This is a genomic window from Rhodovulum sp. P5, assembly GCF_002079305.1.
In the GTDB taxonomy this organism is placed as follows: Bacteria; Pseudomonadota; Alphaproteobacteria; order Rhodobacterales; family Rhodobacteraceae; genus Rhodovulum.
Genome location: NZ_CP015040.1, coordinates 57334 through 115004 on the forward strand (window position 1 = coordinate 57334; position 57671 = coordinate 115004).

Consider the following 57671-nt stretch of genomic DNA (forward strand, 5'->3'; position numbering starts at 1 on the left):
GCCTTCTTCCGGAAATATGCCGAGGCCAACCCGACCTAGGTAAGTCCCTGTCCGGCAACCACTTTCCGCGCTGTTGCCAATTGGCAATCGGGGCTAGCCGCTTTCCCAGCCGTTCGGGCCCCGGTGAAACTGCCATTCGCCGCCCGCCCGAAACGCGCCGTTCCGCGCGACCATCCGGGTCAGGGTGATGCACGCGCCGTCCAGGTCGAGAATGGCAAAGTCGTTTTCCTGACCCCTAAGGCGCGTCGACAGCCCGGTGCCCACATGCACCTGCACCATCTGCCAGCCATTCGCCGCGGTCAGCGGCGCGGCCCGCCAGCGATGCAGATGGCCCGACAGAACCACATCGACCCCGCAGCCGGCCAGAAGCGCGACCGACCGCGGCGCGTGCTTCATCAACGCCTTGTGGCTGTCGCGGCCCTGTTCGAACGGGTGGTGGGCCATGACCACGCGATGCCCCTGTGCCGGTGCAAAGCGGGCGCAGGCGGCATCCAGATCGCGCGCGCGGACCCGGCCCCGCTGCCAGCGGAACGGATCGACCGTGTTGAAGCCCTGCACCGTCAGCCCCGGCGCCGCGAAATCCGGCGTAAGGTTGGGACATATCTGCGCCCGATACCGGGCGAAGGGCCAGAGCATCCGAAGGGCGAGGTTATCCAGCGGGATGTCGTGATTGCCCGGCACCGCCCGCCACGGCGCCGCGATCCCGTCAAGAAACTGCCGCGCCGCGCGGAATTGCGAAACGCGGGCACGTTGCGTCAGATCGCCGGTCACCGCCACCAGGTCGGGCCGCGCGTCGTTCACCGCGGCCAGCAGCGGTTGCAGCAGATCGGCATCGGTGCGGCCGAAATGCAGGTCAGAGATATGAACGATCCGGGTCAAGATACCTCCGCCGGGGCGACCACCCGCAACGGCCGGTCGCGGAAGGCAAAGCGGAGCGGGTCGCGCATGATCTCTTTCTCGCCATCCCGGGCCACCAGAACCCGCGACCGCCCGGTGGACAGCACGATATCGCGGCCGTGGCGCAGCAGGAATTCCTCGTCCTTGCGGGCCATGCCGGCGGCCAGCCCAACTGCCGCGCGGATCAGGTCGACCTGCGCACCATTGGGGGAGAGGAACAGCGCGAAGTCCCCGCTGCGGATATGGTCCGCCCCGTGAAGGTTGAACTGATCGAGTTGGTAGGCGCTGTTGGCGACGAAGGCCAGCGGGGTGACCAGCCGTTCCTGCCGCCCGTCGATATCAAGCCGAAGCGGCAGCGCGCGCTTCAGCCACAGCAGCGTGGCGATCACCGACCAATAGGCCGCGGCGCGGCTGCGGCCCCAGCGGCGATAGATCGTCTCGCGCCGTTCAAGGATCGCGGGGTAAAGCCCGATGCTGGCATTGTTCAGGAACACCCGGCCGTTCACCTCGCCCAGGCGGATGTCGCGCAAGGTGCCGGTGGCCAGCGTCGCGATGGCGCCGTCCACCTCTTGCGAGATGCCAAGGCCCCGGGCGAAGTAGTTGAAGGTGCCCTGCGGGATGACCCCCATCGGCACATCCGCGCCGTGACAGACCCCCGCGACGGCGCAGATCGTCCCGTCGCCGCCCGCCGCGACCAGCATGTCGGCCCCGTCATCAAGGGCCGCGCGCGCGACGTCCGACAGCGTCTGGCCGGCCCGTGGGCCGTGGATGTCGACCGACAGGCCGACGCTGGCGAACCGCTCGCGCAACATGTCTCGGCGCGGCTGTTCGGCATTCGTGCGCCCGGCCTTTTCGTTCACGATCACGCTGATCCTTCCGTGGTCCGTCATTCAATCCATCCCGCCTGTGACTGGGCACTCAACGCCGGTGGGGCAGGGCGGTTCCGACAAGCCGTGGGTCGCAGGCGGACATGTGCCGGGGGCGGGTCGTGACGGCGGGCGGTGGAGGCAGATGTTTTGCGATGTCTTTTATCTATTTGATATTAAATATGAATATGTGTGAAGCGCCCGCGCAGACCAAGGCCGCCGCCCGCCGTGCCATCGCCAAAACGCCCCAAAGGGTCCGCCGATGACACGGCTTGCGGTGTTGACCTTACAGGTGCCCTTCCCGGCGGTAAGGATTGATCTGAAACGTTTTTTCAGGCCACCGAGGCGGGGCGCCGCGCGTCTGCCCTGTGCACTACCCCGGCGGCCCAGCGGTCGGCAGAGGCGCCGAAACAGTCATGGATCGAATCCACCGCCGCGGTGCTGCCAAGCGCGGGCCGCCCCAGCAGGCACAGCCCGGCGCGGGCGGCGCCATCGGTGCCGATCACCTGCGCGTCGGGGTCGGTCCGCGCGCCCAGCCCATCGGCCACGGGCGACAGCACGCCCCCGTCGCGCAAGGCGGCAAGGGCAGGGGCGGCCAGCCCCTCCAGCGCCGGGGCGGGCAGGACGGCATCGACCATCGCCGACACGCAGGTCGTCGCCGTGCCGTCCTGCAACTGCCACCCCTCTGGCACAAGGCAGATATCGGGATCGTCCACGACGCAAAGCTGCACCCGGTCCGCCGCGATCAGGGTGCGCAGTTCCTCGGCCGAGCTGACGGGCGGGCCGTAGGAATAGCGTTTCAACCCCTCATCGAAACCGATCAGGGCGGCGGCGGTGTCGGGCGCGCATCCGCCGGTGTTGAAACCGCGCCGGAACGCATCCTGCCATTTCCGCCAGACCTGCCCGATAACATAGCCCGCTGACGGAACCTGCTGGCCGCGGGCCATGGCGATCCCGGCGGCCAGCGCGTCGGCGGGGGCGCGGGTTTCCTGCGTGCCGGGGCGGGTACATTCGGTCTCCAGCCACGGGCGGGCGGCCGCCACATCGCCGCCGACCCTTTGCAGGATACGTTCGGCGGGTCTGCGCAGCGCCTCGGCAATCGGGGGCAGGGCGGTCTTTGCGGGGCTGTCGATCGCGCGGGCAAGGGCGGTCTCGAACGCGTCGGTCTCGGCTGGCAGCGGATCATAGCGGGCGTCCTGCGCGGCATCGGCCGGTTTCGGCATCGGCGGCTGACCGTCAAGCGAGAAGGGGAAGATGCGCGCGGGCTCCCGCCCCGATGCGATATAGCGGCCGTCCTCGATCCGCCCGCCAAGGCCGAGGGTCAGAAAGCGCAACACATCCAGCGTGGACAGGCCCAGCCCGCGCACCGCGACCTTGCGCCCGGCCCAGCCTTCGGCCGCGGCCCGCAGCGCGGCATCGGGATAGGCGGGCAGCAGGTCCAGCCCGTGGCGGTCGGCATGGTCGCGCCAGCGGGCGATCTGCGGGTCGGGGGCGGTGTCGGGCTGGCCGGGGGCGATCAGAACCTCGTCGAACGGGCCGAACACGGTACCGCCGGCCGCGATCCGCCAACCCGGGGTGGCGGGGTCGATGCGATCGACCCGGATGTCGCGCAAGCGCAGGCGCATCCCCGCGGGCGCGGTGGCCCTCAGATGAGTCAGGCGCGCGTTCAGATAGGCGCCGAGATCCGCGCGGGGCGGGAAAGTCTCGTCATCCGCGCCGTTCCGCCACTGGGCAAAGTCCGGGAAAGGCTGGGCGAGGCCCTCCCGCTGGCGCAGCGACACCGACCGGACGGGCAGGTTCAGCAGGGCAAGCGGGCTTTGCGTCGGGTCGAAATTCGGGCCGGCGCCGGGATGTGGGTCGGGGTCGAAGATCTCGACCTCGACCGTGGTGCCCGTTTGGGGCAGGCGGGCGGCCAGCGCCTCCAGCGCGCCCAGCCCCCGCGGCCCGGCCCCGATCACGGCGATCCGGATGGTTCCTGGAGTGTGCATATGGGTCCTCCTTGCCTGTCATCGGTGTTTAACGCGGCAAGGGCGGTTTTGGTTTGCCCGGGGCGCAGAATAGCTGCCATGCGGGGGGCCTTTGGCGATGTCCTTCGCATCCCGTATGTCGTTCGGGCTTTCCAGATAAACTGATCGGCACAAGCGTTTCGCTGCGCTCCCCCAGGGCCGGGCGCGGCTCGGGGTGCCTTGATCAATCTTTGCTTTCAAGGAGCGGTTTTCTCTGCGGCGGGATTTCTGGCGTTTCAGCAGCCCTCAGGACGCCCGGCCCTTCAGGATCGCCTGTACCGCGGCGTAGGACGCCTTGGGCTTGCGGGCCAGCGTTTCGAAATCGACATGCACCAGCCCGAAGCGCTTGGAATAGCCGAACGCCCATTCGAAATTGTCCAGAAGCGACCAGATGACAAAACCCTTCAGCGGAACGCCCTTGGCAATCGCGGCGCGGGCCGCGCGCAGATGGGCGGCGATATAGGCGATGCGGTCTTCGTCCTGAACATGGGCGTTGGCGATGCCGTCGGGGGCGGCCATGCCGTTCTCGGTCACGTAAAGCGGCAGGGTGCCGGATGTTTTGTCGTGAAGGCGGCACAACAGGTCGGTCAGTGCCCCGGGCGCGATGTCCCATCCCATGTCGGTCTTGGGGCCGGGGCCGGGCACGGTGCGCCAGTTGGGCCAGGGGCCGGGTGCCTCGGTCAGGTGTTTCACGGTGTAATAATTGACGCCCAGCCAATCGAGGGGGGCGGCGATCCCCGGCAGATCGTCCTGCCAGCGGTCGGGCAGATGCGGGCCCAACCCCTCCAGCACCAGATCGGGATAGGTGCCGCGCGTGACGGCGCCCAGGAAAAAGCGGTTGAACACCGCGTCATAGCGGTTGGCCGCGGCCCGGGCGGTCAGGGTGTCTTCGGCGGGAAAGGCGGGTTCGAAATTCAGCACGATCCCGGCATTGTCCGCCCCCCCGGCGCGCAAGCCCGCCAGCCCCAGCCCGTGGGCCAGCCCGATATGATGCATGGCGCGGGCGGTGGCGCGGATGTCGCGCAGGCCGGGGGCATGGTGCCCCTCGAAATGCGACAGCCACGCGGCGCACCAGGGTTCGTTGATCGTGGCCCATGACCAGACCCGGTCGCCCAGCCGGCGGGCCATCAGCGCGGCGAAATCGGCGAAATGATGGGCCGTGTCGCGATTGGCCCAACCGCCCAGATCGGCCAGCGCCGCGGGCAGTTCCCAGTGATAGAGCGTCAGCGCCGGTTTCAGCCCGCGGGCCAGCATGCCATCGACCAGCCGGTCGTAGAAATCGAGACCGGCGGGGTTCGGCGTACCCGTGCCGTCGGGCAGGACGCGCGCCCATGAGGTCGAGAACCGGTAAAGGTCGAAGCCCGCGTCGGCGACAAGGTCCAGATCCTCCTGATACCGGTTCAGGTGGTCGCAGGCCCGCGCCCCGTTTTCGGCCCGCGACACGTTGCCGGGCGTCGCGGCAAAGCTGTCCCAATGGGTCTGGCCCGCGCCGCCAAGGCCATGCCCTTCGACCTGGTAGGCCGAGGTGGCGGTACCGAAAAGAAAGCCGGGCGGAAAATCATTGCGGGACAATGGCATTCTGAAAGGGTCGCGCCAAGCGATGCGCCCGTCAATGGGGAAAACATTCTGCCAGGGAACAATCGCGCCGCTATCGCGTTGGTTGACAGCCGGCGGGGCTTTCGCCACCGTTGGGGCATGTCGTCCTCTGCGCTGAAATTGCGGGGGAAAACAGCAAAAGGTGCCGAAAGCGCACCGCAGGGGAGGTATATATGCGTTTCACATGGATGGCAGGCGCTGCTGCGCTGGCCCTTGTGTTCGATTCCGCCGCCGCGCAGGACCTGATCTTTCCGCCCGGCGAAGACGACCGGTTCAACTGGCAAAGCTATGAGGCGTTCGCCGCAGAGGATTTGAGCGGACAGGCGCTGACCATCACGGGGCCGTGGACCGGGGCGGACAAGGCGCTGGTCGACTCGATGATCGCCTATTTCGAGGCGGCGACCGGCGCCGAGGTGGACTATTCCGGCTCTGACAGTTTCGAACAGGACATCGTGATCGCGGCACAGGCCGGATCGGCCCCCAACATGGCGGTGTTCCCGCAACCGGGGCTGGCCGCCGACATGGCCCGGCGCGGTTTTCTGGCGCCTTTGGGCGCGGACACGGCGGACTGGGTGAGAGAGAACTACGCCGCGGGCGAGTCCTGGGTCGATCTGGGGACCTATGCGGATGCGAATGGAGAGGACCACCTGTTCGGCTTCTTCTTCAAGGTCGATCTGAAATCGCTGGTCTGGTACGTGCCCGACGCCTTTGACGAGGCGGGATACGACATTCCCGAAACGATGGAGGATTTGAAGGCGCTGACCCGGCGGATCGCCGATGAGGGCGGCACGCCGTGGTGTATCGGGCTCGGCTCTGGCGCGGCGACGGGTTGGCCCGCGACCGACTGGGTGGAAGAGATGATGCTGCGCACCCAGCCGCCAGCGGTCTATGACGACTGGGTCAGCCACGCGATCCCGTTCGACGACCCGCGTGTGGTCGGCGCGATCGAGGAATATGGCTGGTTCGCCCGCAACGACGCCTTTGTCAGCGGCGGCGCGGCCTCTGTCGCCACGACCGATTTTCGGGACAGTCCCGCGGGGCTGTTCACCTTCCCGCCCGAATGCTACATGCACCGGCAGGCGAGCTTTATCCCGACCTTCTTCCCGGAAGGCACCGAAATGGGATACGACGTCGATTTCTTTTACTTCCCCGCCTGGGCGGACAAGGACCTGGGCAAGCCGGTGCTTGGGGCCGGCACGCTCTGGGCCATCACGTCGGACAGCCCGGCGGCCCGCGCCTTTATCGAGTTCCTGAAAACGCCCATCGCCAGCGAGGTCTGGATGGCGCAATCGGGCTTCCTGACCCCGTTCAAGGCGGCGAACCCCGATGCCTATGCCACCGATGCGGCGCGCGCGATGGGGGAGATCCTGTTGAACGCCACGACCTTCCGTTTCGACGGGTCGGACCTGATGCCGGGTGAAATCGGCGCCGATGCGTTCTGGAAGGGCATGGTCAGCTATACCACCGGCGACAGCGCCGAAAGCGTGGCCGAGGGGATCGAGGCCCGCTGGCAGTCGATCCGCTAGGGCCGGCAGGGCAGGGGAGGAGCGCCGATGTCGCCGATGCTGCAGGGTCTTTTCACGATCCTGATCGGGGTCGGCGCCTGCGTGGGGTATTTCTACCTGTCGAACCTCTTGCTTGACCGGGTCTTGTTTCCGCCGCGGGGGGCCGATCCGGGGCGCAATATCAGCCGGGCGAACGCGGTGCGGCCGTGGCTGTTCCTGTTTCCCGCGATGGGGGCCTTGGGGCTTTACCTTGTCTACCCGGTTGTGGGGTCGTTCTGGCGGTCGCTTTTCAACCGGTCGGGGGAAGAGTTCATCGGGCTTGGCAACTACGCGGCACTGGCGGGGGATGAGGCGTTCAGGACCGCGGTTCTGAACAACCTGCTTTGGGTGCTGGTGGTGCCGGCGGCGGCGACCTTTGTCGGGCTGGTCGCGGCGCAACTGACCGACAGGCTAAGCTGGGGCAATGTCGCGAAATCGCTGATCTTCCTGCCGATGGCGATTTCCTTTGTCGGCGCCTCGCTGATCTGGAAATTCGTCTATACCAACGACGCCGATATCGGGCTGATCAACGCGATCCGGGCCATGCTGGGGGCGGGCGGGCCGGTGGATGTGCTGCAAATTCCGTTTTGGAACAACTTCTTCCTGATGGTGGTGCTGATCTGGATCCAGACCGGCTTTGCCATGGTGATCCTGTCGGCCGCCCTGCGCGGCATCCCCGAGGAAACGGTGGAGGCCGCCATTCTGGACGGCGCGAACCCGTTCCAGATCTTCTTTCGCATCAAGGTGCCGCAGATCATGGGCACCATCGTGGTGGTCTGGACGACGATTACCGTGCTGGTGCTGAAGGTGTTCGACATCGTCTACACCATGACCGGCGGCAATTTCGGCACGCAGATCCTGCCCTCTTACATGATGAGCTTCATGTTCCGCGATGACGGGCGGGCGACGGCGGTCGCCTTCGTCATCATGCTGATCGTGCTGCCGGTGATGGTCTGGAACATCCGGCAGGTGCGGAAGGAAATGCAATGAGCGGCGTGGCGGGGCAGAAGGCGCGGCTGACATGGGCGGTGCATCTGACGGTGGCGGCGCTGGTGGTGCTGTGGCTGGTGCCGACCGTGGGCTTGCTGGTGTCGTCCTTCCGGGATCGGGATCAGATTTCGGCCACGGGCTGGTGGCGCGCGCCCTTCGCGGTGGAGCAGGCCTATCGCACACAGGCGCCCGCGTCGGATGCCGCGGCCGCAAAGGGGGGCTTTGTCATCGCCGGCAATGTCTTTGAGACCGAGGACATGGCGCGTGCCTTTCCCGACGGGGCCGGGCGAGTCACCGGGTTCGGCATCACCGGCCGGGCGCCCGGCGCCTTTGCCCCGGGAGAGGTCGCCGAGATGCGCCGGGGCGGCACGCTGAGCGTGGCGGAGGACGGCACGTTCCGGGTGCAGGCGTCAGAGGATCTCGGCCGCCGCGATCCGCGGATCTATGTCATCGCGGCCTCGCCCCCCCGCCTGACGCTTGGCAACTATGAAACGGTGCTGGGCGCGGACAAGATGGCGCTGGCCTTCATCAACACGCTGACCGTGACGATCCCGGCGACGGTGATCCCGATCCTGATCGCGGCCTTTGCCGCCTATGCGCTGGCCTGGATGGAGTTTCCGGGGCGGGGTCTGCTGATCGCCGCGGTGGTGGGGCTGTTGGTGGTGCCGCTGCAACTGGCGCTGGTGCCGCTTTTGTCGCTGCATTACCGGGTGGGGATCGGGCAGAGTTTCCTGGGGATCTGGCTGGCCCATACCGGCTTCGGGCTGCCGTTGGCGGTGTATCTGTTGCGCAACTACATGGCCGGGCTGCCGCGCGACATCATCGAATGCGCCAAGGTGGACGGGGCGACGGATTTTCAGATCTTCACGCGGATCGTTCTGCCGCTGTCCTTCCCGGCGCTGGCCAGTTTCGCGATCTTCCAGTTCCTGTGGGTCTGGAACGATTTGCTTGTGGCCAAGGTGTTTCTGCCCTCCACCGACGAGGCGAAGGTGATGACGGTCAAGATCGTCGATGACCTGCTGGGATCGCGCGGGGGCGATTGGGGCATTCTGGCCGCGGCGGCCTTTGTGTCGATGGCGGTGCCGCTGGTCGTGTTCTTCACGCTGCAACGGTATCTGGTGCGCGGCCTGCTGGCGGGGTCGGTGAAATGAGGGGGCGGGCATGGCACTGACATCCGATCCGGACTGGTGGCGCGGCGCGGTGATCTATCAGATCTACCCGCGCAGTTTTCAGGATTCGAACGGCGACGGCGTGGGCGACCTGCTGGGCATTGTCGAGCGGTTGCCGCATGTCGCCTCCCTTGGCGTCGATGCGATCTGGATCTCGCCCTTCTTCCCCTCGCCGATGAAGGATTTCGGCTATGACGTCAGCGATTATTGCGACGTCGACCCGATCTTCGGCAGCCTGGCCGATTTCGATTGCCTGGTGGAAACGGCGCATGGCTGGGGCATCCGGGTGATGATCGATCTGGTGCTGTCCCATTCCTCGGACCAGCATCCTTGGTTCGTCGAAAGCCGGTCAAGCCGCGACAACCCCAAGGCCGACTGGTATGTCTGGGCCGATCCGAAACCGGACGGCACGCCGCCCAACAACTGGCTGTCGATCTTCGGCGGGCCGGCGTGGCAGTGGGACGCGGGGCGGGAGCAGTATTACCTGCATAATTTCCTGGCCAGCCAGCCCGACCTGAACCTGCATTCAGCCGACGTGCAGCAGGCGATTTTCGACACCGCCCGGTTCTGGCTGGGGCGCGGGGTGGACGGGTTCCGGCTGGACACGATCAACTTCTACTTCGCCGACAGGGACCTGCGCAGCAATCCGCCCTGTCCGCCGGAAGAGCGGAACGATTCCATCGCGCCGCGGGTGAACCCCTATAACCATCAGTTGCACCTGTACGACAAGAACCAGCCCGAGAACCTGGAGTTCCTGCGCCGGTTCCGGGCGGTGCTGGACGATTTCGGCGCCGTTGCCCTGGGCGAGGTCGGGGACGCCCAGAAGGGGCTGGATATCCTTGGGCAATACACATCCGGTGGCGACAAGGTGCAGATGTGTTACGGGTTCGAGTTTCTTGAAAACGCGCCCCTGACCGCCGCCCGCATTGCAGAGGTCTATGGCAAGCTCGACCGGGTCGCGGCGGAGGGCTGGGTCTGCTGGGCCTATTCCAACCATGACGTGGTGCGCCATGCCAGCCGGTGGGATTTGTCCGGCGCGGCGCTTCGGGCCTATCTGACGATGTTGATGTGCCTGCGCTGCACCGTGTGCCTGTATCAGGGGGAGGAGTTGGGCCTGCCCGAGGCCGAGGTGCCGTTCGAGGCGCTGCAAGACCCCTACGGCATCGCCTTCTGGCCGGAATTCAAGGGGCGCGACGGGTGCCGCACGCCGATGGTGTGGGACGCTAGCGCGCTGCATGCGGGGTTTTCGCGGGCGGCCCAGACATGGCTGCCGATCCCCGGGCAGCATGTGCATCTGGCCGTCGACGCGCAGGAACGCGCGCCCGAGGGGCTGATCCATCACTATCGCCGGGCCATCGCGTTTCGGCGCGCGAACCGGGTGCTGGCGACCGGGGCGTTAAAGGACATGGACCATGCGGAGGACGTGCTGTCCTTTCGCCGGGTGGGGCAGGGGGCAGAGATGTTCTGCGCCTTCAACCTGTCCGACCGGCCCGCCCTGCTGACCCCGCCCACGGGCGACTGGCTGGCCGTCGGGGGAGAGATCAACGCGGCGCATCCCGGCGCGGACGGGCAGGTGCATCTGGGGCCGTGGCAACCCTGTCTGCTGCTGCGCCACAAGGGGGACGACGATGGCTGAGCTGACCCTGTCGAAGGTGGGCAAGAGATACGGCACGGTGGAGGTGTTGAAGGACATCGACCTGGACATCGCGACCGGGGAGTTGATCGTGTTCGTCGGCCCCTCCGGCTGTGGCAAGTCCACCCTTTTGCGGATGATCGCGGGGCTGGAGCGGATCAGCAGCGGCACGCTGGACATCGACGGGGTGCGGATGAACGACGTGCCGCCCGCGCAGCGGGGCATCGCGATGGTGTTTCAGTCCTACGCGCTCTACCCCCATATGACGGTGCGCGACAACATGGGCTTTGCGCTGAAGATCGCGGGGAAAAGCCGGGCAGAGATCGACGCGGCCGTTTCCCGCGCGGCCCGGACGCTGCAATTGCAGGACTATCTCGACCGTCTGCCCAAGGCCCTGTCGGGCGGGCAGCGGCAGCGGGTGGCCATCGGGCGGGCCATCGTGCGCGACCCCAAGGTCTATCTTTTCGACGAACCGCTGTCGAACCTTGACGCCGCCCTGCGCGTGGCGACCCGGATCGAGATCGCGCAACTGAAAGAGGCGATGCCCGACAGCACGATGATTTATGTCACCCATGACCAGGTGGAGGCGATGACGCTGGCCGACCGGATCGTGGTTCTGGCCGACAAGGGCATCGCGCAGGCCGGCCCGCCGCTGGAGCTGTACGAACGCCCGGTGTCCGAATTCGTGGCGCAGTTTATCGGCAGTCCGTCGATGAACCTGATCGCGGGCGAGGTGGCCGAGCCGGGAGAGGTGACGCAGGTGCGCCTGCCCGAAGGGGGCGGAACGATTGCCGCCAACATCCCCACGCGGCCAGAGGACAAGGGGCGCCCGGTCAATGTCGGCATCCGGCCCGAGGACATGATCCCCACCGACGGCGCGGATTTCGCGTTCGAGGGGCGGGTGGAGATCGTCGAGGCGCTGGGGGAGGTGACGCAGCTTTACTTCGAACGCTCCAAACCCGAATACGACCCGGTGATCGCAAAGCTTTCGGGCATCCATCGCGGTCTGCGGGGGCAATCGGCCCGCATGACCGCCGCCCCCGACAAGGTGCATCTGTTCGCCGGGGGGCGGTCGCTGGCCGTGCGCTGAGGCGTCAGGTCGCCGGGCCGCGCCCGCCCGGGCGCAGGCAGTCCGGCGTCGCGCGCCATTCCGGCCCGAACAGGATCGGCACCGAGAAAAAGCAGATCGCGGGCGGCGGCTGATCGCTGCGCCCCAACAGGATGCGGGGAACGAAGGGCGCACCCTCCCACCGGGCGCCGGCGTCGCGCAGTTCCGCCCAGCGGGCCTCCAGCTCGGGGGCGTCGAATTCCAGCGCGATCAAGGTGTCGCCGTCGCGCCGGACAAAGCGCGGCTTGCCCGGAGAGATCGCGATGCGGTGCGGGTTGGGCTGAAAGACCGGCAGGTCCCAGTTCACCGGGTCGTCGCTGTGGGCGAGGACGATATGGGGGTCATCCGGCATCGCCGCGATCCCCGCCTGTTTCAACACGGGCCGCAGGATTTCGCGGTTCAGTACGGACCGACGAAGGTGAAGGGGGTGCATCCCGCGCTGTGTGTTGCGCTGGACCGCAAAGGGGCAACGAAGCGGCTGTGGTTCCATGACGGATCTCCCTGATCATATGGATGGTGGCGCACGGCTGCGTTGAAAGACATCTGCCAAAATGCCCCTTGCCGGGAATTGCGGGCGGCCCCGGTGACGGGGAGGGGCCTCCCCAGCAACGATTTCTGACTGCTTTTGTCAAGAATATGGTGAGGGCACGGCTGGCCCGTGGGCGGTCGCCCATGTCGCTGGCCGTGGCAAAGGCGACACGCGGGGCCTTTGCCCGTTATCCCAGCAGCGCGCGCAGGATCGCGAACATGCCCCCCGACAACAGCGCGGCGGCCGGGACGGTGACGACCCAGGCGGCCACGATGGTCATGAAATGGGACCGCCGCACCAGCTTGCGCCGGCGCCGTTCCTCGACCGGCAGGGGTTTGGAAGAGGGGCGGTTGGTCTTTGCCTGCTGCGCGCGCCGTTCCATGTACCATTCGCGGAAGAAACCGACGCCGAAGACCCCGCCCACGGCGATATGCGTCGAACTGACCGGCAGCCCCAGCCCCGAGGCGACGATGACCGTGATCGCCGCGGCAAGGGCCACGCAATAGGCGCGCATCGGGTTCAGCTTGGTGATCTGGCTGCCGACCATGCGGATCAGCCGGGGGCCGAACAGCATCAGCCCGAAGGAGATCCCGAACGCCCCGATGATCATCACCCAGACCGGGATCGCGACCTTACCGGCGAAGCTGCCGAATTCCTGCGCATGGACGATGGCGGCCAGCGGACCGACCGCGTTGGCCACGTCATTGGCGCCATGGGCGAAGGACAACAGCCCCGCCGAGATCACAAGCGGCACCGCGAACAGGGTTTTCAGCGACTTGTTGCGGTTTTCCAGCCCGCGCGCCTGCCGCCGGATCAGCGGAATCGCGATGGCGTAACCGGCAAGACCGATCCCCAGCCCGATCAGGAGCGCGCTGCCCATGTCGATCGAGACCACCCGTTTCAGACCCTTCAGCGCGATATAGGCCGCGAAGGCCGCCGCCATCACCCCGATCAGAACCGGCACCCATCTGCGGGCGGCGGCGATCTTGTCCTCGCGATAGATGATCTGCCACTTGATGAAGGCCAGCACCCCGGCGGCAATGACCCCGCCCAGCAAGGGCGAGATCACCCAGCTTGCCGCGATGGCGCCCATCGTGGACCAGTTCACCGCCGACAGCCCCGCCGCGGCGACACCGGCGCCCAGAACGCCGCCGACCACCGAATGCGTGGTCGATACCGGGGCGCTGAACCATGTCGCGATGTTGACCCACAGCGCCGCGGACAACAGCGCCGACATCATCGCCCATGTGAAGATTTCCGCATTCTCGACGCTGACCGGGTCGATGATGCCCTTGGAGATGGTGGAGACCACGTCGCCGCCGGCGACCAACGCGCCCGCGCTTTCGCAGATCGCGGCGATCACGATGGCGGCGGTCATCGACAGGGCCTTGGCGCCCACCGCCGGCCCCATGTTGTTGGCCACGTCATTGGCGCCGATATTCAGCGCCATATACGCCCCGAAGGCCGCGGCGGCGACGATGAAAAGCGCCCCCGACGCCTGCCCGGTCACAAGGCCCGCCACCAGGGCGGCCACGACGATAAAGGCCAGCGACACGCCCACCCCCACCAGCGGGCGAGAGACATGCATGGTCGCGTATTCCACCCGCGAAAGACGGTGCAGGTCCTTGTCGACCGTGCGCCACTGGTTACTCTTCAAACTGTCGGTCATCGTCTCGGTCTTTATGTGGGGGCCGGTGTGGTCCTAGCCGTGGCTAAGTTCGGGAAAGCGGCGCAGCAGGTCCTTGAGGTCGGGCTCGTCAACGGCGGCGGCGGCGCTTTTGGGGGTCATCCAGACCCGGCGGCGTTCGGACATTTCGGGATAGCTGTCTTTCAGGCTGTCGACCGGAACGGCGTAGACGTGCACCTCTGTCGCGACGGGCACGCCGCCTTTCAGGCGCTTGTCATATGTGTATGTGCCGATCTGCCGGGCCCGGCTGCAATCGGCCTGAACGCCGGCCTCTTCCCACGCCTCTTCGCAGGCGGTTCCGGCCGCGTCATGGCCGGGCTTCGGCCATCCCTTGGGCAGCAGCCAGCGGCCGGTTTCCCGGGACGTGATCATCAGGATCTCGGGCCCATCCGGCCCCGTGCGGAAACATAAGGCGGCAACCTGAAACAGGGCCGGTCGCCGAAGCACCGGGGCCAATGCTGCCTTCCAGATGGATTTCCACATTTTGTGTCTCACCCCTGCACGAAATAAGGGCACCTAGCACCATTCCTTCGGCAATGCGAGTCGCGCGCTGCGCAGGCTGGCGGGATCGGCCTTGCTTGCCCGGCTCTGCCCCCTCAAGTTCACCAGTAAAACGCGTAAGTGATTGATATCGTTATGGCGAGATTGGCCAAAATGTAACTACGCGAGGGTGATCAGGCGGGTTTTGGCAGGTTCAGGGTGTCGAAGAGCTCCAGTTGTTCGGGGGTCGGGGTGGTGAGGCCATCGAACTTGCGGTCGGCGATCCGGGCTTCGTGGCGGTGGATGCGGGCGAGCAGGTCGAGCGCGGTGCGGGGGCTGGCGTCATGTCCTTTGGCCTTCAGCCGCATGCGCATGACACGGTAGAGGACGAGGGCGAGAAAGCAGATCAGCGCGTGGGCGCGGATGCGGTCGGGCAGCCGGTGGTGGACCGGGGCGATCTCGATGTCGGATTTCAGGACGCGGAAGCCGCGTTCGATATCGGCCAGCGACGTGTAGCGGGTAACGGTCTCGGCGGGCGTCAAGTCGGGGGCGTTGGTCAGGAGCGCGAGCTTGCCGTCGAAGAGCTCCGCGCGCGCGACGGCGTCCTCGTCAACACTCCAGCTGAACCGGTCGGCCTGCAGGTCTGCCTTGAGGAAGCGCGTCATTTCCGCCTCGGCGACGGCGCGGGTGAAGCGGCTATAGGCGCCCCGGTCGGAGGCACGGCGACCTCGCGCGGTCTGGCCGCCGTCCTGCGCGTCGAGCTTTGCGACCATCTTTTCGGCCTGGGCTTCAAGCTCGGCGATGCGCGCGCGGCGCCGGTCGGATTGGTCGGCGGCTCGAACGGGATCATGGGCGACGATCAGGCGGTGGCCGGCGAAGCTGCTTTCCGCCAACCCGTCCTCGTCGAAAGCAAGGCCCTGGAAGGTTTCGACCAGATCGGCATAACGACGGGCGGGAACCGCGAGGATGAATTCCAGCTTGCGGTCGTCCTGATCGGCCAGGGCGGTCAGCTCGTCGATGTTTTCAAGGCTGAGCAGACCGCGGTCGGCCACCAGGATGACACGCTGGACGGGGAAGCGCTGCAAGACTGTCTTGAGCATGCCCTGCAGGGTTTTCGTCTCGCCGATGTTGCCCGGGTGAACGGTATGCATGAGCGGCAGGCCGTCCGCGGTCTGGACCACGCCCAACACGAACTGCCGGGCGATGCCGCCGGTTTCCTTGTTCATCCCGAAAGCGCGGAGGTCGTCCGCGACATCCCCGTCGCCATGGATGCGCACCGTGGTCAGGTCATAGAAGACCACGGCCAGATCGCGATCGACCAGCGGACGGATCTGTTTGGCAAGCGCGCCTTCGACGGTATCGGCGTGATCCATCAACGCATCCATGGCGCGGAGCAGGTGTTGATGGGTGACGGTGTCCGGCATCGCCGGCATGGCGACCGTTTCCAGCCAGCGCAGGCAGCCCAGCTTACTTGTGGGGTCGCACAACCGATTGAACACCATGGCGCGGACCAGCGCCTCCACGTCGACTTTCCGCTTGCCGGAACGCAGCGCACGGCCGAGGGCATGATCGAAACCAAGGTCCTTCCACAACTCGTGCAGGGCAAAGACGTCGCCATAGCTGCGCGCCGCCTCGTAGGTGATCTCGGCCTTCTCGGGCTCGACCCGACCCGCGGCGCGACTGAGCCCCCGGATCAGCGCATCGAGCTGGCCATCCTTCATCCCGTCCACGCGCCCCAGATTGGCCACGACGCGCAGCCGGGGCTTGCCCGCCTCGTTACGGAAGGACTCGACAATCTGCAGATAGCGACGCCCGCCGCTCTCGGTGATGCGCGTGAACATGGCATGCAGGATATCGCACGTTTGGGCGCATTCATAGGGTCTTAAACATCATAACGTGTAACTACACGACTTCGGCCGAACTGCCCACCTCGCGCGCCTTAAGCTATTGAAATCCCATACCTGCGCTGAACGCGCTCACGCAGATTCCCCCGGATTTTGTCGAAGTTCGGTGCCCCGGAGCGTATGCCAAGGGCAGGCATCGCGGGCGAGAGGTCTGGCAGTGACCGGAGTTCGTCATGACGTCCGGGGGTTAGGCGGCTTCACCGAATAGACCTCGGACCAAGTCGATCTCTCGAAACGACGGCGCAATTATCGGCCACGTTGGCGCCTGGGGTTAGTTCGGGTGTAGCGGCGTGACGATCCGCCATCTTCGAGTATCTGGATCAGAACGAGCCGCGGGCAGGAAGGTGTCACGACCTCACGAGATGATCTTGGCACTTTTCCGAAGCAAGCCCAGACATTTGACCCATCACGTCCACATCCTCTAGATGAACGGTCTTGGGGGGCGGCGCGCCTTGGCGCGCACCAAGGCGCGCCGCCCCTTATCGCGTACTGATGTATCACCCGAACGGGCCGCGTTTTACGCAGCTCTAGTGGCCGGTCTTCCTGCCGTCATTGACATTTATACAATTTGCCAGTCGGTGCCGACATCGGCGATTGCGTGATAGGTCGCGTCGCCGTCGTTCATTTCCCAATAGCTGACACGGCCGGTGTCCTTGCGCCAGATGACATCGTCGGTGCCATCGCCGTTCACATCGCCGACTCCTTCGACCGACCAGTCTGTCCCAGCCCAGCCGATGGCGTGATAGGTGTCCTGCCCGTCATGCATTTCGAAATAGCCGACATGGCCAGTGTCCTTGCGCCACAGGATATCGTCGGTGCCGTCGCCATTCAGGTCGCCCACACCCTCGACCGACCAATCCGTCCCCGCCCAGCCAATCGCGTGGTAGGTGTGGCTGCCATTGTCCATCTCGAAATAGCCGACATGGCCGGCCGACTTGCGCCACAGGATGTCATCCGTCCCGTCACCGTTCAGATCGCCGATGCCCACGACCGTCCAGTCGGTACCGGCCCAGCCGATGGCCTGGTAGGTGTGGCTGCCATTGTCCATTTCGAAATAGCCGACATGGCCGGCCGACTTGCGCCACAGGATATCGTCGGTGCCATCGCCGTTCAGATCGCCGAGGCCCTGAACCGTCCAATCCGTCCCGGCCCAGCCGATGGCGTGATAGCTGTGGGTGCCATTTTCCATCTGGAAATAGCCGACATGGCCGGCGGACTTGCGCCACAGGATATCGCTGGTTCCGTCGCCGTTCAGGTCGCCCGTGCCTTCGACCGACCAGTCGGTGCCGGCCCAGCCGATGGCGTGATAGGTATGACCACCATTTTCCATTTCGAAGTAGCCGACATGACCGGCGGACTTGCGCCACAGGATGTCGCTGGTGCCGTCGCCGTTGAAATCGCCCCGGGTGCTGGCGCCGCCCGAACCTGTCTGGACGTTCAGGTAGGCCTCGACCTCGTCGTCATCATAGGCCCGGGTATGGAATTCGTAGTCTCGGAAGTCCCCGCGCAGGGTGAGGATTGCATCCGCGGCGCCGTCGCTGTCGGTGTCAAAGTGAAGCTGCGTTTCCGCTGCGCCCGAACTCGCGGAGATAAGGGCGAGTCCGTCATGGAACCGGATGACATCCTCCCCGGTAAAATCCGTGATCGTGTCGTGATAGGACGTGCCCGTTGGAAAATTGCTCGACAGGTGAAACACATCGGAGCCGTCACCGCCCGTCAGCGTGTCCATGCCGCCTTCGCCGTAAAGAATGTCATCGCCGCTTCCGCCGAGCAGGCGGTCATTGCCGTCGCAGCCATGAAGAACGTCATGGCCGGAACCGCCGGATACGGTGTCGTTCCCGCCATACGCGTAATAGGTATCGTTGCCCGATGTCAGGGTGACGGACTCCGATCCGTTCGTGCCGTAGTAACTCCCGTCCGGCACATCGACCATATCGAGGATCGTGACACCTCGGTTCTGTATCGTCCCGACGAAAGGCGTGTCGGTCGCGGGCGCAAAGGACAAGGTGAAGCTTTCGGTGCCTTCCTCTGCCCGGTCGCCGAAAATCGCGACCTGTACTGCCGCGCTGGTCTGACCGGGCAGGAATGTGACCGTGTCAGTCAGCAGTTCGAAATCCACGCCTGCCGTCGCCGTGCCGTTCTGGGCCGAGACGTCGAAAACCAGGGTATCGGCGGCCGGGCTGGACAGATAGACCGGCACGAAATGAACAGGATCGCAGCTGTCGCCTTCCCGGACGGAGGTGGGCAAGGCCGCAAGCATCCGGTTCGGGCCGACGCCGTCGTCATCCAGAATGAAGCCGACGGCCGTCATCGCGTTCTGGTCGTCCGGGAAGGTCACGTAGGACTCACCCACCTGATAGCTTGTCAGGCGCAGAAAGACGGATTCGTCACGTTCATCAAGAGAGTCGGAATCTGTGCGTATGAACACAGACTTGCTGGTCTCTCCCGGCGCGAAATCCAGAACGCCGGTATTGTCGCTGTAGTAAAGGTCGCTTTGAAGCGCATCGCCAAGGTCGGTCTGGTACGAAATCTGGACGGGTACGTCAGACGCTTCCGACAGCGATACGACGAAACGCAGGTACCCGGAATAGCCCCATTCAAGCGCCGTGGCAGACGAGATGGAGACGCCGGGCCACTGGCTGGAATCGTCGTCGCGGATCGTCGCCTCGCCTGCAAGCCCCTCGAACGTGATCGAGGGGCTGGTCGGGGCCTCGACCACGAGGGCGAAACTCTCGTTCATTTCCGGCATTGTGTCGCCATAGACAGGCACCCGCACCGTCGCCACGTCCTGCCCGGTGGCGAAGGACACGGTGCCCGAGCGCGCGGCATAGTCCTGCCCGGCGATGGCGGTGATGTCCTGCGTGGCGTAGGTCACCGTGAAGTCGGTTCCTGCCGGTTGCGACAGGCGCAACTCGAACACCGCCTCTTTGGTGCCGCCGTCGCCTTCGACCAGAATGGGATCGGACACGAACAGCGCAAGGTTCGGCCCCGTGCCGTCATCGTCGAGGATTACGCCCGTCGCGCGCAGCTGCAACTCACCGCCGGCGAATGTGGCGTTTGCGCTGAGGTTGTAGAGTTCGAGGACAACGTTTTCGTCGCGCTCGTCCACGCTGTCTGAGTCGGTTCGGATGAAGATATCCGTCGACGTTTCGCCCGGTGCAAAAGCGATGGTGCCATTGTTATAGGTGTCGCTGGTCGTGGCATAGTACATGTCGCTGTCATCAGCCGTGTCCTGAAGCGTTCTGTAGGACATCGCGACCGCGTCCACCGACGGCTCTGACAGTGTAACGGTGAAACGGAGATACTCGTATGTTTCACTGGCCTGTGCGGAAGAAATCGAAACGCTGGGTCCGATATTGGCATCGTCGTCAAGGATCGTCGCCTCGCCCACAAGACCTTCGGTGTCGATAAACGGGCTGTCCGGTGTATCGACCACAAGGGCAAAGCTCTCTGTCGCTTCGGCCGTATAGTCGCCGTAGACCGGTACGCGCACCGTGGCCACGTCCTGTCCGACCGCGAAGCTTATGCTGCCCGACTGCGCGGCATAGTCGACCCCGGCCTGGGCCGAGATATCGCGGGTGGCATAGGTCACCGTGAAGGCCGCGGTCGCAGGCTGCGACAGGCGCAGTTCGAACAACGCCTCCCTGGTGCCGCTGTCGCCTTCGGCAAGAACCGGATCGGATACGAACAGCGCGAGATTCGGACCGGTGCCGTCATTATCGCGGATCACGCCGGTCGCGCGAAGCTGCTGTTCGCCGTCCGCGAATTCTGCATTTTCGCTGAGGTTGTAGAGTTCGACCACAATGTTTTCATCGCGCTCGTCGTCATACTCACCATCGCTTCGGATGAGGATGTCTGCCGAGGTTTCCCCGGGCGAAAAGGTGATTGTTCCGTTGTTGTAGTTGCTGGTCGTCGCATAAGAAAGATCGTCGTCACCGGCCGTGTCGCGAAGCGTCCGATAGGACATTGTGATCGCGTCCAGCGACGGTTCCGACAGCGTCACGGTGAAGCGAAGGTAGGACCCTTCGGTGGCCGTGGCGGAAGCGATGGAGACGCTCGGCCACAACCCGGCATCGTCGTCTCGGATCGTCGCCTCGCCCGCAAGCCCCTCGGTCGAGACCAGCGGGCTGGCGGGTGCGTCGACCACCAGCGCAAAGCTTTCCGTTCCCTCGACGGTCGTGTCGCCGTAGACTTGCACGCGTACAGTGGCCACGTCCTGCCCGGCCGCAAAGCTTACGCTTCCCGATTGCGCAAGATAGTCGACCCCGGCCTGGGCCGAGATATCGCGCGTGGCATAGGTCACCGTGAAGGCCGTGGTCGCCGGCTGCGACAGGCGCAATTCGAACACCGCTTCCTTGGTGCCGCTGTCGCCCTCTTCCAGAACAGGGTTCGACACGAACAGCGCTAGATTTGACCCCGTCCCATCATTGTCGAGAATCACCCCTGTTGCGCGGAGCTGCTGCTCGCCGCCTGCGAATTCCGCATTTTCACTGAGGTTGTAGAGTTCGAGCACGATGTTTTCGTCGCGCTCGTCATCATACTCGCCGTCCGTTCGGATCGTTACCTCGACCGAGGTCTCACCGGGCGCAAAGGTGATCGTGCCATTGTTGTAGGAACTGGTCGCTGCGTAGTAGAGATCGCCATCATCGGCGGTATCCATCAGCGTGCGGTAGGAGAGCGTAACCGCGTCCAGCGACGGTTCCGAAAGGGTCACCACAAAGCGCAGATAGGATCCTTCCGTGGCGCGGGCGGACGAGATCGAGACGCTGGGCCATGGGTCCGCATCGTCGTCACGGATTGTCGCTTCACCCGCCAGACCCTCTATACCGATCGACGGGTTGGCCGGCGCATCGACCACAAGTGCAAAGCTTTCCGTCCCTTCGAAGACCGTATCGCCATAGACGGGTACGCGGACCGTGGCCACGTCCTGCCCGGCCGAGAATGTCACGCTGCCCGCCCTTGCCCCATAGTCTTCGCCCGCGACGGCCGAAATGTCGCGTGTGGCATAAGTCACGGTGAAGACGCTTTCCGCCGGGCGCGACAGGCGCAGTTCGAACACTGCTCCCTTGGTGCCGCTGTCGCCCTCTTCGATTATCGGATCGGACACGAACAGCGCAAGGTTCGGCCCGGTCCCGTCATCGTCGAGGATCACGCCCATTGCGCGAAGCTGCTGCTCGCCGCCCGCGAATGCCGCGTTTTCGCTGAGATTGTACAGTTCGAGCACGATGTTCTCGTCGCGTTCGTCTGCATAATCCCCGTCCGTTCGAATCGTTATCTCGACCGATGTCTCGCCGGGCGCAAAGGTGATTGTGCCATTGTTATAAGAACTGGTCGCCGCGTAGTAGAGATCGCCATCGTCGGCTGTATCCATCAGCGTCCGGTAGGACATCGTGATGGCGTCAGGCGCGGCTTCCGACAACGTTACCGTGAAATTCAGATAGCCGCCTTCAACAGCGACAGCAGACGCAATGATAACGTTGACCATAAGAAAACCCCCACGAAATTGGTCAAACATGTAATCGTTCCAATTGCTAACACGCGTTAACTTTCATTGAAAGTTTTTTCGGCTGTAGTGGCGGTTTCGTATTATTTGTCGCAGGCGAAGATGTTACGGCTTTGAAAATAAATACATAAATGATGATAGTCGCCGTATGCCTGCCAACCGAACTTCGACAAAATCCGGGGGAATCTGCGTGAGCGCGTTCAGCGCAGGTATGGGATTTCAATAGCTTAAGGCGCGCGAGGTGGGCAGTTCGGCCGAAGTCGTGTAGTTACACGTTATGATGTTTAAGACCCTATGAATGCGCCCAAACGTGCGATATCCTGCATGCCATGTTCACGCGCATCACCGAGAGCGGCGGGCGTCGCTATCTGCAGATTGTCGAGTCCTTCCGTAACGAGGCGGGCAAGCCCCGGCTGCGCGTCGTGGCCAATCTGGGGCGCGTGGACGGGATGAAGGATGGCCAGCTCGATGCGCTGATCCGGGGGCTCAGTCGCGCCGCGGGTCGGGTCGAGCCCGAGAAGGCCGAGATCACCTACGAGGCGGCGCGCAGCTATGGCGACGTCTTTGCCCTGCACGAGTTGTGGAAGGACCTTGGTTTCGATCATGCCCTCGGCCGTGCGCTGCGTTCCGGCAAGCGGAAAGTCGACGTGGAGGCGCTGGTCCGCGCCATGGTGTTCAATCGGTTGTGCGACCCCACAAGCAAGCTGGGCTGCCTGCGCTGGCTGGAAACGGTCGCCATGCCGGCGATGCCGGACACCGTCACGCATCAACATCTGCTCCGCGCCATGGATGCGCTGATGGACCATGCCGAGCGGGTCGAGATGGAACTGGCCAGACAAATCCGTCCGCTGGTCGATCGGGACCTGGCCGTGGTCTTCTACGACCTGACCACGGTGCGCATCCATGGCGACGGAGAGGTTGACGACGACCTCCGCGCCTATGGCATGAACAAGGAAACCGGTGGCATCGCCCGGCAATTCGTGCTCGGCGTCGTGCAAACCGCCGACGGCCTGCCGCTCATGCACACGGTCCACCCCGGCAATGTCGGGGAGACGAAAACCCTGCAGGGCATGCTGCAGACGGTGTTGCAGCGGTTTCCCGTGCAGCGTGTCATCCTGGTCGCCGACCGTGGCCTGCTCAGCCTTGAAAACATCGACGAACTGACCGCCCTGGCCGATCAGGACGACCGCAAGCTGGAGTTCATCCTCGCCGTCCCCGCCCGTCGCTATGCCGATCTGGTCGAGACCTTTCGGGGCCTTGCCTTCGACGAAGGCGGCCTGGCGGAAAGCAATTTTGCCGGCCATCGCCTGATCGTCGCCCATGATCCCGTTCGAGCCGCCGACCAATCCGAACGACGTCGCGCCCGCATCGCCGAACTTGAAGCCCAGGCCGAAAAGATGGTCGCCAAGCTCGATGCGCAAGACGACGGCCAGACGGCGCGGGGCCGCCGCGCCTCCGACCGCGGCGCCTATAGCCGCTTCACGCGCGCCGTGGCCGAGGCCGAACTGACCCGGTTCCTCAAGGCAGACCTGCAGGCCGACCGGTTCAGCTACAGCATCGACGAAGACGCCGTCGCCCGAGCCGAACTCTTCGACGGCAAGCTCGCCCTGCTGACCAATGCCCCCGACCTGACGCCGACCGCAACCGTGACCCGCTACAAGTCGCTGGCCGATATCGAACGCGGCTTCCGCGTCCTGAAATCCGATATCGAGATCGCCCCCGTCCACCATCGGCTGCCCGACCGCATCCGCGCCCACGCGCTGATCTGCTTTCTCGCCCTCGTCCTCTACCGCGTCATGCGCATGCGGCTGAAGGCAAAAGGACATGACGCCAGCCCACGAACCGCCCTCGACATGCTCGCGCGCATCCACCGCCACGAAGCCCGGATCGCCGACCGAAAGCTCGACGGCCTCACCACCCCGACCCCCGAACAACTGGACCTCTTCGACACCCTGAACCTGCCAAAACCCGCCTGATCACCCTCGCGTAGTTACATTTTGGCCAATCTCGCCATAACGATATCAATCACTTACGCGTTTTACTGGTGAACTTGAGTGCCAAGATAGTGAAGAAGGCGCCTGTCAAATGTAATTCTGTGTGAATTTAATTCTGTAGGGTTTTTGGCTATTGACTTCCGTTGAGAATTGGTAAATGGCCATGATGGCGCATTCAGCGAGTGTCTCTCTACCTGCCATTGCTTTGGCTGTAACGGTCTTGTTCTGACTCGGAAACTCAATGAGTCCTGACCGCAAGACGGTTGTGTTGCGAAAGAGGAGGAAGTTCGAAGGTGGCGTAGGCTCGCGGCGATCTGAGAACGCGCCCAACCGGTGTCGGCAAACGCCTTTTAGATCATGCCGTGAACAACACCGCCGAGATCTCACCGCTCCCCGAAGCCAACCCTTTTCCCGCTTCGGGACCGAATGCTGTCACTCTGGAGGTTTGGCTGGAGGGGCACCACCGAACAATGAGTATGCCCGACGAATTCCATAAGGCTATCCCGCCGCAGGCATTGCAGGGCCATCCGGGTTGATTTCCTGGCAGCACGTAACACCATGACGACGCCCGCAATTTTCGGAGACGTAAGATCATGGTTCGTGTAGCAGTCATAGCCTTTGTCGCGCTTTCGCTGGCATCTCCCTCACTTGCGGGGGAAGGTGGCAAAAAGGTAACTTTTCTCGACCTGTTTTCCGTTGATAGCGTTGCGGTGGGTCTTGCGAACATTGGGATCAGTGCGCTGCGTAGTGTAGCTGAGGTCACCTATGAGGGTATGTCGTTCGATATCTCTCAGGGCAGAACGAACCTGACCGGTGTAACGATCCGTCCTCTGCCGGGAGTTTCGATCAGCCCCGACTGCGAGGTTTCGGTTGACCGGGTTGCCATCCGCACAATGCCGTGGGGAAGCGTCGAGCGTTTCAAGATCGCGATCGACCTGACAGGCACGGATTTCCCAATATCTTGTATTCCACCTGATGGGCGAGAAATCTTTGCCGTCACAGGGTTGAGCGAGTTTCAGGTGGACGCGACGCGCATCGAGATAGATCATGTCTATACGAGCGCCGCCACCGACATTGCGATTACGACCGATATCGCAAACTTCGCTGAGGTCATGGCGCGAATCGCGTTCGACTATTTCTCTGCCAAGGGCAGGTTCTGGGGTGATGATCCCCAACCCTTGATGTATCTCTCCTCTGCACGTCTTGACGTCGAGGATCGAGGTGGATGGCGCGTTCTGGCAGAGCAAGTCCCGAAGCCATTTGTCCTGCCGGAAACTGCGGGCACAATGATGCGGAGCACCATTGAAATGGCGCTCTCGGAAATGGATGGTGACCCGCATGGATCGAGCGAGGCGCGCCGCCAATTTCTAAAGTCCGTCGAGGAAGCGTGGAGCGGATTTGTGGCAAATCCCAGAAGAGTGACGCTCGAAACGATGCTTCCAGACGGCCGGCCAATCCTTTTCGAGCCGTGGACCCTACAGACACCTTCCGACCTGATCGACGATGTCTGGCTGCGCGTTGCCTTGACCCCAACGCAGGTCAACGCGGCGGTGCCAGCGGCAGACTTAAAGTTGGTTCTCGGCGGACCTTATACTGACATGGCCGATCACGATCGCCGGCGGATTGGCACGGCCTTGGTGACCGGTGTGGGTGCGCCGCGGAATCTAGAGCTTGGGATCACCTTGCTCGAAGATATGGCCAGGAAGGGGGATGCGAACTCTGCGTTGGTCCTTGCGCGAGCCCTTGCCGGTCGATCGGCTCCGGAGGCCTACCGTTGGGCGCTTCGCGCGGGTGCCGCGGGACAAAATGCGGCCGTGGTATTGCTGGATCGGCTGGAAGGTGACCTTGGCCTGAAGGCGGTTCTGGAGCTTCAGAACGAAGAATTATTCGAAGTAGCTGGGCCAGACGATGCCTTTTCGAGCATCCGGGCGATGCGCAACGAGGCGACAGCGCATATGGTCGGGGCCGGTCGGCCTCGCTCCTATGCGAGGGCCGCCTTCTGGGCAGGCCTCGCGGCTGCGTTTGGCGACAAGGCATCTGCATCGCTTCTGGAAGAGATCGACTACCAAGCGGGGCGGGCCGGTCCGGATGGAAAGGCCGCTTGGCACCGATTGCGGGAAGAGGTCGAGGCAGAGACAATCCGCCAATGGGTCGCCCGCGACCTTCCCGGCCGCCTGACAATCACGGCGCCGGCGGAGGTTTCCTCAGAGGTCTGGTCACCGCCATTCGAGACGACTGCGGAAGAATAGGGTGACGAGAACCTACTGGTCCCTCGAATTCCTGAGGTCTGTTCCGGTCGGCCCTTTGTTGGCCTAGCCCTAGGTCCGGATGGTGCGTCTGAGTTCCGCTCACTTCAATCTATTGCGACAGGCGCGCCGCGAAACACACCGCATCCGAAGGATAGACTTCGGATCGGGAAGGGTTACCTTGCCTTGACGGAAAAGGCCCGCCGGCAATCCGGTGGTGGCCCGATGCACACCGCCGAGGGAGGCCCCGATGTTCAAATCCCCGATTGCCGTTCTTGTCTCTCTGGCGCTTGCCGGGGCGGCCGCCGCGCAGGAGGCCGCCGATACCGTCGCGCCGGAGGCCGCGTCCGACCGCGCCGCGGCCTTTGCGGGGCTGTCGGACGGGGCGCGGGCCGCGATGGCGGCAAAGCAGGCCGGCACCCCGACCGAGGCGCAGGACTGGATGATCGCCGCGGCCAACCCCCTGGCGGTGGAGGCGGGGGCAAATGTGTTGCGCGCGGGGGGCAGTGCCGCCGATGCCATGGTCGCCGTTCAGGCCGTGCTGGGGCTGGTGGAGCCGCAATCCTCGGGCCTTGGCGGGGGGCGTTTCTGGTCTGGTACGATGCGGCCTCGGGCGAGGTGACGACGCTGGACGGGCGGGAAACCGCGCCGCTGGCGGCGACCCCGCGCCTGTTCCAGACGCCCGAGGGCGAACCGCTGAAATTCTATGACGCCGTGGTGGGGGGCCGGTCGGTCGGCACGCCGGGCACGCCCATGCTGCTGTCGGAGGCGCATCGCCGCTGGGGCCGGGCGGACTGGGCGGGGCTCTTCACCGATGCCATCGGGCTGGCCGAGGACGGGTTCATCGTGTCGCCGCGGCTGGCCGATCTGGTGGCGGGCGATGCCGACCGGCTGGGCCGGTTCCCGGCCACGGCGGCCTATTTCTTCCCCGAGGGCACGCCGATTGCCGCGGGTGACCGTCTGACCAACCCGGCCTATGCCGACACCCTGCGCCGGATCGCGGGAGAGGGGGTCGCGGCGTTCTATACCGGGCCCGTGGCCGCCGATATCGTGGCGACCGTTCAGGGGGCCGAGGGCAATCCCGGCGTGTTGTCGGAGGTCGACCTGGCGCTTTACAAGGTGAAGGAGCGCCCGGCGGTCTGCGTGGACTATCGCGCCCATGACGTGTGCGGGATGGGGCCGCCGTCGTCGGGTGCGCTGACGGTGGGGCAGATCCTTGGTATGCTGGGGCAGTACGATCTGGCGGCGCTGGGGCCGGACGCGCCCGAAAGCTGGCGGTTGATCGGCGATGCCTCCCGGCTCGCCTTTGCGGATCGGGGCCGGTACATGGCCGATGTCGATTTCGTGCCGATGCCGGTCAAGGGGCTGGTGGACCCGGCCTATCTGTCGGGCCGGGCCGATCTGCTGTCCGGCGACGATGCCCTGCCGGAGGTCAGCGCCGGCACCCCGGACTGGGATCACGCGATGCTGTGGGGCGATGACGTGGCGATCGAGTTTCCCTCGACCTCGCATATCTCGATCGTCGATGGGGATGGCAACGCGCTGTCGATGACCACGACCATCGAGAACGGCTTTGGCTCGCGCCTGTTCGTGCGGGGGTTCCTGCTGAACAACGAGTTGACCGATTTCTCTTTCCGCACCCATAGCGACGGCGCGCCAATCGCCAACCGGGTGGAGCCGGGCAAGCGGCCGCGATCCTCGATGGCGCCGACCATCGTGCTGAGCGATGGCAAGCCCGCGCTGGTGATCGGCAGCCCGGGCGGCAGCCGGATCATCGGCTATGTCGCGCAGGCGATCATCGCGCATCTGGATTGGGGAATGGATGTGCAAGCCGCCGTTGCCCTGCCGCATGCGGTCAACCGCTTCGGCACCTATGACCTGGAGGCGGGGACGGCCGCGGCCGACCTGGCCCCGGCGCTGGAGGCGATGGGCTTCAAGGTCAACACGCGCGATCTGAACTCCGGCCTGCATGCGATTGCGGTCGGGGACGTCTTGCAGGGCGGTGCCGATCCGCGGCGCGAGGGGATCGCGCTGGGAGAGTAGGCGGCGGGTCCGACCCCAAGCACGCCCGGTGGGCAACGGCGGTCATGGTCTGGGTGCTTGAACGGGCCTATGGCCTTGGCCGCGGGGCGGCGGGCAGCCCGCTTGTGACCTTTGACCGCACCGCCGCGTGCTTGTGCGGGGTTGACCTGCTGGGGTGCTGACCGGGCGGCGATCACATGTGCGCGGCAGTCATGCCGGGCAACCGCCTTGGTCTGGGCATTGGTCCGCAAGGAGAAACCAGTCTGCACAGCACATCCTGCAAGGGCGTCACCGGGTAAGGAATACCCGCCTTCCACCGAATCGCCTGCCGAATTGGGTTAACGAATCGCGTATTTTTTGTTTACGTTCTAATCAAGACCATTTGTGGGCCCTGATTTGTTCTAGGGTACGGGGCCTGCGACGGTGAATGGGGGACATTATGGTAAACGACCTTACGCCAGATCTTGGCTTGAACATCTTTGTCGACGGCAACCAGCAGAACGTGAAGCTGGCGGCGCTGACAGGGGGCGGATATGTCGCCGTCTGGAACTCCGACGATCAGAACGGAACCGGGCTTGGCCTGACAGCACAGCTCTTCAACGAGTTCGGTCAGCGGATCGGGGCGCCCTTCTTCATCGAACAGACCACGCTTGGCAACCAGACCATCGGGACGTCGCAGACACGGCGGATGGCGGGTTCGTGGTGACATGGCAAGGCAGCAGCAACGAGATCTTCGCGCGCCAGTTCGACGCCTCGGGCACCCCGGCGGGCACCGAGTTTCAGGTCAACACCGAAACCTATTCGACCCAGTATCAGGCCACGGTAACCGGGCTGTCCGGCGGTGGCTATGTGGTGACATGGTCGTCTTACAACAGCACGACCTACACCTATGACATCCGCGCCCAACGCTATGATGCCAGTGGCACCGCGCAAGGGGGCGAGTTCACCGTCAACACCACGACAGCCAACACGCAGGAAGATTCTGCCATCGCGAGCCTGAATGACGGCGGCTTCGTCGTTGTCTGGAGCGACCGGTCGGGCGCGGACGGTGACGGCTATGGCGTCTACATGCAGCGCTACAACGCGGCCGGCGTGGCGCAAGGTGCCGAAACGCTGGTCAACACGACCACCACGTCGGGCCAGTACGAGTCGGACGTCGTCGCCCTGTCGGGGGGCGGCTTTGTCGTGGTCTGGCGTGACGACAATGGCGACGGAAACGGTTCGCGCATCGCGGCGCAGGTCTTCGACGCGACGGGTGCGGCTGTCGGAAGCGAGATTCAGGTCAACGTCTCGATCCTGAGCACGCAGAGCGTGCCCAGTGTCACCGCGACGCCGGATGGCGGCTTCTTCGTGGCGTGGTACAGCAACACGACCAACGAGAACTATACCTATGACATCGTCGGCCGGCATTTCGATGCGACCGGCACGGCGATTTCGGGCGATGTCACGATCAGCAATGACGGCGCGGCCTATTACCCGCAGGCGCCCGATGTGATCGCCCTGCCCAACGGCCTGATCATTGCCGCCTGGGATTATCCCGCCGCGCAAGGCGACGGGAACGGGCGCGGCGTGGTCCAGCGGCTTTTTGAACTGCCGGGCAGCAACATCACCCTGCCGGTGGCCCCGATTCTGGAAGCGGTCGACCCGCAGATCACCTTCACCGAAAGCGCCGTGCAGTCTGGCCCGCAACTGATCGATGCCTCGGGCGCGGCGGCGGTTTCCGGCCCGGCCGATTTCGATGGCGGTCGGCTGATCGTCACCCGGATCACCGCCGAGGGCGATGTGACCGAGTTCAACAAGGTCAAGGGCCAGGACGACGATGTCCTCGGCATCCGCGATCAAGGCACCGGCGTCGGGCAGATCGGCATCAGCGGCAGCGACGTGACCTATGGCGGCACGGTCATCGGCACGATCGTCAGCGATGGCGGCCCCAACACCAATCTCGAAGTCCAGTTCAACGCCAATGCCACCGCGGCGGCGGTCGAGGCGCTGGTCGAGAACCTGACCTATGCCAACCCGTCGGACGATCCGGTCGGGTCGCTCAAGCTGGCGATCCTGCTGGAAGACGGCGATGGCGGGTCGGCCGACCCGGTGGTCGTCGACATCTTCGTGACGCCCGAAACCGACGCGCCGCAGCCGGTCGATGAAACCGACACGCAGGTGAACGCCTATTACACCTCGACCCAGGATCAGCCCACGGTTGCCGCCCTGTCCGATGGCGGCTGGATCGTGATGTGGCGGTCCTATGGTCAGGATTCTGCGGCCAACAACACCTATGGCGTGATCGGCCAGCGGTTCGATTCCAGCGGTGCGCCGGTGGGCCCCGAATTCGTGATCAACACCCAGACCAGCGGCAACCAGGACACGCCCGACGTGGCCGCCATCACCGGCGGGGCGCTGGCCGGGGGCTGGGTCGCGACGTGGTACGATCAGGCGAATTCCACCGAAGGTTATGTGCGGGCGCAGCTTTTCGATGCGTCGGGTGCCAAGGTGGGTGGCGAGATCGCGGTGCCCAGCAGCACCTATTCCACCCAGTACCAGCCCAGCGTGACGACCTTTGCCGATGGCAGCTTTGCCATTGCGTGGTCCTATTACAACAACACGACCTTCAGCCACGACATCTATGTTCAGCGCTTCGACGCGTCCGGCGCCAAGGTCGGGGCCGAGATCGTCGCGAACAGCTTCACCGCGAGCGGGCAATATGCCCCGGAGATCGTCACGCTGGCCGGCGGCGGCTTTGCGGTGACATGGGAAAGCTACCGGCAGGGGGAGACCGACAGTTACGAGATCTCGACCCGCGTCTTCGATGCGGCGGGCGTGCCGGTATCGGCCGAGATCGTCGTCAACACCGCGACCGGCGGCGATCAGCAGGACGCGCATATCACGGCCCTGACGGGCGGCGGCTTTGTCGTGACATGGACGGATGAGGCCGGGCTCGACAGCAGCGGCAATGGTGTCTACGCGCAGATTTTCGCGGCGGACGGGACGGCCGTGGGGACCCAGTTCCTCGTGAACGAAGGGACCTACAGCGAACAGAACCAGCCCACGATCACCGCGCTTCAGACCGGCGGTTTCGCGATCGCCTATCGCAGCTATCCCAGCGACAACAGCACCTATAACATCCTGATCCAGCATTACGATGCGGCGGGCAACCGGATCGACAGCGAGATCGTCGTCAACCAGTCGTCGGCCGGTTACCAGTACAGCCCCGATATCGCGACGCTGGCCAATGGCGACGTGATCGTCGTTTGGGAAGACACGAGCGGCAACGATGGGGACGGGTCGGGCATTTTCCAGCAGATCGTCGGCGATCCGGCGAACTACGCCTCTGCCGTAAATGATCCCAAGCTTACGGTCGCGCTGACCGACGTCACCTTTGACGAGGCCGACGTGAACGCCGCCCCGGCCCTGCTGATGCCCGATGCCGATGTCGGCGACGCCGATAGCGCCGATTTCGAAGGTGGTACGCTGTCGATCCAGCGGATCGACCTGGCCCTTGACGAAGACCTTTTCAACGCGCCCGACAACTCCGCGCAGGACAACCTTGGCATCCGTAACCAGGGGACCGCCGCGGGCGAGATCGGGGTGTCCGGCAGCAATGTCACCTTTGGCGGCACCGTGATCGGCACGATCGCCTCGACCGGGGCGGACGGTTCCGATCTGGTCGTGACGCTCAACGCCAATGCCACGCCCGACGCGGTCGAGGCGCTGTTGCAGAACGTCACCTATGCCAACGTCTCTGACGATCCGGAACCGGTGCGCAACTATCGGGTCGTTCTGACCGATGGGGATGGCGGCACCTCGCAGCCGGTGACGATCAACGTGACCGTGACGCCCGAGGTCGACGGGGTGGTCGCCAATGGCGACGAACAGCAGGTCAACAGCCTGGAAGAAAGCACACAGAACCTGCCCGCCATCGCGACGCTTGCCTCTGGCGGCTATGTCGTGGTGTGGCAGACCTATGACAAGGATGCCGGGTCGAACGACTATGCCGTGGCGGCGCAGTTGTTCGACCAGACGGGCACGCCGGTGGGCGACGAATTCCTTGTGAACACGTTGACGCCCGGGGGCCAGACGCAGCCGGCGGTGGCCTCCATCGCGACGGGCGATGGCGGCGGCTTCGTCGTGGTCTGGCACGATGGCAGCAACAATGCCGGCTATGTCAAGGCGCAGGTCTTCAACGACGATGGCAGCCCGCGCGGCACCGAGTTCATGGTCGAGACCGAGGTCTATTCGACCCAGTACGAGCCCGCCGTCACGCAGGTTCCCGGCGGGTTCCTCGTCACCTGGTCGTCCTATAACAACGAAAGCTATACCTACGACATCCGCGGCCAGCGGTTCGACGGCAACGGAACATCCGTTGGCAGCGAGTTCACGGTGAACACGACCCTCGTCAGCAGTCAGGTCGCCTCGGACGTGGCGTCGGATGCTGCCGGCAACACGGTGGTCGTGTGGGTGGACCAGGGCGGCGCCGATGGCAGCGGCCATGGTATCTTCGGCCAGGTCTTCGACGCCGCAGGCAGTGCGGTGGGCACCGAGTTCCAGGTCAATACCTACACCGAAAGCACCCAGTATGAGCCGAGCGTTGCCTATCTGACCGATGGCCGCTTTGTCGTGACCTGGACCAACCAGGTGGCCGTCGATGGCAGCAGCTATGGCGTATTCGCGCAGATCTATGCCGCGGATGGCACGGCCATCGGGGGCGAGTTCCTGGTCAACGATCTGACCTCGTCCACCCAGTACGAACCCGACGTGATCGGTCTGCTGGATGGCGGGTTCGCCATCGCCTATCGCTCTGATGGCGGGCAGGACGGCAGCGGCAGTGGCGTGTTCGTCCAGCAATTCAACGCCGACGGGTCGCGCCGCGACGGGGCGCTGCAACTGAACGAGGAAGTCAGCAGCACCCAGGAACAGCCGGTGATCACCGCGCTGCAGAATGGCCTGAATACCGGGTTCGCCGCGGCGTGGACGTCCTATACCTCCGGCACGGCGGGCGATGGCAGCGGCGACGGTATCTTCACCCGCGTCTTCGGGCCAGAGGGTGGCATGGTTCCGGCCAATGCCTCGCCCGATCTCGACAATGTCGCGCAGGTCGTCGATTTCGAGGTGGCGACCATCGGCACGCCCGCGCTGATCGACAACTCCTTCGATCTGACCGATGCCGACAGCGCCGATTTCAACGGCGGGTCTGTCGCGCTGCGCTATGTGGACTGGCATGCGGGGGCGAGCGACCAGCTGAGCATCATCGCCGGCAAGGGCATCACCGTCTCTGGCACGGATGTTCTTTATGACGGCACGGTCATCGGCACGGTGGACGCGACCGACAACGGCGTGAACGGCGCCGATTTGGTGATCGCGCTGAACGCCAATGCCACGGCGGCCAATGTGCGTTATCTGCTGGAACAGCTTGGCTATGCCTCGACCGCGCCGGTTGCGGGCAGCGACCGCAGCATCTCGATCCGCGTGACCGATGGCGATGGCGGCCAGAGCGAAGGCCGCGGCATCCGCATCGATATCGAAACGTCCGTCTCGTTGCCGACCATCGACCTGAACGAGGTCGACAACGCCACCTATACCGAAGCGCAGGTGGAGGCGGGCCAGCGGCTCGATATGTCGGTCGATTTCGACTATACCGGCACCGATGGGTTCGACGGCGGCACCGTGACGCTGGCCTATCGCTACGGCATCACCAGCAGCAACCGCAGCGGCCCGGCCTACGAGATGCTGAGCGTGGCCAATATCGGCACGGGCGTGAACCAGGTCAGCCTGTCGGGCGGCACCGTCAGCTATGAAGGCACGGCCATCGGCACGGTGGACGCCACCGCCGACGGCCTGCAAGGGCGCGATCTGACGATCACCCTGAACGCGGCCGCCACCGAGGAGGCCGTGGACGCGCTGATCGAGGCGTTCACATACACCAACAGTTCGCAGGCGCCGGCAGCGCTCGTCCAGTTCCGCCTAACCGTGATCGACAGTGTCGGCGCGTCGACGGGCAACACCTATTTCGACATCGCGATCACGCCCGAGGATGACGGCGGGCCCGATGCGCTTGGCGACGAGGAGCAGGTCAACGCCTTCGTCACGGGCGATCAGGAATATTCGTCCATCGCCGCGCTGGCCGATGGCGGCTTTGTCGTCACGTGGGAGTCCTACAATCAGGACAGCACCGACGGCAATGACGAGGGCGTCTATCAACAGCGTTATGATGCCGAGGGCACGCCGGTCGGCCCCGAGACGCTGGTGAACCAGACGACAAGTGGATATGAGGATCAGCCCGCGGTGGCAGGCCTGTCCTCCGGCGGTTGGGTCACCGTGTGGGAAGGGACTGACGACAGCGGTGTCGGGATCTTTGCGGCCATCACCGATGCGAACGGGACTGTCGGGCCGGAATTCCAGGTCAACTTCCAGACCTCCTCGACCCAGGACGCGCCGAAAGTGGCGGCCCTGTCGAACGGCAATTTCGTCGTGGTCTGGGATTCGAATACCAGCGGCGGCGCCGGCGACGGCAGCGGGGAGGGCGTCATCGGGCGCCTCTTCGACGCAAGCGGAACGCCGCTGAGCGCGGGCGATATCGTCCTGAACACCTTTACCGACTCGACCCAGCGCTATGTCGATGTGACATCCCACGGGGCGGGCGGCTTCGTCGCGGTCTGGGCCAGCTATCTGGTGGATGCTGACAGCTATGGCATTGCCGGTCAGCGCTTCGATGCCTCTGGCAACCCGGTCGGGTCGGAATTCGTGGTCAACACGACAACCGCCGGGTCCCAGGATCTGGCGCGGGTGACCGAACTGGACGATGGCGGCTTTGTGGTGGTCTGGCTTGGGCCGGACAATTACGGCACCGGCGTCTATCTGCAGCGCTATGACGTGAACGGGGCGGCCGTCGGCGGCGAGGTCCTCGTCAATGACGATAACGGCTACTACTACACCTACGAACCCGATATCGCCGCAACGCCCGATGGCGGCTGGGTCGTGACGTGGCGGACATCCAGTGGCGGCAACGACATCCTCGCACAGCGCTATGACGCGTCGGGGAACCGGATCGACGGCAATTTCGTCGTCAACGACGTGACCGACGGCAGCCAGGCCTATTCCGAGGTCGCGGTTCTGGCCGATGGCCGGATCGCGGTGACATGGACGTCGAACACCTCTGGCGCGGCGGGCGATGGCAGCGGCAATGGCGTGTTCGTGCGGCTCTTCGGGGACGCGGCGACCGAGGCGCAAAGCGACGACCCGGTCGTCAGCGGTCTGGCCGATGTCACGCTGGACGAGGCCGCGCTGAATGCGGGCTATGTGCAGGTCTTCGCCCCGGGCTCGATCTCGGTCGGCGATCCCGACAGCACCGATTTCGACGGCGGGCGGCTGCTGATCCACATCGTGCGCGACTATGAGGCCGCGCAGCAGTTCCGGAGCCCGGACAATTTCGACCAGGACCAGATGACCTTCCAGGGGGTGGGCGTCTCGATTTCCGGCAACACGGTCAGCGTGGACGGCGTGGCGATCGGCACCTTGCTCAGCGACGGCCAGAACGGCGCCGGGCTGGAAGTGGCGCTGAACGGGAACGCAACGCCTGAACGGATGGAAACCCTGCTGGGCAGCCTGCAGGTCCAGAACCTGTCCGACGATCCGCGCGACACGCGCACGGTCGAGGTGACGGTGACCGATGGCGATGGCGGCCAAAGCGGGCACGATACCTTTGTCATCAACATCACGCCGGAACAGGACGGTGTGGAAGCGGTCGGACCGGAAACCCAGGTCAACAGCTATACCACGAACCAGCAGGTCGACAGCGCGGTTGCCGGTCTGAGCGGTGGCGGGCATGTCGTCGTCTGGTCGTCCTACACGCAGGACAATCCCGGCCAGAGCGACTGGGGCGTCTTTGCCCAGTTGTTCGATGTCGACGGTCAGCCGGTCGGCCCGGAATTCCAGGTCAACACCACCTTCGCCGGCAGCCAGTACACGCCCACCGTCACCGGTCTGGCCGATGGCAGTTTCGTGGTGGCGTGGTACGGCAACGGGATCGGCGACACCGCTGGTGTCTTTGCCCAGCATGTGGCGGCCGACGGCACGCCCGTCGGCACCGAATTCCGCCTGAACGATGCGACAGGCAGCACGCAATCGGAACCCGACATTGCGGCCAGCCCCTCGGGCGGGTTCATCGCGGTCTGGCGGGACAGCGCCGGCTCGGACAATGTCTATGCCCGCATCTATGATGCGACGCTGACACCTATCGGCGTGGAATTCGTGGTCAACACCACGACCACCGGCACCCAGTACGAACCGGCGGTCGCGGCGCTGAGCGGCGGCGGGTACGCGGTGATCTGGCGCGATGGCAATTCGGGGGATGTGTATCAGCAGGTTCTGGATGCCTCTGGCGGGCTGGTCGGCACCGAAACGCTGGTCAACACCAACAACCAGACCGGCACGCAGTACCAGCCCGATATCGCGGCGCTGTCGAATGGCGGTTTCGTATCCGTCTGGCGCGACAATAGCGGTTTGGACGGGTCGTCCAACGGCGTCTATGCGCAGACCTACGATGCGTCGGGTAATGCGACGGGCGATCCGTTCCTCGTGAACGAGGTGGTCAGCAGTTCCCAATACGAACCGGTGGTGACGGGCCTGTCCACCGGCGGTTTCGTCGTGGCCTTCCGTGACGATTCCGGGCTCGACGGCAGCAGCAGTGGCGTCTTTGCCCAACAGTTCGACAATGGGGGCAACCGGATCGACGGGGAATTCCAGGTCAACACCGAATACTCGTCGAACCAGTACCAGCCCGCAATCGCGGCGCTGCAAAACGGTGCCTTCGTCATCTCCTATACCTCGAACACGAGCGGTACGGCGGGCGATGGCAACAGCGAGGGCATCTTCAGCCAGATCTTCGGGGACCCGGCCGATTTCAACCTTGAAGGCCGTCCGGTCGTGCAGGGTGTGAATGCGACGGTCCAGTATCTTGAGAACACGCTGAACGTCGGTCCGCAGCTTCTGGACGCCAACAACGCCGCGGCGGTCAGCGACAGCGACAGTGCCGATTTCGACGGCGGCTTCCTGCGCGTGGACAACGTGATCGTGACCCGCGGCTATCAGGATCAGATCGCCCCGCCGGACAACTATACCCAGGACAATCTGGGCCTGCGGCAGGCGCAGGGCATCACGATTTCGGGTGGCACGGTGTTCGTGAACGGCACCGCGGTCGGCACGATCACGCAGGACGGCGTGGCGGGCAACCCGTTCGAAATCACGTTGAACGGCAATGCCGATGTGGCCATCGTCGAATTGCTGGTCGAGAACCTGACCTATCGCAACACCTCTGACGATCCCGAACCCAGCCGCGTGGTGCGCCTGCAGGTGGGCGACGGGGATGGCGGGGTCAGCGATCCGGTTCTGGTGACCGTGAACATCACCGAGCAGATCGACGGGGCGGCGCCCGTCTTTGGCGAGCGTCAGGCCAACACCGAGAGCGCCGGCAACCAGGAACAGAGCGATGTGGCGCGGCTTGACGATGGCGGTTTCGTCATCGTCTGGCGCAGCTACAGTCAGGACGTCACGAATACCTGGGGCGTTTACGGTCAGCGTTTCGACGCGAATGGCAACGCGGTCGATGGCGAGTTTCTGGTGAACACCGGCATCGCCGGAAACCAGTACGAACCGAGCGTCACCGGTCTGGACACCGGCGGCTGGGTGGTCACATGGCGTGACGACAGCGGTCTGGACGGCAACGGTAGCGGCATCTTCATGCAGCGCTACAACGCCGACGGGACAGCGGCGGGCGGTGAGACGCAGGTCAACACCTATACCAACAGCACGCAATACGACCCGCAGGTGACGGTGCTTGCCAATGGCGACTATGTCGTGACCTGGACAAGCTATAACAACACCCTTGCGGGCGGCAGCCGGTACGACATCTATGGCCAGGTCTACCAGTCGGACGGCACCGCCATCGGCAGCGAGTTCCTGATCAACAGCGAGGTCGAGAACGATCAGGAATATCCCGCGGTGACCGCGTTGGAAAACGGCGGCTTCGCCGTGGCGTGGACGTCGGAAACCAGCGGCACCGCCGGGGATGGCAGCGGGCGCGGCGTCTTCTATCAGGTCTATGGCGACAGCATGGCGTCCTACGCCGCGATCGGGACGGAGGTTCAGGCCAACACCTATACCGACAGCACGCAGTACCTGCCCGAGATCGCCGGTCTGGCCGATGGCGGCTGGGTCATCGTCTGGGAAAGCAATGCGCAGGATGGCAGCGGCTATGGCATCTTCGCCCAGCAATACGATGCGTCGGGTGTGGCCATCGGCCAGGAATTCCGCGTCAACGACCAGCGGATCAGCACCCAGTCCTACGCGGATGTCGCGGCGCTGACCAATGGCGGCTACGTGATCGTCTATGCGGACTCGAACGGGACCGATGGCAGCGGCTGGGGTGTCTATGCCCAGCAATACGATGCCAGCGGCAACCGCATCGACGGCGCGTTGCAGGTGAACACCGAATACAGCAGCACCCAGTACGACCCGTCCGTGGCCGCGCTTGACGATGGCGGTTTCGTGGTCAGCTGGACCTCGGCCACCAGCGGGGACGCTGGCGACGGGTCAGCCAATGGCGTGTTCTACCAGGTCTTCGGCAACTCTGCCCCCGTGGTGACCGACGTCAACGCCACGACGCCCGAGGACACGGCGCTCGTCTTCGATGCGCAGCTTTTCGCGGATGGCTTTGCCGATGCCGAAGGCCAGCTTCTGGCCGAAATCCGGATCGACGTCCTGCCCTCCATCGGGACGCTGGAATTCAACGGCTCGCCCGTCACACCCGGGCAGGTAGTGACGGTCGCGCAACTGGATGCGGGTCTTCTGGTCTATATCCCGGTGGCGGATTACAACGGCACGGCCGATTTCGGCTGGACCGGGTCGGACGGCAATACCTTTGCCGCGACCATCGCCCAGACGTTCATCGAGGTGACGCCGGTCAACGACCCGGTCGGTCTTGCGGCGATTTCGGATCAGAGCATCGGCGAAGGGTCGTATCTGAACATCAATGCCGCCCTGGCCGATCCCGACAACGACACCTATACGATCACGGTGAACTATGGCGAAGGCGACCCCGATGTGGTCTTCAACACCGGGTCTAAAACGCCCCAGCTGTTCAATTTCTACGACAGCGAGGGCACCTATACGGTCAATCTGAGCGTTGACGACAACAATGGGTCGGTCGAGAGCACGTCGTTCGATGTGACGGTGACCAACGCGCCGCCCAACGCGGATAACGAGGCGTTTAGCACCGACGAGGACACGGCGATCTCCGGCGTCAACGTCTTTGTCGGGGACAGCGACCCGGGCGGCGATCCGTTCACCATCACGCAGATCGACGGGACTGCCTATACGCCCGGCGACAGCTTCGTGATTGCAAGCGGCGCCACCGTGTCGATCTCGGCCACGGGCGATCTGATCTACGATCCGACCACCTCGGCGACGCTGCAGGCGCTGGCCTCCGGTCAGAACTTCACCGACAGCTTCACCTATCGGATCACCGACGATGGCGGCCTGCACGATACGGCGACCGTCACGATCTATGTCAGCGGTGCCGATGACAACGTGGTGGCGCAGGACGACAGCTTTACGGTGGACGAGGACAGCGCCGTCAGCGGCTCGGTCTTCGGCGACAACGGCAATGGCCCCGATATCGATCCCGAGGGTGACACGCTGACCGTGGTCTCGGTCAATGGCAATGTCTCCTATGTGGGCGCACCGCTTGTGCAGTCGGGCGGCGGCGTTCTGACGGTGAATGCCGACGGGACCATCAGCTTCGTTGCGACGGGCCAGTATGATGAACTGGCCGTCGGCGCGACCCGGGACATCACCTTTACCTATGTGGTTCAGGAAAGCGGGTCGAACCTGACCGCCAGCGCCACCGGCACGGTGACGATCACCGGCGTGAACGACGATCCGTTCGCGAACGATGACAGCGTGACAACCGATATCGACACCTCCACGACGATCTCGGTCCTGAATGGCGATTACGATGTCGACAGCGGGGACATCCTGACCGTGACCGGTGTCGGCACGCCGGCCAATGGCACGGCCGTGGTCAATCCCGACAATACGATCACCTATACGCCGACGCTGGGCTATACCGGGTCCGACAGTTTCACCTATGACATTTCCGATGGGAATGGCGGCACCGCGATGGCAACCGTCTATGTGACCGTTCTGGGCAATTCGGCACCGGTGGCGCTGAACGACTTTGTCTCGACGGGCGCTAGCGTCCCGCTGTCCGGCGATGTCTTCGCGAACAACGGCGGCGGGGCCGACTATGACCCGGAAAGCGATCCGTTCTCGGTGACCGAAGTCAACGGCCAGGCCGCAAGTCTCGGTACGCAAATCACGCTCCCCTCGGGCGCCTTGCTGACGCTGAACGCCAACGGCACATTCGATTACGACCCCAACGGCGCGTTTGTCGCGATCGCGCAGGGGGCGAATGGGTCCGACAGCTTCACCTACACGATCGAGGACAGCTTCGGCGGCACAGACACGGCCACGGTCTATGTGACCGTGACCGGCGAAAACGATGCGCCTGTCATGGCCAACGGCACCGGTGCGGCGAACGAGGACGGCGCGGTGGTGAGCATTCAGCTCGCGCCGCTCGGCTCCGACCCGGACAACGACGACAATGGCAACACGCTGAGCTATGCCATCGTGGCGGCGCCGGGCGAGGGGTCGGGCAGCATCTCCGGCACGGCGCTTCTGTTCGATCCGGGCACGGACTTCCAGGATCTGGCCGTGGGCGAAACCCGCACGGTGTCGTTCTCTGTCCAGGCGACGGACCGGCATGGCGCGGTGTCCAATGACGGCGTGATCGACGTGACGGTGACGGGTGCCAACGACGCGCCGACACTGGGCGCCGGCACCCTTGCCGCGGTGGAGGACGGCCCGGCGGTCACGCTGGATCTGTCGGCCCTGGGCGGCGACATCGACAGCGACGATGACGGCGCCTCGCTGACCTACACCATCGTCGGCGCCCCGTCCGAGGGCAGCGCGTCGATTTCCGGCACGGACCTGGTGTTCGATCCGGGCGCGGACTTCCAGGACCTCGGAACCGGGGAAACCCGGGACGTGGTGGTTCAGGTTCAGGCAACCGACAGCCACGGCGCCCTGTCCAGCATCGAGGACGTCACGGTGACCGTGACGGGCGTGAACGATGCGCCCCAGATCGTCAGCGGCCCGTCGGTGGCGATCGACGAGAACACGACCGCTGTCACGACAGTGGTTGCCACCGATGCCGAGGGCGATCCGCTCAGCTTCGCGATTGTCGGCGGCGACGATGCGGGCCTGTTCCAGATCGATCCGACGCTTGGCACGCTGTCCTTCATCGTGGCGCCCGACTTCGAGAACCCGGGCGACATAGACATGGACAACGTCTACCTCGTCGAGGTGAGCGTTGACGATGGCACCGACAGCACGACCCAGATGATCTCGGTCACGGTGAACGATGTCGACGATACCGGGCCGAACGTGATCACCGGGACATCGGGTATCGACCTTCTGATCGGGACGGATGGCGAAGACCTGATCCGGTCAATGGGCGGGCCGCTCGACAACCTGCGCGGCCTAGGCGGCGCGGACGTGTTCGAGTTTACCAATCTCGCAGGGGTGCGCGACACGATGCGCGTGCTCGACTATGAAACCGGTGTCGACAGTATCGACCTTGGCGGCGAGAGCATCTTTGCCGTCCGGGAATTCGCAAGCTATGTCGCGCTGGTGCTCGACACCGCCGAGCATGACATGGTGTTCGTGTATGGTACGGGGGATGTCGATGACATTGACTTCGTTTGATCGGATCATCACGATCCCAGGCCATGTGAGTAATCGGTCTGCAAGTGTTTCGGGGGACTAAAATGATGCGTAAGACGGGAATTTTTCTTGCTGCGGCGGTTTCGGTGGCCTCCTTGGGCGTTGCGGCACAGGCCGCCTCGCTTGGGCTGACGGTCGATCCGGAACCGCTGATCACCGCGACCGGGGACCTGCAAAACTTCGGGTTCGGTCTCGATTTCCAGGATCCGACCTTCAGCAGTGGCGCCGGGACCGGAACGCTGTCGGCCTATACTGGCCTGGCCGTGGCGTTGACCGCCGACCTTCAGACGGACGGGAGCATCGGGGCCTTTGGCGGCTCGTTCAATGTCGACGATCTGTCCGGGATACAGGTCGCCAATTCGAGCAGCCTGGTCGCCTTCGGGTCGGTCTATGACCCGGCCGGGGCGGACACGCTTGAATTCCAGTTCGACGGGATTGGCGGGGACGAAAGCGGGGCCTTTCCGAACGGCGTTCTGCTGACCCTGACGGGTGAGTTCGGCGCCGATCTGGCCGAGACCTTTACTCTGGCCGACATGTGGGCGGGCAACGGACTGACCGACGTGTCGCTTGTGATCGCTCCGATCTCTGCACCCGGCGTCGTGCCGCTGCCGGCGGCGGCCGTTCTTCTTCTGGCCGGGGTCGCGTCGTTTGCGTTTTACCGGCGCACCTGAAGCCTGAACGGCCCCGTTCGGCAACAGCCGCAAGCGGGGCCTTTGTTGCGGCCGGGGTAAAAGGGCAGGGCGGCACTGCCGCCCCGATCACGGGGGAAACGAACGGCATTTTAGCCAGTTCGATTCCGCGCTGTTTGCTTTTTTGTTGACATGGACCCGCCAACGCCCGATGAGGCGTTGACGTTATCGCCCTGCCGCGTGAGCAGACGGGCATTTGCCCGCTTCCGGCCATGACGACCAGTTTCTCACATCACGTAAGGGGGACACCGCCTGTGGCGACTCGGGGCGCAATTCTGCGTGACGGGCGAACGCTTCGGGTCCACCCCGCCTGACCGCGTGCAAAAGGCCCGTGGCGGCAAGGCCGGACAGTTGTCCGGGCAAGGATGTTACATGACCTTCACTGATCTGGGGCTCAAGGCCCCGCTCGTCTCTCGGCTGACCGGCCTTGGGATGTCAAAGCCGACGCCGATCCAGGCCAAGGCGATCCCCCATGCCCTGCAGGGCCGCGACGTGTTGGGTATCGCCCAGACGGGCACCGGCAAGACCGCCGCTTTCGGCCTGCCGCTGGTGATCGCGATGTCGGCCGACACGGCCCGGCCCGCGCCGCGCGGCGTGCGTGGCCTTGTTCTGGCACCCACGCGGGAACTGGCCACGCAGATCGTGGCCACCCTTCAGGCGTTGAGCGGGGATCTGCGTATCTCGCTCGTCGTCGGCGGCAAGTCGATCAACGTGCAGATCAAGCAACTTGCGCGGGGGACGGATATTCTCGTTGCCACCCCGGGCCGCCTGATCGACCTGATCGACCGTCGGGCCGTGGATCTGGGCCAGACCCGGTTTCTTGTGCTGGATGAGGCCGACCAGATGCTGGATATCGGCTTCGTCCACGCCCTGCGCCGGATTGCGCCGCTTTTGGGCAAGCAGCGGCAGACCATGATGTTCTCGGCCACGATGCCGAAACAGATTGCGGCACTTGCCCGCGATTACCTGTCCGACCCGGTGCGGGTCGAGGTCTCTCCCCCGGGGCGTGCGGCTGAAAAGGTGGCGCAATCGGTCCATTTCGTGGCCAAGGACCAGAAACAGGCGCTGTTGATCGACCTGCTTGACGGGCATCGCGACGATCGTGCGCTGGTCTTTGCCCGTACCAAGCATGGCGCGGAACGGTTGATGAAACAGCTTGAGCGCGCGGGCTTTGCCGCCGCCTCGATCCACGGCAACAAGAGCCAGGGCCAGCGCGACCGGGCGCTGGCCGCGTTTCGGGACGGAACGGTGCGGGTCCTGGTGGCCACCGATGTTGCCGCGCGCGGGATCGACATCCCCGGTGTTGGCCATGTCTACAATTTCGACCTGCCGAACGTGCCTGAAAACTACGTCCACCGGATCGGGCGCACGGCGCGGGCCGGTCGGGACGGGCGGGCCGTCGCCTTCTGCACCTCCGACGAAATGGGGGAGCTGAGGGCCATCGAGAAGGTTCTGGGCGCCCGTGTCGAGATTGCCGGAGGAACGCCCTGGACCAGTGCCCGGGAGGCCGCGAAAACCCCTGCAAAGCGGCGCCCGCGCCGACGCCCCGGCCGGCGTCCGGCCAAGAAGATGGCCGCCTGAGGGCCATACATAGAACCGGTGCGAGGCGGTGCCTTGTAAGAGCGCCGGGTTCGTCAGTCTGACAGGCCGCCTTGCTCTCGCAGGCGGCCGCGCTTTTTCATCGATGGCAAAGGGCCTTACCCGGTCGTCACCGCACCCTCACCCTGATCGGACGGGGCCATCAGGCAGCGCTCGGGCGCGTCGATCGAGGTGGCGTTGGGGAACATGTCGAGGAACGGGATACGCAGCCCGTAGCCGTTCACGGTGACGGCCTGTTCGGGGCATTCGCGCGTGACCCGGTTGGCCACCGATTGCAGGTCGGCCGAGTCGAACTTGAAATAGGGCGGCGCAAAGCCCGCATCGGCGTTCTTGAAGATCAGCGTGTCCGACGTGTCGGCATAAACCGTTTCAATGCGGTACTGGACATCGCGGCCATCGCCCGTCGTGCCGGTGATCTGGACGTCCCAGGAAGACGGCCCCCAGCGGACATAGAGCCCGGCAACGAGTACAACGGCAACCGCCCCCAGCGCGATCTTGGCCTTGGTCGAGAGAGTCATGGTCGGGTTCCTCCGAAATTGTGCAGGGCCGACATGGAAGACGCCGTTCCCTTTCTATATCCAATCAACGCAATAACGGGGAATTGGTTCCGATTTCGGTGGTGATCGCCATTGCGAGGGGTCGGTGTCAGGCGAAAAGAGCGGTCGCCAAGGCCGCCCCAAGGATGAACGGAACCATGCCCACCAGCGCCAGAAGCCCGTCCCGCGTCAGCATTGCGACAGCCAGCAGAACCACCGATGCGCCCAGCAGCGAGGACGAGAACGGCACGAGTTCCAGAAACGGCATGACGAGCCCTGCCAGCAGGCACATCAGTTGCGGCAGAAGGACCAAAGGCGGCTCGACCAGCGGGGCAAGCCGCGGACGGGCGACCCATTCAAGCCACCGGGCAGGTCTTTGCAACCCTTTCGCCGCGCGACGGGCCGTGGCGGCATCCATCGTTCGGGCACGCAGCCAGCGCGGGGTCCACAGATGGGGGCGACGGGCGATCATCTGGGCCGAGATCACGGCAATCGCCAGCCCGCACAGGCTTGAAAACCCGGGGATGCCGCTGAGCGGGGAGACGACGGCCAGCGCCGGCAGGAGGAGCAGGGGCGTATAGCTGGCCGCGCCGAGGGCGGAAAAAAGATCGCCGACCGCGACCCGCACCCCCTGCGATCTGTGTGCCACCTCGTCCAGTATCGTGGTCACCGGGGCCTGCGCCATGTTGGACGCGGAGATACCTGCCGCTGCTGACGGATGGGTCATTGGGTCTGCCTGCCTTTCGTTGTCGCTCGGTGCACATGCGCTGCCTTGCACCCCTTGCCGATTCAACGCAGCCTGCGGGCATAAGGTTCATCCCCCGCGGGCCGCGGCAGGACGGAACCGCAGGGCGTTGCCGGCGTTTCACAGTCCAGTCCGCCCGGAGGGGCAGGCAGACGTACCAGAAACCGGGGATGCCGGGATGCCCCAAAGACACAAGACCGCCGGATGGGTGGAGAACAGAGCCGACGCATGCAGAATGACCCTTCGGAGGCGGTTGCCTCGATCACCGTCCTGCTGACTGCGGCAGAAGCTGTGCCGGTGCTTGAAAGCGCATTTCTTGAGGCGCGCGAGTCCATCAGCGCCGGCTTCCGCATTTTCGATCTGTCCACGCCACTGCTGTCGGACGAGGCCCGGACGGTCGGCCACGACTGGTTCGACCTTGTCGTGCACACATTGCGCCGCGGGGTCGAAGTCCGCATGGTCCTGTCCGACTTCGATCCGATCGGGGCGCCCGATCTGCACCGGCAAAGCTGGGCGTCGCGCCGCCGTTTCCTGGCCGCGCAAGAGGTGTCGGGGGGACGGTTGCAGATTGTCACCGCGCGGCATGCGGCGCAGGCGGGGCAGGGCGCAAGGCTGGTTCTGGGGCCTGTTGCCCTGGGAAAGCTGCGCGGGTTCGTTGCGCGGCTGAACGGCATGTCCGCCGAGACGCGCCAGTGCTTCCTGACCGAAGCGCCGGGGCTGCGCAACGCGACGCGGACGACGCCGGCGGGCCATGCCTGCCGTTGGCATCTGCCGCAGCTTTACCCGGCGACGCATCATCAGAAGATGGCCGTCTTCGATGACCGACGTCTGTATATCGGGGGGCTCGATCTCAACCCGCGCCGTCTGGACAGCCCCGACCATGACCGCCCGGCGCGCGACACATGGCATGACGTGCAGGCCATGGTGGAGGGCCCCGTGGTCGCCGCCGCGGCCGACCATCTGAAAAGCTTTCTTGGCACGGTCGCCGGGCACCGGCCGCCGCCGCCGCCCGCGCCGGGATTTCTGCGCACCCTGTCGCGGCGCCCAGGCCGTGCCCCGTTCCGCCTGTCGCCTGTGCCGGTCGTCACCGAGATCGAGGCGGCGCATCGGCAGGCCGCCGAACAGGCAACGCGGCTGATCTATCTTGAGACGCAGTTCTTCCGGCATCTGCCGCTGGCGCGGGTCCTTGCCCGGCGTGCGCGGGCCTGCCCGCAGTTGAAGCTGATCCTTGTTCTGCCGGCGGCCCCCGAAGACGTGGCGTTCGAGGACAATGACGGGCTGGATGCCCGCAAGGGCGAGCGGCTGCAAACACGGTGCCTGTCCATCCTGCGACGGGGATTTGGCACCGACCGGATGCTGGTGGTGTCCCCGGTGCAGCCACGGCCCGCTGGCGGAGAGGGGCGGCACAGGCTCAGGTCGGCGCCGATCATCTATGTGCATTCCAAGGTGTCGATCTTCGACGACGCGAGGGCCTTCATTTCCTCGGCCAATCTCAACGGTCGCAGCTTGCGCTGGGATACCGAGACCGCGGTTGATGTCACGCGGCCCGCGCAGGTCGCCCATGTCCGCGCGCGGGTGATGGGCCATTGGCTGCCCGCAGGTGCGCCGGAGGCCGCCTTGGCGCCGGATACGGCTTTTGCCTACTGGAAAACCCTGTCTGACCGGAACACGCAGGCGGCTCCGGAAGATCGCGAGGGTCTGATCGTGCATTACGACCCCGCCCCGGCGCGCCGCATGGCAACCCCCGTGCCGGTGCCCGACGAAATGGTCTGAGCCGGTCGGGATGTGCGCATGGCGGCCGGCACGGGCCGAACTCTGCCAAAGTGCCTGAAAACATTTGCCCCGAAGCGTCGTGGCGTGAGACGCTTTGTCTCAGGCGCCGGGGGAGGATCGGCGCATTTCAGAGGGAGGACCAACCATGAACCTGCGGCCGGATCCGACGTTCCACGCCACGCCCAAACTCGCCATGGAGGCCCCGGCGGAGACGCTGGCCTTTACCTTGATGCTCAGCCCCGACGGATCGCAACCCGACGGGTTGGCGGTGATCGACGTCGATCCGGGATCGAAATCCTATGGGCAGATCGTTCACCAGGTGATCATGCCGAACACAGGCGACGAGTTTCACCATTTCGGCTGGAATGCCTGTTCGTCCGCGCTGTCGCCCCTGTCGGGACATGCGTTTCTGGAGCGGCGCTATCTGATCGTCCCCGGCATCCGGTCGTCGCGCATCTACGTCATCGACGTGAAAGAGCCGCTAAAGGCCAAGATCCACAAGATCATCGAACCCGAGGAGGTGTTTGCCAAGACCGGCTATTCGCGGCCCCATACGATCCATTGCGGGCCAGAGGGGATCTATGTCAGCACCCTTGGCGGCGGCGGGGCGGATGGCACCGATGGGCCGCCGGGCATCTTCATCATGGATTGCGAGACGTTCGAGATCCTCGGCCGCTACGAGATGGACCGTGGCAAGCAGGACAAGCATTACGATTTCTGGTGGAACCTGCCGCGCGACTACATGGTCAGTTCCGAATGGGGCCTGCCGCCGCAATTCGAAAACGGCGTGGTGCCCGAGGACCTGTTGTCGAACAAGTACGGGCATTCGATCCATTTCTGGAATCTGCGTGAACGGCGCAACGTGCAGACCATCGACCTGGGCGCCAACCACCAGATGGCGCTGGAAATCCGGCCCGCCCATGACCCGGCCAAGGATTACGGGTTCTGCGGCGTGGTGGTGGATACCGAAAACCTGCAAGGCGCGATCTTTACCTGGTGGCGCAAGGCGGACGGGACGTTCGAGGTAAAGAAGACCATTACCATCGACCCGCAGCCTGCCGCCGCCGACGACCTGCCCGAGCTCTTGAAAGGGTTCGGGGCGGTGCCGCCGCTGGTCACCGATATCGACCTCAGCCTTGATGACCGGTTCCTCTATGTCGCCTGCTGGGGCACCGGCGAGATGCATCAATACGATGTCTCCGACCCGATGGCGCCCAAACTGGCTGGCAAGGTCGAGATCGGCGGGATCGTCAAGAAAACCGCCCACCCCGGCGGCAAGCGCTTTGCCTATGGGCCCAGATGGTCGAGATCAGCCGCGACGGCAAGCGCGTCTACTGGACCAACTCGCTCTATTCCACATGGGACGACCAGTTCTATCCCGACGACGCGGGCGGGCACATGGTCATGGCGCATGCGGGCGAAAATGGCGGGCTGACCCTGGCCGAGGATTTCTACCTGGAATTCCCGGACGGCTATCGCGCCCACCAGATCCGGCTGGAGGGCGGGGACTGCTCGACCGACAGTTTCTGCTACCCCTCCGTCTGAGGCGTGGAGGGTATAAGTACGGCAACGGCCCTTTGGGGGGCCGTCGTCGCCTCGGGCATCTATCACGGCGTCAACCCCGGCATGGGTTGGCCGCTGGCGGTTTCCGCCGCGCTGATGGACCGTGCCCCGGGCAGTCTTTTCAAGGCACTGCTTGCCCTGGCGGGGGGCCACCTGCTGGCGATGGCGGCGATCCTGTTTCCCTTCACGGCGTTGCTGTTTCTTGCGGAATGGCAGCGGGAAATCCGGATCGGCGCCGCGCTTCTGGTCATCGGGCTGGGTCTGTACCTCGTGTTCAACCGGCGCCATCCGCGGTTTCTGGCGCGCGTGCCGCCATCGCGGCTTGCGCTCTGGTCCTTTCTCGCGGCAACGGCCCATGGGGCGGGGCTGATGCTGGTGCCGATCTATCTGGGCATTTGCGAAACCATCGACACCGATGCCGGGCATGCCGCGGCCTTTGAACTCATGTCGACCAATACCGGCGTTGTAGGCATGGTGGCCATTGTCCACACCCTCGCGATGACGCTCTCGGGCGGCGCGCTGGCCTTTGTGGTCTATAGATGGCTTGGGTTGCGCTTCCTCTCGAAAGGCTGGTTCAACCTCGATCTGTTCTGGGCGGTCAGCCTGCTGCTGGTGGGCGCAATATCCCTGGCGCTTGTCCTGTAGAAGTCGGCAAGCGTCTATCCGGTGCGACGGGCGGTTCACACCCGCATGTTTTGCAGGCGCGGGCGACATGCCCCATCGGGACAGGTCCGGTTGCAGAGGGGCAGAACCGCCGGGGCTGACAGGCCCGCCGGTCCATGCCAACAGATGGCGGGAACGGGCCTCTAGTGGAACGTCCGGTCGCCGATGCCGCTTTCCGCGATCTCGAACATCAGGTTGTCCATGGAGTGCTGCGCCAGCGGATTGCCATCGTAGTCGGCGCCGCTGAGGGTGATCACCTTGCCGCGGTGGATGCCTGCCTGGCTGATCAGGTCACCGGAGAGACGATAGTTGAGACCGTCTGACTTGTTGGGCAGGGCGCAAAAGTCTTTCGCTGCCTGACGCGGGTGACGCGCGGCCCCCGCCACCGTGCCGGCCGCGCGAATGGCGCCCATCACCGGGTTGAGCTGCGACAGGTTTCTGCCGAAGCTCGACGTGCCAAAGTTCGGCAGAAGCGCGACACCGGGCGCGTTGAACGTCACGAACGGCATCTTCTTGCGGTGACCCACGACCTGGGCAATGGCGCCGCCGAGCGAATGGCCGGTCAAAAGGGCCCCTGCAGGCGCGTTCTTTTCAACGAACGCCTCGGCCTTTCTGAAGTAGCTGCTGTTCATGCAGACACCCAGTTTGAAATCGGCGAGGAAATCGGTGCCACCGGTTGTGCCCTTGAACGCCACGATGGACTGACGGTTCTTGGTGAAGACCGCGGCTTGCAGTTCACCGCTGGCCCATTTCAGCTTGTTCGCACTGACGGTCCACCCGCCGGCGTCGCTGGGAATGTCACTGTAAATCTCGCTGGAAAGCATGGCGAATTCGAAGATCGACGGCATCTTGTTGGCTCCTTCAGGGCGCGATTGACGCGCGGGGTTTGAGCTAGGCGCCAATCCTGCCCCCGGTATCGGTGTGACTTGGGGGCGCAAAGCGTGTCGCGTAGCCGGTTGTGATGGTTGGTCGCGACGCGGGCCGGAAGGGTTCAAAAAAACTTTGGCGTGTCTGGGCGGAACGCAGACCGGGGGCCTGAGGGGCATGCTTCACCGGGCGGTGCAGGCCCGGCTGCTGGCGCGGGGCGCGCGCGGCCTTGAACGGGCGAAGGGGATGGAGGGGCGGCCCGGCGGGCGCGAAGAAGCCGTCTTCCCGTTCTTTTTGAACCGGTCCCAGTGCCCGTCCGACCAAGCAGTATCCCCAGAGAAACCGGGCAATCTGCCAAAAAGGAACTGATCCAATGGAAATTCGCTCCCCGGAAGAGACCCCTGACGCGCTGCAGGCCCTGATCGCCACCCCCGTTGACGCACCCGAACCGGTCATCCCCGAAGTGCTGGCCAATGAAGACGGGTCCCGCACGGTGGTCCTGTCGACCGGTGAAACGGCGACGGTAACGGTGCAGGATGCCAACAGCTTCACGCTCACCATGCGTGACGCGCAGGGCAATGTGCTGTTCGAGGAGACGATCAACGACCCGTCCACGTCGAAAACGCTGGCGATCGAGCCATTGGAGGGCGGACAATTCGTTTTGTCCCGCAATGATCCGGACCTTGGCCCGGCGCTTCAGATCTACGATGCGACCGGGCTGGTGCGGGAGACCGCCGAAGGGGTGCTGCTGTCCAGCTCCTTCCCCGATTTCTTCACCGACCCCAATGCCGTTGACCGCCAGATCGTCGCGCTCGGCGACGGTGGCTTCGTGCTCCTCGACGAGATCACGGGCGCCCGGAGACAGATCAACGCGGTGCTGCTTGACGAAAACCTGAACCCTGTCAGTTCCGTTTCGGGTCTCATCAAGCAGCGGATCACCGGCGGGTCCAACACGCTGCTGCCCGCCGCAGATGTGCTGGCAAACGGCAATATCGTCATCACCTTCGCCGAGAAGGACGGGCGCGACTCCGATCTGGCGTTCGAGATTTACGACATCTCCAGCGGCGTATTCGAATTGATCGCAAGCGCAGACAACCGCGATGGGCGATCCTTCGTCTCGGGCTCGAATGTCGGCAACACGGTGCGGCAAAGCGATGTGGTTGCGCTGGACGATGGCGGCTTTGCAATCGTCTGGAACGATACGGTTTCCGGCAACCGGATGTTCGTCGAACGCTTTACCGCAGATGGCAAAAGCGCCGGCGGCAAACAGGGGCTGCCCATTGATGGCATCCCCGCAGAGATCAAGCTTACCAATCTGGGCGGCGATGGTATTTCGCTGTCGGGGCAGGGGATCAGGGATATCAAGATCGACCTGAGCCAGACCAAGCAATTCTTCTCCAACACCTCCGAGGTCATCGATGGCGGAGACGCCGCCGGTTTCGTCGACGCGCGCGGTGGCAATGACCTTGTCCGCTCGGGTGGCGGCGACGACGAGGTGTTCGGCGGCGCCGGCAACGATACGCTTCTTGGGGGCGATGGCGACGACAGTCTGGACGGCGGGTCAGGCAACGACCTGATGGATGGGGGCGCGGGTCGTGACCGGCTTTTCGGTGGCACTGGCTTTGACGTGTATTCTTTCTCGACCGACGGGATCGCGAATTTCGGTGCCGACACCCTCTTCGGGTTCACCTTCGGGCAGGATCGGATCGACCTCAGCGCGGTCGCCTCGGTCACGGGGTTCGATGACCTGACGATCACCCAGCGAGGCAGCAGTGCCGTGATCGACACCGGTGTGGGCACGATCCGGCTGCCCGGGGTCGTGGCCGCCGACATCCGCCCGTTCGACTTTGTCGGGCTGGACAAGGTCACCCTGAACGGGATGACGGCGACCTATTTCAACGTCGCAAGCAACACGGTGCGCCTCGACCAGATCGATTTCCGGGCCACGCCGATCTTTGAAGAGCAGGTAACCGAGATCAGCGAAGCCACGACCGGCAGCTTCTTTGCCGGTGGTCCCGCCGACCATTTTGCCGTGCTTTATCACGGCGCCTATCTGGCCGAAGAGGCCGGGACCTACCGGTTCAGCCTGAAAAGCGATGACGGATCCGAGTTGTGGATCGACGGTGTTCGGGTGATCGACAATGATGGCCTGCACGGCCCGGCTACGCTTGAGGCCCGGGTGGAGCTTGACGAGGGCGCGCACAGCATCGAGTTGCGCTATTTCGAGTCCCGCGGTGGGGCGACGGTCGAACTGGGCGTGGTCACGCCCGGGTCCGCGGTGGGCGAGGTGGTGGACTTTACCCCGGTCCTGATCACCGATCCGCTGCTGATCGAGGGCCGGGCCGCCGGCGAAACGCTCAAAGGCCGGGAGGGCGACGACACCATTCTGGGCGCGGGCGGCAACGATTCCCTGCTTGGCCGCGGCGGTGACGACATCCTTGAGGGCGGCAGTGGCGATGACATCATGACCGGCGGCGCGGGTGCGGACGTGTTTGTCTTCAACATCTTCCGGGAAGGGGACGCCGACGAGATCATGGATTTCGAGGACGGCGCCGACACAATCATGGTGCGCATCGCCGATCCCGAAACCGGGCGGCTCAACCTCGATGCTTGTGCCAATGGTCTTGAGGGCTTGGTCGACGCGCTCGACATCACCGATGTCGTCGGTGGCGCCCAGATGAGTGTCGACGGGCATCTCGTGCTGATCCATGGCGTCAGCGCGGCCGACCTGACGATCGACGATTTTCAGTTTGTCTGACCCGTCGCGTGGGGCCCTTGCCGCGCGCGACCCCGTCCATGATGAGGACCGCGCTGTCAGGCGCGGTCATTGGTGCCGACGTAGGCCCATAGACAGGCCGGCCCGGTCCTGTCTTTTGACTGTCGCCAAGCATGCCGCAGCACGGCCCGCCGGGTCGGGCGTTTGCGATCTCCAAATCCCGGGCGGGCGCCTTTCGATTGGGGGAGGACGCCCTGTCCAATCGGCGCGGACATCCCTTGGGCGCGCTCGGATGGCAGGGCGGTCGGAGCGTCGGACAAGCTCACTCCGCCCGCCCCGCCGCATAGGCGGCCCCGGCGCCGGTTGCGATCTTCAGCGTCGCCCAGGCCTTTGCGGCATCGTTGACGGCCGAGGCCGCCGAGATCCGCGCGGACGCGGTGTTGCGATCGGTTTCCAGCAAGTCCAGCAGGGTGCTGGCACCGTTGCGGTAGTTGTCCTGCGCCAGTGTCAGGGCCTCGCCATACTTGGCGGCCGCGCGGCGCAGGGCTGCGGCGCGCTGGCGATACCGCGACAGGTTCGATTGGGATACCTGTACATCCTCGACCGCGGCAAGGATCGCGGCGCGCCAGGCGATTTCGGCCTGTCGTGCACGGGACGCGGCGGCATCGCGGCTGGCACGCAGCGCCCCCTGATTGAACAGCGGCAAGGACAGGCCGGGCCCGAAGGACCATGCCCCCGTCCCGTCGGTGCGAGAGATCGTCCCCGAAAGCGTCAGCGCGGGGTAAAGGTCGGCTTCCGCCATACCGACCCCGGCCACGGCCGAGGCGAGATCGGCCTCGGCACTGCGGATATCGGGGCGGTTGCGGAGGAGGTCTGCGGGCACGCCCGTCTTGCTGCCGGGCGGCGGGCGCAACTGCGGGGCGCCGCGCTGCATCGACGCCCGGATCGGGCCGGCGGGTTCGTTCAGCAGCGTGGCGATCGCAAACACATTCGCATCGAACCCGGCCGCATATTGCGGCACGGCCGCGCGTGCCGTTTCCAGCAGTGCCTCTGCCTCGGCGCGCTCATAGTCGGTGGCGGCGCCGGCGGCGACCTGATCGCGCGTGATCGCAACGGTCTCCTCGCGGGCGGAAACGGTCTGGCGGGCCAGTGCCAGCGCCTCTTGGTAATAGCGCGCGTCGGAATAGGCGGCGACGAGTTCGGCCAGCCATGCAAGCCGGGTGGTTTCGACCTCGGCCCGCGCCGAAACCAGATCGGCCTCTGCGCCTCCGCGTTCGCGACGGATGCCGCCGAACAGGTCGAAGACAAAGGCCGCGCCAAGCTGGGCCGTGTCGGTGGTGGTCGTGGCGATACCATCGCCGCCTGACCGTGTGCTGTTGACATCAAGCCCGCCGCTGAGCGCAGCGTTCCCCCCGGTGGCGCGCAGCGCGGCCGCGGCCTCGCCAATCCGCTCCGTCGCGGCGATCACGTCAAGGTTCTGCGCAAGGCCCCGCGTCACGAGATCGTTCAGAAGCGGGTCCCGATAGCTCTGCCACCACGGTTCGGTTGCAACGGCACCCACGCTGGTTGCGTCGCCGCCAACGAAACGGGCCGAAAGCGCAACGTCGGGACGGTTATAGTCGGGGCCCACGGCGCAGCCTGCCAGGCCGACTGCTAGCAAAAGGACAACGGCTCTCATGCGGGAACCTCCCGGCCGCGCCCGAACCGCCGGGCGGCGCTCAGCACGGCCACATAGAAGACGGGCACCATCAGGATGCCGAAGGCGGCGGAGAACACGATGCCGCCCAGCATGCCGATACCGATGGAGTTCTGCGCGTTCGCGCCTGCCCCGCTGGCCAGTGCCAAGGGCAGGATGCCAAAGCCGAAGGCAAGCGAGGTCATCAGGATCGGGCGAAGGCGCTGGCGCGCGGCGTTCCGCGTCGCCTCGATCAGCGACAGGCCACGGTTTCGCAGCGTTTCGGCGAATTCGACGATCAGGATGGCATTGCGGGCGGCAAGGCCGATGGTCGTCAATAGCCCCACCTTGAAATAGACATCGTTCGACTGCCCCAAGGCCCAGGTTGCCAAGAGCGCCCCCAGAACGCCCACGGGCACCGCCAACATCACCGCGAACGGCACGGTCCAGCTTTCGTAAAGCGCGGCGAGGGCGAGAAACACCACCAGCATCGACAGCGCGTAAAGCAGCGGCTCCTGATTGCCCGACAGCCGTTCCTGATAGGACAGCCCCGTCCATGCCGCGCCATATCCGCCGTCGAGATCGGCGACGAGGTCTTCCATCACCTCCATCCCGATGCCGGAACTGACCCCTTGCGCCGCTGCGCCCGAAATCTCCATCGCGCGGGTGCCGCCATAGCGGGTCAGCGAGGGCGTGACCGCATCCCAGACCCGCGTCACGAAAGCCGAAAGCGGCACCATCTCGCCATCGGAATTGCGGACATACCAGGCGTCGATATCGCCGGGCTGCATCCGGTAGGGCGCGTCGCCCTGCACGATGACCTCTCGCAGATCGTTGCCCAGCGGGAAGTCGTTGACATAGGTGCCCGCGAAAACGGTGGCCAGCATCGTGTTGACATCGGACAGGGAGACCCCCAGCGCCTCGGCCTTCTGCTGGTCGATCTCGAGCTTCAGCGCGGGTTTGCTGGCCTCGTCATTGCCGCGCAGATTTGTCACGCGCCCGTCCCCCGTGGCGGCGGCGACCAGCGCATCGGCGGCTTCTTTCAGGGCGGCCTGGCCGGTCCCTGCCTGATCGACCAGATACATGGTAAAGCCCGACGAGGTGCCCATGCCGGGGATCGCGGGTGGCTGCATGAAGATGACCTGCCCGTGCCGGTTCTGGAAGAACGCGCCATTGGCCTGTGTCGCAATGGTGCCGGCATCCAGATCGCGCGCGGCATAGTCCTTGAGCTTGACGAACATCATCGCGCTGTTCTGCCCGCTGCCCCCGAAGCTGAACCCCACCGCGGCGAACACCGAATCCACGACATCCGATCGCTCGGTCAGCATGTAGTCTTCGATCGCGGCAACGGCGGCCTCGGTCTGCTGGGTCGTCGCGCTTTGGGGCAGTTCGATCATGGTCATCAGAACGCCCTGATCCTCGGACGGTAGAAAGGAGGACGGCACCTCGCGATAGACCAGCCAGCCGCCGGCCCCGATGGCTGCCAGCACGATCAGCATGCGGAAGGGGCGCGCGGACAGGCGCCCGACGGCACCGGCATATCCGTCTGTCGTCCGGTCGAGACCCCGGTTGAACCAGCGCAGCGGCGCAAAGCGGGTCGGGCCGTGGGACGGTTTCAAAAGATGCGCACACATCGCGGGCGTCAGGATCAGCGCCACGGCGAGCGAAAGAACCATGGCCGAGATGATCGTGACCGAGAACTGACGATAGATCACCCCGGTAGAACCCGACATGAACGCCATCGGCAGGAACACCGCCGACAGCACCACGACGATGCCCACCAGTGCCCCCGAGATCTCGTGCATGCTTTTCTCGGTGGCTTCCATCGAGCTCAGCCCCTCTTCGGCCATCACCCGCTCGACATTCTCGACCACGACGATGGCGTCATCGACCAGCAGGCCGATGGCCAGCACCAGCGCGAACATGCTGAGCGTGTTGATCGACATGCCAAGGGCGGCCAGAATGCCAAAAGTGCCCAGCAGGACGACCGGCACCGCGATGGTCGGGATCAGCGTTGCGCGCCAGTTCTGAAGGAACAGAAGGATCACGAGGAACACCAGAACGATGGCCTCGGCCAACGTGTGATAGACCTGATTGATCGACTCCTCGACAAAGGGCGAGGTGTCGTAGGGATATTCGACCGTGATGCCGTCGGGCAGCGACGGGATCAGCCCGTCGATCACCGCGCGCACCCGTTCGGCCGTTTCCACCGCATTTGCGCCGGTGGCAAGGTTCACGCCGAAACCCGCCGCGGGCTTGCCATTATACCGGCTGGAACTGCCATAGCTTTCCTGCGCCAGTTCCACCCGGGCCACGTCGTTGAGATAGACGCTGGAGCCGTCTTCGTTGGTCTTCAGCAGGATGCGCTCGAAATCCTCGACCGAGGTCAGTTGCGACTGCGCCGAGAGCGACACGGTCATCTGCTGCCCCTTTACCACCGGCTGCGCGCCCAGCGACCCCACGGTCACGTTGGTATTCTGTTCCGACACGGCGGAGGTCACATCGGCGGGCGTCAACTGGTACTTGTAGAGCTTCGCAGGGTCGAGCCAGATGCGCATCGCATATAGCGTGCCGAAGACGTTGATCGAACCCACACCCTCGGTCCGCTGGATCGCATCCTCGAAGGTGGAGCCCAGGATATCCCCCAGCTCGACAGAGCTGCGCGTGCCGTCGTCGGCGACCAGCGCCCCGACCATCAGGATCGACGAGGTGGAGCGGTTCACGCGCACCCCTTGCTGGGTCACGCTGGTGGGCAGTTGCGACTGCACCAGTTGCAGCTTGTTCTGGACCTGCACCTGCGCCATGTCCGGATCGACGCTGTCATCGAAGGTAAGC

29 protein-coding genes and 2 pseudogenes (2 of these 31 only partly in view) are annotated in these 57671 nt (G+C 64.7%); 17 read left to right on the forward strand and 14 right to left on the reverse strand.

The genetic code is table 11. The annotated features are described in order from the left end of the window. Positions 1-39, forward strand: the 3' end of a protein-coding gene (locus RGUI_RS19935) for a replication initiation protein (RefSeq protein WP_081536228.1). It extends 993 nt beyond the left edge of the window; 39 of the gene's 1032 nt are visible here — the last part of the coding sequence; the start codon falls outside the window, past its left edge; its stop codon occupies positions 37-39. A 54-nt stretch (positions 40-93) separates the two neighbouring features. Here RGUI_RS19935 and RGUI_RS19940 read toward each other — a convergent pair whose 3' ends face one another. From RGUI_RS19940 to RGUI_RS19955, 4 genes are all read right to left on the reverse strand, one after another. Continuing rightward, entirely contained in the window at positions 94-879 is a 786-nt protein-coding gene (locus RGUI_RS19940; protein ID WP_081536229.1) for a metallophosphoesterase, read from the reverse strand. Next, entirely contained in the window at positions 876-1787 is a 912-nt protein-coding gene (locus RGUI_RS19945) for a diacylglycerol kinase family protein (RefSeq protein ID WP_081536230.1), read from the reverse strand. The genes RGUI_RS19940 and RGUI_RS19945 overlap by 4 nt, the downstream gene beginning before the upstream one ends. Before the next feature lie 308 nt (positions 1788-2095). Then, on the reverse strand, positions 2096-3751 hold the full coding sequence (locus RGUI_RS19950) for an FAD/NAD(P)-binding protein (protein ID WP_081536231.1): 1656 nt from the start codon (positions 3749-3751) through the stop codon (positions 2096-2098). Between the two features lie 264 nt (positions 3752-4015). After that, positions 4016-5347, reverse strand: coding sequence for a GH1 family beta-glucosidase (locus tag RGUI_RS19955; RefSeq protein WP_081536232.1), 1332 nt, complete (start codon positions 5345-5347; stop codon positions 4016-4018). Positions 5348-5538: 191 nt separating this feature from the next. On the opposite strand from RGUI_RS19955, the gene RGUI_RS19960 reads away from it, so the two are divergent. Genes RGUI_RS19960 through RGUI_RS19980 form a run of 5 tightly spaced genes read left to right on the forward strand, consistent with a single transcriptional unit; the run spans position 5539 to position 11791 of the window. After that, entirely contained in the window at positions 5539-6891 is a 1353-nt protein-coding gene (locus tag RGUI_RS19960) for an ABC transporter substrate-binding protein (protein ID WP_081536233.1), read from the forward strand. Between the two features lie 27 nt (positions 6892-6918). Continuing rightward, positions 6919-7899 carry a carbohydrate ABC transporter permease gene (locus RGUI_RS19965; RefSeq protein ID WP_081536234.1) on the forward strand — a complete coding sequence of 327 codons (981 nt, stop codon included), beginning with the start codon at positions 6919-6921 and terminating at the stop codon, positions 7897-7899. After that, positions 7896-9050, forward strand: a complete 1155-nt coding sequence (locus RGUI_RS19970) for a carbohydrate ABC transporter permease (protein WP_081536235.1) — start codon at positions 7896-7898, stop codon at positions 9048-9050. The genes RGUI_RS19965 and RGUI_RS19970 overlap by 4 nt, the downstream gene beginning before the upstream one ends. A gap of 10 nt (positions 9051-9060) precedes the next feature. Continuing rightward, complete coding sequence (locus RGUI_RS19975) at positions 9061-10704, forward strand: alpha-amylase family glycosyl hydrolase (RefSeq protein ID WP_081536236.1); 1644 nt, start codon at positions 9061-9063, stop codon at positions 10702-10704. Then, positions 10697-11791 (forward strand): ABC transporter ATP-binding protein, encoded by a 1095-nt coding sequence (locus RGUI_RS19980; RefSeq protein WP_081536237.1) that lies wholly within the window; start codon positions 10697-10699, stop codon positions 11789-11791. Before RGUI_RS19975 ends, RGUI_RS19980 begins: the two co-directional genes overlap by 8 nt. 4 nt (positions 11792-11795) lie before the next feature. Here RGUI_RS19980 and RGUI_RS19985 read toward each other — a convergent pair whose 3' ends face one another. The 5 genes from RGUI_RS19985 to RGUI_RS20005 form a co-directional block, all read right to left on the reverse strand. Beyond that, positions 11796-12161, reverse strand: a complete 366-nt coding sequence (locus RGUI_RS19985; protein WP_172841222.1) for a hypothetical protein — start codon at positions 12159-12161, stop codon at positions 11796-11798. 364 nt (positions 12162-12525) lie between these two features. Beyond that, positions 12526-14007, reverse strand: a complete 1482-nt coding sequence (locus RGUI_RS19990; RefSeq protein ID WP_081536239.1) for an inorganic phosphate transporter — start codon at positions 14005-14007, stop codon at positions 12526-12528. Positions 14008-14040: 33 nt separating this feature from the next. Continuing rightward, positions 14041-14508: an NUDIX hydrolase gene (locus tag RGUI_RS19995; RefSeq protein ID WP_081536240.1), complete on the reverse strand. Its 468-nt coding sequence runs from the start codon at positions 14506-14508 to the stop codon at positions 14041-14043. A 191-nt stretch (positions 14509-14699) separates the two neighbouring features. Then, a complete protein-coding gene (locus RGUI_RS20000) occupies positions 14700-16346 on the reverse strand; it encodes an IS1634 family transposase (protein ID WP_081533821.1) in 1647 nt (548 codons plus the stop codon). A 622-nt stretch (positions 16347-16968) separates the two neighbouring features. Beyond that, on the reverse strand, positions 16969-21894 hold the full coding sequence (locus RGUI_RS20005; protein ID WP_172841223.1) for a Calx-beta domain-containing protein: 4926 nt from the start codon (positions 21892-21894) through the stop codon (positions 16969-16971). A 347-nt stretch (positions 21895-22241) separates the two neighbouring features. Here RGUI_RS20005 and RGUI_RS20010 point away from each other — a divergent pair, with 347 nt between their 5' ends. From RGUI_RS20010 to RGUI_RS20040, 7 genes and pseudogenes are all read left to right on the forward strand, one after another. Continuing rightward, on the forward strand, positions 22242-23888 hold the full coding sequence (locus RGUI_RS20010) for an IS1634 family transposase (RefSeq protein ID WP_081532493.1): 1647 nt from the start codon (positions 22242-22244) through the stop codon (positions 23886-23888). Between the two features lie 611 nt (positions 23889-24499). Beyond that, positions 24500-26155 (forward strand): hypothetical protein, encoded by a 1656-nt coding sequence (locus RGUI_RS20015; protein WP_081536242.1) that lies wholly within the window; start codon positions 24500-24502, stop codon positions 26153-26155. Between the two features lie 247 nt (positions 26156-26402). Next, positions 26403-28195 (forward strand): annotated as a pseudogene (gene ggt / locus RGUI_RS20020) (gamma-glutamyltransferase). Positions 28196-28613: 418 nt separating this feature from the next. Then, positions 28614-28880: a hypothetical protein gene (locus RGUI_RS20025; protein WP_081536243.1), complete on the forward strand. Its 267-nt coding sequence runs from the start codon at positions 28614-28616 to the stop codon at positions 28878-28880. Further along, complete coding sequence (locus RGUI_RS20030) at positions 28874-41992, forward strand: Ig-like domain-containing protein (RefSeq protein ID WP_081536244.1); 13119 nt, start codon at positions 28874-28876, stop codon at positions 41990-41992. The genes RGUI_RS20025 and RGUI_RS20030 overlap by 7 nt, the downstream gene beginning before the upstream one ends. Positions 41993-42054: 62 nt before the next feature. Next, positions 42055-42681 carry a VPLPA-CTERM sorting domain-containing protein gene (locus RGUI_RS20035; RefSeq protein ID WP_081536245.1) on the forward strand — a complete coding sequence of 209 codons (627 nt, stop codon included), beginning with the start codon at positions 42055-42057 and terminating at the stop codon, positions 42679-42681. Between the two features lie 390 nt (positions 42682-43071). Then, complete coding sequence (locus RGUI_RS20040) at positions 43072-44280, forward strand: DEAD/DEAH box helicase (protein WP_081536246.1); 1209 nt, start codon at positions 43072-43074, stop codon at positions 44278-44280. A 116-nt stretch (positions 44281-44396) separates the two neighbouring features. Here RGUI_RS20040 and RGUI_RS20045 read toward each other — a convergent pair whose 3' ends face one another. Together RGUI_RS20045 and RGUI_RS20050 are read right to left on the reverse strand one after the other, a co-directional pair. Beyond that, on the reverse strand, positions 44397-44816 hold the full coding sequence (locus tag RGUI_RS20045) for a DUF1523 family protein (RefSeq protein WP_081536247.1): 420 nt from the start codon (positions 44814-44816) through the stop codon (positions 44397-44399). A gap of 127 nt (positions 44817-44943) precedes the next feature. Continuing rightward, complete coding sequence (locus RGUI_RS20050; protein ID WP_253799329.1) at positions 44944-45561, reverse strand: exopolysaccharide biosynthesis protein; 618 nt, start codon at positions 45559-45561, stop codon at positions 44944-44946. Positions 45562-45807: 246 nt separating this feature from the next. Between RGUI_RS20050 and RGUI_RS20055 the strand changes: the two genes are divergently transcribed. From RGUI_RS20055 to RGUI_RS20065, 3 genes and pseudogenes are all read left to right on the forward strand, one after another. Beyond that, entirely contained in the window at positions 45808-47352 is a 1545-nt protein-coding gene (locus RGUI_RS20055; protein WP_253799332.1) for a phospholipase, read from the forward strand. Between the two features lie 145 nt (positions 47353-47497). After that, positions 47498-48897, forward strand: a pseudogene (locus RGUI_RS20060) (selenium-binding protein SBP56-related protein). A 3-nt stretch (positions 48898-48900) separates the two neighbouring features. Next, a complete protein-coding gene (locus RGUI_RS20065; protein ID WP_081536249.1) occupies positions 48901-49560 on the forward strand; it encodes a hypothetical protein in 660 nt (219 codons plus the stop codon). Between the two features lie 161 nt (positions 49561-49721). On the opposite strand, the gene RGUI_RS20070 is transcribed toward RGUI_RS20065, so the two are convergent. Continuing rightward, the gene (locus RGUI_RS20070; protein ID WP_081536250.1) at positions 49722-50426 is read right to left on the reverse strand and encodes a hypothetical protein; all 705 of its coding nucleotides are present in this window, start codon (positions 50424-50426) and stop codon (positions 49722-49724) included. 392 nt (positions 50427-50818) lie between these two features. Here RGUI_RS20070 and RGUI_RS22440 point away from each other — a divergent pair, with 392 nt between their 5' ends. Continuing rightward, positions 50819-53203, forward strand: a complete 2385-nt coding sequence (locus RGUI_RS22440) for a PA14 domain-containing protein (RefSeq protein ID WP_081536252.1) — start codon at positions 50819-50821, stop codon at positions 53201-53203. Positions 53204-53483: 280 nt separating this feature from the next. On the opposite strand, the gene RGUI_RS20085 is transcribed toward RGUI_RS22440, so the two are convergent. Both RGUI_RS20085 and RGUI_RS20090 read right to left on the reverse strand, forming a co-directional pair. Beyond that, positions 53484-54839 carry an efflux transporter outer membrane subunit gene (locus tag RGUI_RS20085; protein WP_081536253.1) on the reverse strand — a complete coding sequence of 452 codons (1356 nt, stop codon included), beginning with the start codon at positions 54837-54839 and terminating at the stop codon, positions 53484-53486. Continuing rightward, positions 54836-57671: the 3' portion of an efflux RND transporter permease subunit gene (locus tag RGUI_RS20090; protein ID WP_081536254.1), read on the reverse strand. It continues 269 nt past the right edge of the window; 2836 of the gene's 3105 nt are visible here — the last part of the coding sequence; the start codon falls outside the window, past its right edge; the stop codon is at positions 54836-54838. The genes RGUI_RS20085 and RGUI_RS20090 overlap by 4 nt, the downstream gene beginning before the upstream one ends.

Excerpts from the sequence above, each read along its gene's own strand:
- RGUI_RS20045 (WP_081536247.1), bottom strand. The coding sequence starts at position 44,816 with ATGACTCTCTCGACCAAGGCCAAGATCGCGCTGGGGGCGGTTGCCGTT.
- RGUI_RS19975 (WP_081536236.1), top strand. The coding sequence starts at position 9,061 with ATGGCACTGACATCCGATCCGGACTGGTGGCGCGGCGCGGTGATCTAT.
- RGUI_RS19950 (WP_081536231.1), bottom strand. The coding sequence starts at position 3,751 with ATGCACACTCCAGGAACCATCCGGATCGCCGTGATCGGGGCCGGGCCG.
- RGUI_RS20050 (WP_253799329.1), bottom strand. The coding sequence starts at position 45,561 with ATGACCCATCCGTCAGCAGCGGCAGGTATCTCCGCGTCCAACATGGCG.
- RGUI_RS20010 (WP_081532493.1), top strand. The coding sequence starts at position 22,242 with ATGTTCACGCGCATCACCGAGAGCGGCGGGCGTCGCTATCTGCAGATT.
- RGUI_RS19965 (WP_081536234.1), top strand. The coding sequence starts at position 6,919 with ATGTCGCCGATGCTGCAGGGTCTTTTCACGATCCTGATCGGGGTCGGC.
- RGUI_RS20025 (WP_081536243.1), top strand. The coding sequence starts at position 28,614 with ATGGTAAACGACCTTACGCCAGATCTTGGCTTGAACATCTTTGTCGAC.
- RGUI_RS20055 (WP_253799332.1), top strand. The coding sequence starts at position 45,808 with ATGCAGAATGACCCTTCGGAGGCGGTTGCCTCGATCACCGTCCTGCTG.
- RGUI_RS19955 (WP_081536232.1), bottom strand. The coding sequence starts at position 5,347 with ATGCCATTGTCCCGCAATGATTTTCCGCCCGGCTTTCTTTTCGGTACC.
- RGUI_RS19980 (WP_081536237.1), top strand. The coding sequence starts at position 10,697 with ATGGCTGAGCTGACCCTGTCGAAGGTGGGCAAGAGATACGGCACGGTG.
- RGUI_RS20000 (WP_081533821.1), bottom strand. The coding sequence starts at position 16,346 with ATGTTCACGCGCATCACCGAGAGCGGCGGGCGTCGCTATCTGCAGATT.
- RGUI_RS19995 (WP_081536240.1), bottom strand. The coding sequence starts at position 14,508 with ATGTGGAAATCCATCTGGAAGGCAGCATTGGCCCCGGTGCTTCGGCGA.
- RGUI_RS22440 (WP_081536252.1), top strand. The coding sequence starts at position 50,819 with ATGGAAATTCGCTCCCCGGAAGAGACCCCTGACGCGCTGCAGGCCCTG.
- RGUI_RS20040 (WP_081536246.1), top strand. The coding sequence starts at position 43,072 with ATGACCTTCACTGATCTGGGGCTCAAGGCCCCGCTCGTCTCTCGGCTG.
- RGUI_RS20015 (WP_081536242.1), top strand. The coding sequence starts at position 24,500 with ATGGTTCGTGTAGCAGTCATAGCCTTTGTCGCGCTTTCGCTGGCATCT.
- RGUI_RS19945 (WP_081536230.1), bottom strand. The coding sequence starts at position 1,787 with ATGACGGACCACGGAAGGATCAGCGTGATCGTGAACGAAAAGGCCGGG.
- RGUI_RS19960 (WP_081536233.1), top strand. The coding sequence starts at position 5,539 with ATGCGTTTCACATGGATGGCAGGCGCTGCTGCGCTGGCCCTTGTGTTC.
- RGUI_RS19990 (WP_081536239.1), bottom strand. The coding sequence starts at position 14,007 with ATGACCGACAGTTTGAAGAGTAACCAGTGGCGCACGGTCGACAAGGAC.
- RGUI_RS20070 (WP_081536250.1), bottom strand. The coding sequence starts at position 50,426 with ATGCCGTCGATCTTCGAATTCGCCATGCTTTCCAGCGAGATTTACAGT.
- RGUI_RS20005 (WP_172841223.1), bottom strand. The coding sequence starts at position 21,894 with ATGGTCAACGTTATCATTGCGTCTGCTGTCGCTGTTGAAGGCGGCTAT.
- RGUI_RS20085 (WP_081536253.1), bottom strand. The coding sequence starts at position 54,839 with ATGAGAGCCGTTGTCCTTTTGCTAGCAGTCGGCCTGGCAGGCTGCGCC.
- RGUI_RS19985 (WP_172841222.1), bottom strand. The coding sequence starts at position 12,161 with ATGCCGGATGACCCCCATATCGTCCTCGCCCACAGCGACGACCCGGTG.
- RGUI_RS19970 (WP_081536235.1), top strand. The coding sequence starts at position 7,896 with ATGAGCGGCGTGGCGGGGCAGAAGGCGCGGCTGACATGGGCGGTGCAT.
- RGUI_RS20035 (WP_081536245.1), top strand. The coding sequence starts at position 42,055 with ATGATGCGTAAGACGGGAATTTTTCTTGCTGCGGCGGTTTCGGTGGCC.